Genomic DNA, 57,671 nt, shown 5'->3' with positions numbered 1-57,671 from the left:
TCGAGGTGGTCGTCCACGAACCGGTTTAGGGTCGTGCCCTCGGTCCACTCCATCTTGAGCAGTGGATACGCGTTCCCGCGCACCGAGATGCCCTCCGGCTGGTACGCAAACTCAACGAACGCATCGTGGTCGGCCGCTTCCAGGGCCTCAGCGACGGCCTCATACCGGGCGTGCTGGGCGGGCATCTCCGACAGGAAGCACTTGGCCGCATACCGCCCTCCCGTTGCCGTCGTCACCGGGAAGACGGCGGCAAACGACCCGGTGATGGGCTGCGGCAGGCCGAGCGGATTGGTGCGGGGCGTGCTGTCCTGAAGCTCGGAATCCGAAAACGCGACGGCGGGGGCCTGAAGCGCCTCCTGGTACTGACTCGGGGTGGGGTAGCTCGACATGACAGGGCGTCTCGTCCCTACGAGTGGTTTATCGGCGGTGCCACCGCGTCCTGGTCGGAGGGCGGCGTTTCGGTGATGTGTGCGACGAGAAGCGTGGCGTCGTCGTTGCGAAGCGTGTTCTCGGTGCGCCCGCGCTCCACGGCTCGCCGAAACTGCTCCTCGTCCCAGGCCCCGACCGTCGCGGGCCCGACGGGGGACTCCACACCCAAGAGCCATGCGGCGAGGGCGTCGGTGGCCAGCACGAAGATATCGCCCGCACTCCACTCCCCCGAGGCAGCCTCGGGCGTGGGCAGCGTTTGGCTCGGGCGGCTGGGCACGAGGGCAGGGCGATTCGTAAAGGTCTCGCCCGGGTCGAAGGGCCAGCTCCGCACGAGGGCCTCGCCCCGCACCCGAAAGAGGCAGCAGTCCCCGACGCCCACGGCCCGCCACTGCCCCCCGGCCCGCAGCGATAGGCCCAGCAGCGTGGCAAAGGCCCCCTCTTCTGCTTTGGCCTCCACGTACCAGGGACGCCCCTCGACGCGCCCACGAACCGCGTCCCGCCACTCCGCCTGCCACTCCGGCACGGCGCTGCGAAGGGCATCGGGGGTGGTCGCGTCCTGTTCCACCACGCCCCGCGTCAGGCGCTCGGCCCATGCCCCAGCGAAGGCCGACTCCGTCGCCCCGTCGGCCACGGCGGCCCGGACCGGCCACGCGTCGGACCGGACGGACGCCGCGTCCTCGTACGTGTCCATGTCCTCATCCCCCTTCGAGACGGCCCAGACACGGGCCTCCACCGTCAGCGAGTCTCCGTCCGACGAATCGGGCCGCGAGGTGGCGCTCATTGGCGCTCGTCACCAATCTATAGACTGGGCGAAACGGTTCCTCCCTCACCGCAAGTTGCTCGGCCGCGTGCCGATTTCCAGGAACGTGACGAGCGAAACCGGATCGGCGTTGAAGACGAACCCACGCGTGTCGAGCGTCACGCTATAGCCCTCCTGCTCAGCGGCGGATCGCATGGAGAACGGCAGGCGGCTTGACATCTGAAACAGCACCTCGGCGTACTCGTCGTCCTTCGGCACCTCGTCGGTGGTCGAGGGAAGCTCCGCCGGCGCCTCTTCCGAGGCCGACAGGTGGATATTGAAGAGCAGCACCTCCCCGTCGTCGGTCGCAAAGGAGCGGAGCTCTTGGGCGTAGCGGAGCGGGTCGCCGTCCGTGGCCTCTCCGTCGGTCACGTTCAGCACGATGGGCGGAAAGCTGTGCGGGTGCTGGTCGATCCAGTCGCGCACGGACTGGGCCGCCAGGTCAAGCGCCTGACACATTGGCGTTCCGTTCTTGGCCTGCGGATCGAACCAGATCGGGGTTTTGACCCGCGTCTCCGTCGTGCCGCCGTCTCCGTCGTCCACCTCCTTCACCCGCTGCTCCATGCGCTGGGGACGATCGGCGAGGTGACTGATGGGGACGAGCCCGGTGCCAGGGTCGTACTCCTCCGTCGGCTGAACCAGGCGCTGTACGCGCTGCCCATAGCCGATGACACCAACATGGAAATAGTCGCGCACCCCCTCCTCCTTGGCGCACCGCAGCACCAGATTCTGCAGGAGGTCGTTCACCGTATCGGCCAGCACACGGGCCCGGCTGGGAGCAGCGTCGCCCGTCTTCTCCGCCCCGCCGAACGGCTCCTGCATCGACGCCGACTGGTCGAGCAGAAGCAGGATGGCGGTGGGCTGCTGACGGCTAATTTCGGCGGAGTACGGCATGCAGGCAGGTGATTGGGCAACGGCAAGCAATAACTCAGAAGTGGCATTGACCGCCCCTGCCGACGTTCCAGACGCACTGTTAAAAACGCTCGATGTAAAAACGATTGACGCCCTCTACTCAAGGTCGTCGAGCAGCCGGCGCGCCTCGTTCTTGTACGCCGGGTCGAAGGGCTCCTCGGCCGGTCTCTCAAGGACCGCCCGCAGTTCGCGCCGGGCCGCGTCCGGACGATCCATCTGCAAGTAGGTCTTGCCAAGCTCCAGGTGATGGAAAATTCGGTTCTGTAGCTCCAGGGCTCGCTGAAAGTCCCGAACGGCCTGATCGATTGAGGACTCGGGCAGCCCGCCGTACACGGTCTTGACGATGGCCCGCTGGAAGAAGCCAATGTCTTCTACCTCGCGATGCCAGCGGCCCCGCGTATGGTAGGCCCCGTCGAGCGTCGAGTCTATGGCGAGGGCCCGGTCCGCGTGGCGCTTGACCGCGCGGGACCGTTCGATGCGCTCGCGGGTGCCGGCATCCAGGGCCGCCCGCCCCTGTGCCACCGCCATCGCCAGGTGGGCCCGGGCGCTGGTCGAGTCCGTCGCCAGGCCGTCCTTTGCCGCGTCGAGCGCATTCTCGTAGTGCTGAGTCCGAAGGTCCTCGTCGTCGGTGGACCGTCCGAGATCTGTATAGGTGTACACGAGGCGCCACAGCACCGGGACCCGCTCAGGGTGTTGCTCGCGCAGCGACTGCAGACGCTCCTGCGCGGCCTGAAAGGCACCCGCCTGGCGGAGGCTATCGACCGCGACAAGGGCGCTCTCAAGCTCCGGGTCGGCTGTGTCGGAAGACTGCGCCCGCGCCGACGACACAAGCACGGTTCCCAATACCCCCCCCGCCAGGACGAGTCCAAACACCTGCGCCCAGAGCACCGACGGTGGGGTTCCAAACGAACGGTTCATGGCATGGAGAGACCATCTACGACTGGGTCAACGTAGCCCGCTTCCTAAAGAGTCGGATTGTTGCTAGGCGGGCAGTGGGCGTTCAGCCTCAGAGAGCGGAACGTACAACGACTCGACCTCCTGGCCGCGCATCGCCTGGGCCAGACCGTGTGCGAGGGCCGTGAGGACCAGCGCGACGCGCACATTGCGCTCGGCCAGTTCCATGGCCTCCTCGACGAGCGTCACCATTCCCTCCAGGTCGGCGTCGGGCAGGTTGTTGCAGAAGCGGGCCACGGCCTCCTTCTGGTCCACATTCACCAGGGGAGCCTCTTCTCCCATCGTGCGGTACAGGAGCAGGTCGCGCATCCAGCGCAGCATGAGCCGAAGCACACTCTTCACGCGCTCGCGGCCCTGGCTCTTAAGCTCTTGAATGCACTGGTCGAGCGACTCCACCTTTTGCGTGTAGGCTGCTCGGAAATAGTCCAGCACCAGCTCGCGGCTGGTCATCAGGGCCTCGTTCTCCGCCAGCTCAAGGGCCCGGCTGTAGGACCCATCCGCCATCCGGGATAGCATTGAAGCCTCGTCCGACGCCATGTCCTCACGGTCGACGAGGGCCTGTTCGACCGTCTCCGGCAGGAGCGGGTCGAACCGCAACTGCTGGCACCGCGACAGGATCGTCGGCAGCAGCTGCTCGGGCCGGTTCGTCGTGAGCAAAAAGACGGTCTGCGGGGGCGGCTCCTCCAGCAATTTTAGAAACGTGTTGGCCGCCTCCTCCCGCATTTTCTCCGCGTCGATGAGGATGTTGACCTTGTACGCCCCTTCGCCCCGCGCCAGGCTCATGGGCTGGATGATGTCCTGCCGCACCTGGTCGATGCGGTAGTACACCTGCTGGTTCGACGTCTCAGACGGGTCGGAGAGCGAGGGACGACGCACGTAGTCAATTGCCGCGTACGGATTGTCGCCGAGCCGGCGGATCCGCTTCCCCATGTCTTCCTCGTCACGATCCTTTTCCTGGCTCCACGGGTGCGGCAGGTTGACGTGCACATCCGGGTGGACCATGCGCCGGGTCTTGCGGCAGGTGGGGCAGGCGTCACAGGCCTCATCGGCCTGCTCGGGGCACTGCAAGGCCCGGGCCATCTCGTAGGCGACGGCCCGCTTGCCCACCCCATCCGGACCGTGCAACAGATAGGCGTGGGCCACCCGCTCTTGGGCGAGAGCCCGGCGCAGCGTTTGAACAACCCGGTCCTGATCGAGAACAGAACTCCAGGCCATCGGAGGTGTGTGTGGCGGCTGTATAAGGAATAACGGGGAACTTAATGTACGATCCAGGGGCTACGAGGACAACCCTAGACCGGGCCCGAGCGCGTGGGCAGGGCCCCGAACACAGCCGCACGGCCCCCGTGAAACGAGGCAATGTTTTCGCGTGCTCAACAGTGCATCTTTCTTCTCTGCCCCGTGGACTCTCATCGTGGTTTTCAGTTTCGTGCGTACCGCCCCGACGCCCCCCACACCGATAAGCATGCCCTTCAGGCCACCCGGGGACGCATCACGCTGTTCGTAGAGGTCTCGGACGGCGAGCTGCCCAGCGGCTGGCACCTGCGCGACGTGCTGCGCCACGAGATCAACCGCCTCATGGACCCGGCAACCCTCCGCCACGTCGACCATCTCAACTGAACAGGAGTGCGGTGTCGTCCACTCTTTTTTCACCGCGCGCCGGAAACACCCCACGCGCAGTCGGACATACAAGCTATCAGTATTGACGGCGTGGTAGCTCAGTCGGTTAGAGCGTCGGATTCATAACCCGGAGGTCGAGGGTTCAAATCCCTCCCACGCTACCGGTGCCGTTCCGTTCGAAAGCCCACCTTGGGTGCTCCCGAGGCGGGCTTTTGCTATTTCAATGGGCTGAGGGCCCAAGTAGTGGCCGGGTCCACGCCGCCGTATCGTGTACACAAACTCAGCCATTGGGGAAACGGTGGGCTACCGCGAGAGCGCCCTGATCGGCCAGGCGGGCCTGGTGCGCACCCCGTCGCCTGAGGAGAGATCGTCCAGGATGTGACAGCGGCTGGGTGAGCACGCCGTCGAAAACGGGCGGACCCGAGCGACGCATGCGCCTGACACGTCGGTGCAGGGGCACTGAAGCGAGGACGACTCACACCATATCTGTTGCGATCCGTTGGGGCATGCAATCGAGTGCCCTCCAGGATAGTCGTATCGAGGCTCACGTGACGCACGACCAGGACGCGGTAATGGAGGTCGAGGACACCGGCATCGGCACGGGCCCGGAGCACGTGCCGGACCTTCTCAGTGCGTTCAAGCGAGAACCTGTAGGCATAAATCGGAAGTACGAGAACAGCGGACTCGGCTTGTCCATCCTGAAGTGGCTCACCGAAGAAGTAGACGGCACGATCAAGGTGGAGACCCAGAAAAGGACCCAGGACGTGCTTTACCGCCTGCCCGCGCCATTCATACGCCCTTCCCTAACCCTGCGCCGTGCGTGGTGAGCCGGCAGTCCCCTGTTCCTTAGTTCGTTGTGGATGTTACTTTTTCAGGTTGGCCGCTTAAAGTTATGAGTCTATCATCGACGGAACGATTCCTGCGAACCACATATTCCGTCTTATAGATTTCACATTTTACAAGGCCGGACTATAACGACTTCATGGGCACATCCGATCTCCCACGAATTTTGTCAGTCGAAGACAATCCGGATACTCAACTTCTCCTAGAGCACACGCTGCAAGACGAATACGACGTCACCGTCGTCTCCAGTGTAGAGGAGGCACTGGACCACGTCGCGACGGACTCGTTCGATCTTCTCCTCCTGGACATCAACCTCAGTGAGAAAAACGGAGGCGTGGAACTGCTCCGTACGATCCGGAACCGGGAGAACATCGACGACATTCCGGCGGTCGCGGTCACGGCCTTCGCCATGCCTGGCGATCGGGACGAATTTCTCCAGGAGGGATTCGACGAGTACGTCGGCAAGCCCTTCACCCGTGACCGACTGGTGGACACCATCGAGGATACCTTGCCGGCCGCGTAGACCGACTCTGGGCCCGTCCGGGCCATCAATGAACCTTCAGTCCACTAGCCCCGGCACGAGCATCACGGCATTCTGCATCATGCGACTCGGGCCGCGCCAGAACATGCGGTACTGCGTATTGTCAACGAGGAGCACGACCCGCCCCTCTCCCATCTCAACGGTACCGGCGAACGATTTGCCAGCCATCTGTTTCAGATTCTCCTGCGAGGCGTAGCCGCTCACGAGCAGATCTTCGGCGTCCCTCCCGTAGTGGCCGGCCGTCTGGAGGTCCGGGCTTGGCTCCAGGCCGGAGACGCCGTATTTCAGCGTGTAGACCGCGTCCCCAATCCCGTACGTGAGCGGGTGGGTGGCGTCAAGGCGTCCGGTAAGGGCCGCCCCGGGCACGTAGTCGAGCCCACTCGAATCGTCCCGGGCCGCGTACGAGGTGTACGGCCCGACGGGACTGTTGGTCGTGTCTGGCATTGCCTCCACGCCGGTCAGGCCAGAGGCGTCCGCCGTCAGGAACCGGGCACTCTCTTCGGTGCCCACGAGCGTACCGCCGTCACGCACCCACTCGCGCAGGTCCTCAACGCGGGCCGAGTCGAAGACGGCGTCAATCCCATACCCGCCGGGCAGGATGAGCACATCAAGCTCGTCGAGGGACGCCTTGCCGTAGCGGGCATAACGTCCGCCTCCCGTCGCCGACTCCTCCAGGTTGGACGCCCGGATGCGAGTCACGGGCAGCTCGGTCTCCTGGTCGAACAGATACCAGATCTGTCCGCTCGTGTAGGTGGAGAAAGGCTGGTCGACGAGCATGCCCACTTCGGGGGGCTTCACCGGGGCGTTGTCGGCTGAGCCAAGATCGGGCCCTTCCGCCATCCGACCGGTATCCAACCCGACGATCTCGACGCCGGCCTCCGACGCGATGCGCCGCATGTCGGCCGCGGGGTTGTCGTGGTCCGGATTGCGCCCCAGGAGGACGACGAGGGAGCCGGCCCCGAACGATCGCGCCCCAGTGCCGAACGGCTCGTGGGCCGCCCGCACCCGATACCCGGCGTCCCAGAGGGCCGACAGGGCGCGGGGGGCGTGGCGTTGGTTCCACTCCACGACGAATGCGTACTGCGCGTCGGAATTCGTAACCCTGGCCTCCGGTGTGGGAGCGGTCTCCACAGACTCCGTTCCTGCCTCGACCGACTCGCGGGTGCTGTACGCCTCCAGGTTGTACGCCAGCGGGGCCGACCACGTGGACATGTCGTACATCACCGAGTCCTGGAACGCCACCTGGCGCTGTAGGAGCGTGTTTACGAAGAGGTGGCGCGGCTGGTCGGTGGGCACGACGTACGCCCCCGCATCCACCCGACGATCCGTTCGCTCGCCAGTGCGGTAGTCGAGCGCATTGTCGAGGCGGCTGGCCTCCGTCGTGCGTTCCACGTCGATGCCGTGGTGGCGGAGCATGTCGAGCACATCGTAGAGGTAGCCGGTTCCCTGATCGTCGGGAAAGACGTAGGCGGCGGTTTCGATCGAGTTGCTCGCCTGCGAGTGGGCGTTGAGGTCATATTGCAACAACGACCGCCGGTTCTCGACGGACGCCTCGATCGTCGCCAGCGAGGTGGCATAGTGATCGTGAACGCGCTGGCGGAAGGTAAGCGTGTAGCCGTCGTTGTTCTCGACGGCCCGGCCCGCCCCAATGCCGGCCTGCTCCGTCAGCATACCGATGCCCCCCATCACGCTGGGGTAGGAGGATCCGTAGCTGGGGTAGAAGAAGTCAAACGCTTCGCGGGTAAAGTAGGCGACCTGGTTCTGGTCGAACGCCTCGACGTTGGCGCGTCCGAAGGTGTCGGCCAGGGCCACGTAGCGGTCCGGCAGGATCGGATTGCGCGGCGTGGTGCCGGGCATGGTGAAGTAGTGGTCGTTGTAGCCCTGCTCGTGGTAGTCGGCGTGCACCTGCGGCATGAACTCCTGGTACACACCGGTCAGGCCCTCCATCTCAGGGTGCACGTTCCACACCCAGTCGCGGTTGAGGTCAAACCAGTAGTGATTGGTCCGCCCCTGCGGCCACGGCTCGTCGTGGACGATGTCGGACGGCTCGGTAGCCACCTGCGCACGCTGCATCGAGCGGGCCCAGTAGGCGTAGCGGTCACGGCCATCGGGATTGACGGTGGGATACATGATCACGACTGCGTCCCGCAGGAGTGCCCGGGTACTATCGTCCTGGGCCGCGGCGAGGCGGTAGGCCACCTGCAGGGCCGCCTCCGTCGAGGCTGGCTCGTTGCCGTGGATGTTGTAGCTGTAGGAGACGAACACCGGCTGGTTCTGAAGCAGTCGGTCCCGGGCCGACGCCGACAGGCTCGCCGGGTCCGAAAGGCGCCGGCTGTTGCGCTTGAGCCGATCAAGACGCCCCTGGTTCGCCCCACTCGTGAGGACGAGATAGGGCAAGGTGCGGTCCTCGTAGGTCTCGCCGTAGGTACCCATCCGGACACGGTCGGACGCGTCGGCCAGCGTGCGCAGGTAGTCCACCGCGTCGGCGTGGAGGGTAAACTGCGTCCCCATGTCGTAGCCGAGCGCGTCCTCGGGCGAGGGGATGCTGCTGTCGTAGGCAAGGTCTGGGTCAAACGAGAAGCGCTCCGGCGTCAGGTCGGCGGGCTGGGCCCCGGCAGGGGCAACCACGAACAGGACGGCCAGCACGATCGGGAGGAGGCGGGACGGAGACGGCATGGTGGGGGCGCTTATTGAAAGCAATAACGACCGGACACAAGATGAGAACGAGCGTCTCCAGTCGCAAGGCACCGATGCCGGCAAGCCGTCCGGCCCCCATCCCGTTCATTTCGCACTTCGAATGGTCTCCCTTCCCTCCAGCAAACCCGCCTACCCCTTGCAGAAGGCGATCTGGTCGTGGCGGTTACCCGGACCCCGGTCGCCATTCGTGAGCAGCACCCCCACCGATAAGGTCACGACATACGCGCAGTTTTTCAGCTCCTCCACCTTCGTGCCCCCAGAGATACTCTGGAAGTCGACGGATCCGTGCAGGTTTTCGTCGGCGCTTCCGTTTACGTTCGGGTCACTGGGGGTCGGGGTGGTGCTGTACGGCCCTCCAGGCCCCTCTACCTTGATCCCGACATTTCCCAGGTTTGGATGCGCCGCGGTAAATTCGACGTTCAGGGTGTCCTGAATCTCCTCACACCCGCCGCTTCCCAGCTCTCGGAGGTTGACCATCGCCACGGCGAGTCCGCCGTTTACCGTCTCGCTCATCCAGTTCGGGTGACGGACGTAATCATAGAGACGGTTGTTCACGGCGATGTTCTCGAGGTGGCCTACCTCCGTAGACGCGCTGGGACTCGAGTTGGGAGGATTTTCTCGGACAAGCATCTTAATCTCGAAATGCTTGTTCTGCACAAGCGACACTCCGGAGGGAGCCTCGGCACTCTCGCCCGCATCAATGCCGGTCAGGTCGATCGCGGGCGTGAACGTCGCCAGCGTTCGGGAGTCCAGTTGGATCTGGTTGTGGTTCGGTACGAAGGATCCATCCCTACTGAAGACCCCCGACTTTTGCGGCATCGGGATCCAGTTCCCATTGGGGGTGACGGCCACCTCGTCGGAATCAGGCGCGCCCCCGACGATGTAGTCCTTGGTGTCGATTGTCAGCGGCGAGGTGGAGGTGTCGACCTTCTCGAGCGTCCCGATCTTCGTCTTGCGGAGTTGGGAAGGGGTCACGTCCATCCAGGACGAGGCCCCCCGTTCTCGGTACTGAAATTTATACTCCAGGGGATTCCCGTTCAGTGTCTTCGACATGATCCCGTTCAGCCGAAGGCTGCGGTGGAAGGCCCTTCCGCCGCCTACCGTCTCTCCCGTGCCCGCCGGGCCACTGTCGATATCTGTCTGAAAGTCATACCCCCCTACGCTGGTGAAGACCGGGTAGACCTCGGGGTCCGGGTCATCCGGCTCCTCGTCGATGCAGAGGTCCACACAGAAGCAGGGCCCGGCATTCTCTCGGCTACTCGTTCGTCCCTCGGAAGGGTCTTCAGAAAGGAGCGGTTGCCCGGCGGGCGTCTCCACCCGAAAGTACAGGTCGGGCCCGCCCACGAGTTCAACGTCGATGACAGTGCCGGGCTCGAAGTCCTGCTGCAGATAATCGATGCGAAAGCGACCATTTCCATCGGTGGTCGCGACCCCGACCTCATCGTCTTGAATCCAGTCTCGATCGAACGCAATGACCGTCACTCCTTCTACAGGTTCATCCGTCTCACAGAGGGTCACGTCGCCGCAGATTGTCCAGGCCCCAAACTGCCCGCGGACCTGGCACCAGAAGCGTTCGGGAATGCAGTACTCCCAGCCAAATCGTGCGCCCTCTTCTCCCTTGCGCCACTGGGGCTGGAGGGTGGTGATGCTCACCTGCAACGGGTCCGCCTTTGCCCCTTCGGGCATGCCGGGCACCGATTCGAAATATACATCGATCTCAATCGCCTCCCCGTCGTAGTCGACCTCCTCGCCAAGTACAACATTGAAGCGTCCCTCCGAATCGAGGTCCGCCTCGGTCAAGAGACGGTCAGACTTGTTCTCCGCCTCTTCCGCGTCGAGAATCTGATGCGTGTGTTTGGTCTCTGCAGTCGCACGGGCGATGGTCTCATCGCCCCCTTCCCCGGGTCGGTAGAGCCGGAGGGTTGCATTTGCAAGGTCTTCTTGACAGTCAGAACAGAGTTGTCCGCAGAGGTGTCCGAAGAACGTATATCGCATGGCTCGTAGTGGACGGCAGTTGAGGTGAATGTCCGAAAAGAAGTGCGGCTCAACCAATCATGAGCCGGGGGTGTGTTAGGCACGTGAAGACGACGTTCATAACCTGCCGCTCCTTGGTTTATCAAATCTTCATAATTTACGAACGCCAGGCTGGACTGTCTGACGCACGCGGTGCGGCGACGCGCACTGGCAACTGGACACAGGGCCCGCTGCAAAGGACAGACGAGGGCGTACCTGACGATTCGATGCGGCCGTGTGGCCCCGTCCGGAAGACGTGCATGTGCGGAACGAAAGGAGAAGCGGGGAACAGCGGCACTGGCCAGGTGCACACGCGTTTTCACAGCTCTGTGGACTGCCCGGTCCACGGAGTCGCCCCTCAGAGCTTTATTCTTGCTCCGTCGTCCGCGGAGGATTCCATGATGGCCCGAACGATCCGAATGTCGGCGAGCCCTTCTCTGCCCGGGACGAGGGGGGCGCTGTCGTTTTTGATGGCACGGGCGTCATTGTCCATCTGCCGGGCCTGCTGGTCGTTTGGATCGGGGGCCAACCGGGTTCCGTCGCTGGTCTTGCCCTGCACGCCGGAGTAGGCCTGAAAGGGACGCAGCTGATATCCCCCGTCGGTACATTCCACGTCGAGGTAGTTCATCGACGCACCGAAGCTGGTTTCTCCTGTTGCCATCACCCCCTCCGGAAACTCCAGCGTGAACTCCGCGTGCTCCGGCACCTCGCTGTATATTCCCTCGCGCTCAGACCAGGTGCGCCCCGTTACGGCGACCGGTTCCATGCCAGTAGCGTAGCGGGCCGCGTTGATGGGATAGACGCCCATGTCGTAGAGCGCACCGCCCCCAAGCTCAGCGTCTCGACGCCAGTCGTCCGGATCGGGGGGCGCTCCGTCGTAGCCCGCACCGGTTACCACGGACGTGACCGCGCCGTACGTCTCATTCTCACCGTACCGGATGAGGGTTTGGGTATTGGGCTCGTGCTGCATCCGGTAGCCGACGGTGAGCTGGACCCCGTTCTTCTTGGCGGCGCCAATCACGGCTCGACACTCCTCCGTCGTCATGGCCATCGGCTTCTCGCACCAGACGTGCTTGCCGGCCTCGGCGGCCTTAATCGCATCTCGCGCATGGAGGCCAGGCGGGGTGACGACATACACCACGTCGAGGGCGTCGTTGTTGGCGATCTCGGGCAGTGTGTCGTAGCTGTAGACGTTCGAGTCCGGAATGTCGTAGCGCCGTTTCCACCTCGGAATCTTCTCCGGGGAGCCGGTCACGATGCCACGCAGTTCGCAGTGCTCGGTTTTTTGGAGACCGGGCGCCAACTGGGTCCTGGCGTAATTACCAAGGCCACAGAGAGCCACCCCGAGGACCGCGTCCCGATCGGGAAGGATGACGGACGGGAAGCCCACCGTCGACGCGACCATGGTGGCCCCCGCCCGCCTCAGAAACTCTCGCCGGGGGGTATGCTCGGACATGTCGTGCAGAGGTCGGTTGAACTACACAGCGGGCACCGTCGGACTCGGAGCGATGGGGCACAACCTTACATGGATATGAAGGGCCGCGGCCAGGATGTGTTTGGCGCTCAGAACCACGCGCTCCCGTGGGGGGCCCTGTGCTACCGCACCGCTCGGAGGGCCAGCAGTCGATGAGGACGCAGGGTCAGCACGCCCCCCGGCTCAACATCAACGGTGCCCGGATCGTCCAGAAAATCGGCCAGCTCCGGCACCACGTGCCAGGCTGCACAGTGCACGTCGTCGAGTTCATTGGTCTCCGCCGGCACTTCAAACTCCACCGGTGCCCCGCCCTGGTTCATGAGCACTAGAAAGGAGTCGTCGGTCCGGGGCTGTCCCTTTGAGCCGGGCGCCAGGTTGTGGCCGCGGAGCAGGTACCCGAAGGCATGCAGGTCCTCATCGTGCCAGTCCCCTTCCGTGATCTCGCGGCCGTCGGGGTGCCACCAGAGCACGTCGCCGGAGCCGTCCGACTCGTCGGCCGAGTCCAGAAAATGCCGGCGCCGGAAGCTTGGATGCTCCTTCCGGAACGCCGTGAGCCGCTGCACAAACTCGAGAAACTTCTGCTCGCGGTCGTCGAGGTCCCAGTCGTACCAGCTAATCTCGTTGTCTTGACAGTAGGGGTTGTTGTTGCCCCGGCGCGTATGAGACAGCTCGTCCCCCCCCAAAATCATGGGCACGCCCTGTGACAGCAGGAGTGTGGCCATGATGCTGCGCTTCCGGCGCTCGCGGCGCTCGATCACTTCCGGATCGTTGGTTGGGCCTTCCGCCCCGCAGTTTGTGGAGTGGTTGTCGTCGTGACCGTCTTCGTTGCCCTCCTTGTTCTCTTCGTTGTGCTTCTGCTCGTAGCTCACGAGGTCCTGCAGCGTGAACCCATCGTGGGCCGTCACGAAGTTGATGGACGCAAACGGGCGGCGCCCCGACCGCTCGTAGAGGTCGCTGGAGCCGGTGACCCGGGTGGCCACGTCGCCATTCATCCCACGGTCGCCCCGCCAAAAGCGGCGGATAGTGTCGCGGTAGCGGCCGTTCCATTCGGCCCACTGCCACGGGAACGACCCGACCTGATAGCCGCCGGGCCCTACGTCCCAGGGCTCCGCAATGAGCTTGACCTGGCTCAGCACCGGGTCCTGCTGGACCACCTTGAAGAAGGAACCGAGCATGTCCACGTCGTACAGCTCCCGCGCCAGGGCCGAGGCAAGGTCGAACCGGAAGCCATCGACGTGCATCTCCTTGACCCAGTAGCGCAGGCTGTCCATGATCATCTGTAGGACGTACGAGTCGCCGGGGTCGAGCGTGTTGCCCGTCCCGGTGTAGTCCATGTGGTACCGCTCGTCGTCGGGGTTAAGCTTGTAGTAGGTCTGGTTGTCGACGCCCCGCCACGAGAGCGTGGGGCCCAACTGGTTCCCTTCACAGGTGTGGTTGTAGACGACATCGATGATGACCTCGAGCCCCGCGTCGTGAAGCGCACGGACCATCATCTTGAAGTCACGCACCGCACTCGTCGGCCCGTTGGCGGCGTACTCGGGCTCCGGCGCGAAGTAGGAGAGGGTGTTGTACCCCCAGTATTCCCGAAGCCCTTTTCGGAGCAGCTCACGGCGATGCAGCTTGGCGTGTACCGGCAGGAGCTGCACCGTGGTGACGCCGAGGTTCTTGAGGTGATCGAGGACCGGTTCGGAAGCCATTCCCAGGTACGTCCCCCGCAGCCGTTCGGGCACGTCCGGATGCTTCTGGGTCATCCCCTTTACGTGCGTCTCGTAGATAAGGGTGTCCTGCCACGGAATTTCCGGCGATTGGTCGTTGCCCCAGGCAAAGGTCTCCTCCACCACCGCCGCAAGGGGCGCGTGGGGGGCACTGTCCTGCGTGTTGAACGAGAGGTCTTCCTCCTCGGCGTCCACGTCGTAGCCGAAGAGGCTGTCGTTCCAGCGGAGGGGACGCCCGATGGCCTTCGCGTAGGGGTCGAGCAGGACCTTGTTGGGATTGAACCGGTGCCCGTTCGCCGGGTCGTAGGGCCCGTAGACGCGGTACCCGTAGAGCTGTCCGGGGCGGACATTCGTGACGTAGCCGTGCCAGATGGGGCCGGTGTGCTCCGGCAACTCGAACGTGACACTGGGCTCGCGGTCGTCGGCGTCGTCGAATAGCAACAGCTCAACCCGGTCGGCGTGGGCACTGTGCAGGGCGAAGTTGACCCCAATGCCGTCCCACGTTGCCCCCCGTGGGTAGGGCTTCCCGGGTTGAATGTGACGGTCACTCTGATTCGGTGTGTCTGTGTCGACCGGTGAGGGAGAAGGCGCGTCCATACAGCAGGAGTACAGCTCAAAAGTACAGAGCGGTCTGCATCGTCCAACATGAACCACAAAAACTGGACCGCAGACCCTGCCATACAATGAGCCCGACTGCGCACAGTTGCATCCAGGCCCCCGCGTTGGGATTTCTGTCCCCCAGTGCGTAGCGTGTATATCCGTTGTTGTCGCGTGTCCGCCGTTGCATTTTGCCCCCGCCCCATCTCAGCATGTCTTCTGCTACCGAATCCCCGCCTGCCTCCCCTGAGCCGACCATGCCTACGTCCTGGTCGCGGGTCGTCATTTCGTCGGTGGCCCCCGCCATCGACGGCGGGCAGTGGCCGCTCAAACGGGCCGTGGGGGAGCAGGTGGAGGTAACCGCCAGCGTTCTGGTAGACAGTCACGAGGCCCTGGCCGTAGAGCTCGTGGTCCACCACGCGGGCGAGGAGACGGAGCACATCACCCGCATGCCCCACGCCGAGAACGACGAGTACACCGGCGCCTTCGAGGTGTCGTCTCCCGGACGCTACCTGTACCGCGTGCGGGCCTGGATCAACCGCTTCGCCACGTGGCAGGACCAATTTCGGCGCCGGGTAGAGGGCGGCGAGCCGCCGTCCGAGATTGAGAGCGAGTTGACCGCTGGGGTGTCGCTGCTCGGCGAGGCCGCCGAGGACGCGCCCAAAGACGACCGGGAGATGCTGGAGGCCCACATCGAGGCCTTCGAGAACGGCAACGCGGAGGCGGCCCTCGGGGACGAGATTGCTGAACTCGTGCGCCGCCACGCGCCTCGTCATCAGCAAGCGACCAGTGCGACCTACGAGGTCCTCGTGGACCCGGAGCGGGCCCGGACCGGCGCGTGGTACGAGTTCTTCCCGCGCTCCGCCCGGGACGACGAGAGGCACGCCACGCTCGACGAGGCCGCGGAGCGGCTGCCGCGCATCCAGGAGATGGGCTTCGATATCGTCTACCTTCCCCCGATCCATCCCATCGGTAAAACCAACCGCAAAGGCAAGGACGATGCCCCGGAAGCTGCCCCCGGCGACCCTGGCAGTCCGTGGGCCATCGGCGGCTTCTTGGAGGACGGATCGAAGGGCGGGCACAAGAGCGTCCACCCCAAGCTGGGCGGCATCGAGGCATTCGACCGGTTCGTGGAGACGGCCCATGACCTGGGCCTGGAGGTTGCGCTCGACGTCGCGTTCCAGTGCTCCCCCGACCACCCCTACGTCGAGGACCATCCCGAGTGGTTTTACCACCGTCCGGACGGCTCCCTCCGCTACGCCGAAAACCCGCCCAAAAAGTATAAGGACGTTCACCCCATCAACTTCGAAACCGAGGCGTGGCCCGCGCTCTGGAAGGAGTTGAAGAGCGTCTTCGAATACTGGATCGACCACGGCGTCACGACCTTTCGCGTGGATAACCCCCACACGAAGCCGTTCGCCTTCTGGCAGTGGTGCCTGCACGAACTGCGCCAGGAGACGCCTGAGCTCGTCGTCTTGGCGGAGGCCTTCACCCGGCCCAAGACGATGTACCACCTCGCCAAGCTCGGCTTCAACAACTCGTATACCTACTTCACCTGGCGCAACACGCCGGAGGCGCTCGAGGCGTACGGCGAGGAGCTGTTCCACACCGAGGTGGCCGAGTACTTCCGCCCAAACTTCTGGCCCAACACGCCCGACATCCTGCACGACGAGCTGGTCGACGGCGGGCGGCCCGCCCACAAGAGTCGGTTCGTGCTCGCGGCGACGATGTCTAGCACCTACGGCGTCTACGGTCCGCCCTTCGAGCACATCGACAATCAGCAGCGGGCGCACAAGGAGGAGTACGCCCAGAACGAAAAGTACGAAATCCGAACCTGGGACTGGAACGACCCCACGTCGCTCCAGCCGTTTATGGCGCGGGTGAACCGCCTCCGGAACGAAAACCCCGCCCTGCAGCAAATGCGGTCGATTCGGTTCCTGGACACACAACACCCGGACCTGATTGCCTACAGCAAGTCCGCCGGGGACAACCTGATCGTCGTGGTCGTAAGCCTCGACCCTCACAACGAACGTGAAGGCCAGCTCGTGCTTCCCGTCCACGACCTCGGCCTGCCGGCCGACACGGCCTTCTCGGCCCACGATCTCCTCCACGATGCCCACTACACCTGGCGGGGCACTCATCACTATCTCTGCCTCACCCCCGACCGCCCCGCACACATTTTCCGGCTCGAACCGGCCGGCACGAGCGAGCAGACGCACGCCGCCTACGACCGCCTCGTACACGCATGATCGGCGGAGTGCCCGAAGGTTGACGGAGGCTCTCTTTCCCCTCCCTCTGCCTTCAACGGTCCACCCTTCCCCGTTTAACCGCAGCGCCGTATGCCCGACGACTTCCTCGACGACCCCCTCTGGTACAAAGACGCCGTCATCTACGAGCTGCACGTTCGCAGCTTCTACGACTCGAACGACGACGGCTACGGGGACTTTCGAGGGCTCCGCGAAAAGCTGCCCTACCTCGAATCGCTGGGCGTCAACACCCTCTGGCTGCTCCCCTTCCTGGAGAGCCCGCTCAGGGACGACGGCTACGACACCGCCGACTACTTCAAGGTCCTGCCCATCCACGGCGACCTCGACGACTTCCGGGCGTTTCTCGACGACGCCCATGCCCGCGGCATGCGGGTCGTCACGGAGCTGGTGCTGAACCACACCTCCGACCAGCACCCCTGGTTTCAGGAGGCGCGCAACCCCGACTCCGACAAGCATGACTGGTACGTCTGGAGCGAAACGGACGAAAAATACGACGATGTCCGTGTCATTTTCACCGATACGGAGGATTCGAACTGGGCGTGGGACCCCAAGGCGGAGAAGTACTACTGGCACCGCTTCTTCTCCCACCAGCCCGACCTCAATTTCGACAACCCCGAGGTCCGGGAAAAGATGAAGGAGGTCATGTTCTTCTGGCTCGACATGGGGGTGGACGGCCTGCGGCTCGACGCGGTGCCTTACCTCTTTGAGCGGGAGGGCACCAGCAGCGAGAACCTGCCCGAAACGATCAACTACGTGAAGGAGCTGCGCGCCGCCGTGGAGGAGCGGTACGGCCCCGGCAAGGTGCTCCTGGCGGAGGCGAACCAGTGGCCGGAGGACACGCTCCCCTACTTCGGTGAGGACGCGGACGGGGGCAGCACGGGCGTGCAGATGGCCTTTAACTTTCCCGTCATGCCGCGGCTCTATATGGCGCTGCGGCGCGAGAACCGGCGGCCGGTCGTGGAGATGCTCGACCTGACCAGCGGCATCCCCGACGACGCGCAGTGGGCTCTCTTCCTCCGGAACCACGACGAGCTCACCCTCGAAATGGTGACCGACGAGGAGCGGGACTACATGTACCACGAGTACGGCGCCGACGATCGCTTCCGCATCAACGTGGGCATCCGACGACGCCTGACGCCCCTGCTCGGGGGCGAGCGCCGCCGCATCGAGCTCATGAACGCGCTGCTGCTGAGCCTCAAGGGAAGTCCCATCATCTACTACGGCGACGAGATCGGGATGGGCGACGATCCGTTCCTCGGCGACCGCAACGGGGTGCGCACCCCCATGCAGTGGAGCCCCGACAAGAACGGCGGCTTCTCACGGGCCCCGCACCACAAGCTGTTCATGCCCCCCATCAACCGGGGCAAGTACAGCTACGAGTTCGTAAACGTGGAGGACGCGGAAGAGGACCCGTACTCGCTGCTCCACTTCATGCGCCGCCTCATCGCCCTCCGGCAGCAGCACAAGAACATTTTTGGGCGGGGCAGCTTTGAGCTGCTGCCCGTGGAGAACCAGTCCATTCTCGCGTTTCTCCGTGAGTACGAGGGCGAACGCATCCTCGTGGTGAACAACCTCTCCCGCTTCACGCAGTCGGTCCACATTCCCGCGCGAGACGACCTGCAGGGCCTCGCGCCGGTCGAGCTGTCCGGACAGTCCGCGTTCCCGCCCATCGGCCCCGACGACTACCACCTGACCGTCGGGCCGCACCACTTCTACTGGTTCAAGCTCGTGCCCAAAGAGGATGTACAGCGCGACGACACGCGCCGCAGTGGCCTTCAGCCCCTCGAGGGCGAAAACGGCCGCACCCGTCCCGTCCTGCCGGTCGCCGAGGGCCTGCAGAATGTGCTCGTCCCCACGATGGCGCAGCGCCGCGGCCCCGAACAGATCGAGGCGCTCCTCCCGGAGTTTATCAACGAGCAGCGCTGGTTCGGCGCCAAGGGCGAAGTCATCGAAGAGGTCGAGGTCGAAGATGCGGTGCGCCTCCAGAGCGACCCCGTGGTGTACCTGTCGGTGCTTCGGGTCGACCTCCCGGAGGACACGTCGTTCTACACCCTGCCCCTGATGGCAGCCCCCGAGCCGGAGGCCTCTACCATCTTGGACGAGCACCCAGCTGCCACGCTGGCGTGGCTGGAGGTGGACGACACCGAAGAGCGACGGCTCGTCTACGACGCCACGGTCAACCCTCAGTTCTGGGCCACGCTCTTCCGCTGGTGGCAGCGGGGCGGCACCGGGCGCTCGCTGAAGGGCCTCTACACGGCCGAGCCGTCCGAGGCGATGGGCCACGAGCCCCCCGACGACGTGCGCCTCTTCACCGGCGAGCAGAGCAACACCTCCGCCATCGTCAACGACGACTACTTCCTCAAGCTCTACCGCCGCCTGGAGGAGGGCCCCAACCCCGAGAAAGAGCTCCTGCAGCACCTCACGGACGTCGACTTTACGTTTTCGCCCCGCCTCCACGGCACGCTCCACTTTCGGCGTCGCCGCCGCCAGTACACCCTCGGGGTGCTTCAAGAGGCCCTTGCGGTAGACACCGACGCCTGGAGCTACGCCCTCTCCTGCACGACCACCTTTCTCGACCGCGTCGAAAATTCGCCGTTCCCGTACGAGCAGGCCAAGAGCACAGACCCATCGGCGGACAGCCCCAGCTGGACGGCGGACCGCTTCGTGGACGCGACGGTGCCGGTGTGGCTGGAAGAGCTGGCCCCCGAGTTGATTTCGTTCGCGCGGACGCTCGGGGTGCGGACCGCCGAAATGCACTACGCGCTGGCCCAGGCAAAGGGCGACAACATGCACCCCGTTGAGGCGCCGGCGAACGCAGGGGCGGAGCTGGGCGCACGCATCAGAACCGAGATGGAGGAGACCCGTGCCCTTCTCGATCGGCAATCGGGGCTCCCTCCTAAGGACGTGCCCTCCACCCCGGCGTGGAGTGCAGCCCGGGAGCACCTTGCGCCCCTCGACGACATGCCCGGCACGCACGACCGCATCCGGATCCACGGCGACTATCATCTCGGGCAGCTTCTCCGGGCCGAGGGCGACATCTACGTCCTCGACTTCGAAGGCGAACCGACCCGCCCCCTCGACGAGCGCCGCCAACGCGAAAACGCGCTGCGGGACGTCGCGGGCATGCTTCGGTCTCTGGAGTACGCCGTCCTCGCCTCCTGGCAGGACCACACCAATGTGGACCCGGACTACGAGCCGTGGATCAACGCGCTGCTCCACTGGACGGAGACGACGTTCCTCGACGCGTACGCCGATACGACCGAGGACGCCGCCTTCCTCCCGGCGGCCCCGGCCCGCTACTCATTCCTCTGGGCCTTTCTCCTCGATAAGGCCCTGTACGAGGTCCGCTACGAGCTCAACCACCGCCCCGACTGGGCCTGGCTTCCGCTGCACGGGCTTCGCCGTCTGCTCGCCCCCCACGAGGCGACCGCCTCCGACCGCCTCGACGCCTGATCCCTCTCTCCACGCAATTGATCCTTCCCACCCACAGCCCCCCATGCCCCATCTCACCGACGACGACCTCTACTACTGGCGGCAAGGCACCCATACCCACAGCTACGAGCGGATGGGGGCACATCCCAACCAGCGGGGCACCTGGTTCAGCGTCTGGGCCCCCAATGCCGACCGGGTGGAGGTAACGGGCGACTTCAACGACTGGCGCTTCGGAGCCGACGTACTGGATCGGCGCGAGGGGGGACTCTGGGAAGGGTACGTGCGTGGGGCCCAGCCGGGCGACAAGTATAAGTATCACCTCCAGGCCAACGGCGACTGGTTCGACCGGACCGACCCCTACGCCTTCCGCATGGAGCCGCCTGCCCAGAACACATACGAGGGCCTCTCGGCCATCGTCACCGACCTCGACACCTACACGTGGGGCGACAGCAACTGGATGAACGAGCGGGAGGGCCCCAGCGGACTGGACGGCCCCCTCTCCATCTACGAGGTGCACCTCGGCTCCTGGCGGCACAAGGAGCACGGCGAGTCGCTCAGCTACCGGGAGGTCGCCGAGCCGCTGGCCGACCACGTGCAGAACCTGGGCTTCACCCACGTCGAGTTTCTGCCGCTTGCCGAACATCCGTACTACGGGTCGTGGGGCTACCAAATTCTCGGGTACTACGCCCCCACCTTTCGCTACGGCGACCCCGACGGCCTAATGCACCTCATCGACACGCTGCATCAGCGCGGGATCGGTGTCATCATGGACTGGGTGCCCGGCCACTTCGCCACGGACCCGCAGGGGCTCACCTACTTTGACGGCTCGCACCTCTTCGAATACGAGGACCCGCTCATGCGGGAGCATCCGGACTGGGGCACGCGCGTCTTCGACTTCGGCAAGAACGGCGTGCGCAATTTTCTCCTCTCCAACGCCCTCTTCTGGATGGACAAGTACCACGTGGACGGCCTCCGCGTCGACGCGGTCGCCTCCATGCTCTACCGCGACTACTCGCGCGAGGGCGACTGGTCGCCCAATGTGCACGGCGGCCGCGAGAACCTGGGCGCCATCAGCCTCCTTCAGGACACCAACGAGCACGTCTACGAGGAGTACCCCGAGGCCATCATGCTGGCCGAGGAGTCAACTGCCTGGCCCGGCGTGACCACCCCCACCGAGCACGGCGGCCTTGGCTTCCTCTACAAGTGGAACATGGGCTGGATGCACGACTCGCTCGAATACGCAAGCAAAGAACCGGTTCACCGCAAGCACCACCACGGCGACCTGACCTGGACCCTCAGCTGGGCCTTCTCCGAAAACTACACACTCCCCCTCTCCCACGACGAGGTGGTCCACGGCAAGAACTCCCTCTGGAGCAAGATGCCAGGCGACGACTGGCAGAAAGCGGCCAACCTGCGGCTCCTTTACGCCCACATGTTCGGCCACCCCGGCAAGAAGCTGCTCTTCATGGGGGGTGAGTTCGGGCAGCACCGCGAATGGAACCACGATCAGGAGCTGGAATGGGGACTCACCGATGCCCCCCTGCACGAGGGCCTCATGGAGTGGCTCGGCGACCTCAATCACCTCTACCAGAACGCGCCGGCCCTCTGGAACGACCAGGTAGACGGCTTCGAATGGATCTCGTACGACGACCGCGAGAACAGCGTCCTCACCTACCGCCGCCTCAACGGGGACCGCTCGCTCGTCTTCGTGCTCAACTTTACGCCGGTCGTTCGCGAGAACTACCGCATTGGCGTGCCGGGCGAGGGCCTGTGGCACGAACAACTCAACAGCGACAGCGACGCCTACGGCGGCAGCAACGTGGGCAATCAGAGAACCGTCCATAGCGATCCGTTCGGGAGGCACGGACACTCCCATTCCCTGGAGCTGACTCTTCCCCCGCTGGGAGCACTGGTCCTGGAGCCAGCCGAGTAGCCCACCCCGGGCCCGCCTCCACTTCCGACTAGCGAGGACAGGCCCCCTGGGCTCCCCTCCACACTTTCTGCTGCCCGTGGGGACGTGCGGACTGTCCTCTCTTCTAATTTTACAGCTTCTGTATTCTCGACGGTTGATCGTCGAGAAAGCCCCTCTTATCTATAAGTGGTCTAAATAATTAGGAATCACCTCCGCACTCCGCATGAGCCATTCGTTCACACGTCGTTCTCTGACGGTAGGACTCGGGGCGCTGCTTCTTCTGCTCGTCACCCTGCCGGCGTGTTCGGATGATCCTGTCCTGGGCCCGTCCGACGGGACCCCGGAGGAGGGGGGCAGCTACAGTGCCCTCGACCGCCTGTCCCCGCCCGCCACCGCCGTGGATTCCAGCCAGTCTTCCTCGGCGAGGACCGATAGCGCGACAACCAACCCGGCCCGCTTCTAATCCCAGCGGCGGGTGCCTCTTGCACGGATACAGAACCAGATCTCGCAGCATGCGCGTCGAATACGTTCTCGCCCTCTCCTTTTTTGTATTTAGTCTAAATAGTGGACCTGCGGTTGGTCAGGACGCATCAACGGGCGGCATAGAAGGCCGCGTCGTCACCGCAGAAGCAGGGGGGCCGCTTGCCGACGCAACGGTGGGCGTCAGCGGGAGTGCTCGGCCTCAAGGCACCGTCACCAACGCGGACGGCCGCTTCGTGCTCACCAACCTGCCGGCCGGTCGCACCACCCTGCAGGTGCGCCACGTGGGGTATGTCACAACCACGCGCACGGTGCGGGTTCAGGCCGGCCAGACGACGCGCCTGACCGTGGAGCTGGCGAGCGCCACTGTGGAGCTATCGGGGCTCGAGATTACCGGCTCCACGCGCAGCACCCGGACGGCCCTTCCGGGCGCGGCCTCAAAGGTGGACGCCGCCGCCCTGAGTCAGATGGATCCCATCGGCACCCAGGCAGCCCTCAAGCATGTGCCCGGCGTCTACGGTCTGGCCGACGACGGCATGTCTCAGACCCGCATGTCGGTGGGCATCCGCGGCCTGCAGCCCCGCCGCACCCAGCGCGTACTCGTCATGGAGGATGGGATGCCCATCCAGCCTGCCCCCTACGTTTTCTCCCCGCTCTACTACAACCCGCCCATCGAGCGCATCGAGGAGATCGAGGTCATCAAGGGCAGCTCCACGATCCGGCACGGCCCGCAAACGATGGCCGGCGTCATCAACTACGTCACCAGCCGCCCACAGCGCCGCTCACCGGGAGGGACCTTTGAGCTGACCCCCGGCACAAACGGCTACGTCAGCGCCTTCGGGGAGGTTGGCGGCTTCGGGACCGACGACGTGCGCCCGCAGGTCCAGCTACTCTTCAAGCGAGGAAACGGCTTTCGCCAGCACAACGACTTCCGCCAGTTCAACGGCACCGCCAAGCTGCAGGCAAATCTTGGCGACGATCGATCGCTGTACGTCAAGACCAACGCCAACTACGAGCGACTGAACGCTACCTACACCGGCCTCACTCCATATTCCTTCCGCACCGACCCGGATTTCAACCCCAAGGACGACGACCTCTACCAGATCTACCGGGCGTCGCTGGGGACGATTTACAACCGCCGCTACAGCGACGCCGTGCAGGGCACCACGCGGCTCTACGCCAACGTCTTTCACCGCCCGTGGTGGCGGGAGAAGGACGTGTTCGTAGACGCGGAGGACTACCAGGCCCCAAACAGAGACGCCGAGCCGGTCGAGCCGAACGAGCCGGGGCCGCTCATGCGCGTCGGCATCAGCGACGTGAGGGACGGCCTTACGCTGAATGACAAGCCGTACTTCGGCAACGTGCGCACCTTTTACGTCACCGGCGTCGAGCATTCGCTGGGCATCCAGCACAGCCTGCTCGGGCAGGAGGCGGACCTGGAATTGGGCGGTCGCCTGCACTGGGAACGCTTCAAGGACAACCGCAAGATCAGCGACGAGGTGGGCGTGCGGGAGGGCGTTTTCTATCAGGGCGACGTGTCCGACTCCGACCCCGTAACAATCATCGGCGGCAGCTCGGTCTACGAGACACGGGCGCTCTCCCTCTACGCACTGGAGGATGTGCAGTGGGGCCCGCTTCGTCTCTCACCGGGATTTCGGCTGGAGGTCTTCAAGCAGTCTCAGATCAACCGCCTCAACGGCAGCCAGTACCGCGACCAAACGAGCGTGGTCCCCCTGCCCCGGCTCGGCTTCAACTGGAACCTGGGGACCACCGACTTGGGCACCACGCTCGGGGAGGGCAATGCCCGCCTCTTCGGCGGGGTCCACCGCGGCTACACGCCGCCCTCCAGCGCCATCTTCGCCATCGTGGGCTTCGATCCGCCCAGCGCCACCGGCGCGGGCGACGGTGGATTCGACCTGAAGGCCGAGAAGAGCTGGAACTCGGAGCTGGGCGTGCGGGGCCGCTCCGACGCCGGCCAGTTCGAAGTCACTGGCTTTTACCTCTACGTGGAGAACCTGGTGGGCGGGCGCACGAGCTTCCAGCAAAACCTGGGGGTGGTGGAAAGCTACGGCCTGGAAGCCCGAACCCGCGTGAAGGGCGGCGTCTTTGCCGGCCCCCTCCCCACGCTGGACGTGTCATACACCTACTTGCAGTCGTCGGTCGTGCAGGGTGTCATCTCAAGTGCGATCGATGGCTTGGCGGAAGACATCAGTGGCAACGAACTGCCGGCGGCTCCCACCCACACCGCCACGGTGGGGCTATCGAAGGCATTTTCGGACATCGGACTCACCCTGTCGACCGACCTCAGCTACACCGGCCGCTTCTACACCGACCTCGAAAACCTGGAGAGCACCAACAGCCGGGGCGAGCGGGGCCCTGTGCCGGCCCACACGGTGATCGACGCCGGGGCCACCTACGAGTACTCCGAGGCCCTCAGCGTCCAGCTCACCGCCAAGAACGTGACGGACAACGTGTACATCGGCTCGCGGCTGCACTCCAATCCCAGCCAGCCGAGCGCCAACCTGAGCACGGGCATCATCCCTGGCGCCCGCCGCCAGGTCAATCTCTCGATTCAATACGACTTTTAGATTCACACAGAAAACCGCCCCGCCTCTCAAAACCAGAGAGACGGGGCGTCTTCCTCACACAGATACACTTTCATCAACGCAGTGACTCCTATGCAACGTTCCCTTTTTCGCTACACGACCGTATTCCTGCTGCCCCTTCTTGCCTTCGGGCTGGTCCTGACGGGCTGCGACAGCACCGGCTCAAGCGGTGGCAATGTCGACGAGACCGATTCGTTTGCGTATCCGTCCAGCACCTACGGGGCGGAGACCGTTACAAATCTACTGGCGTTTGATCTCGGGGTTAAGGTCGGGAATGCCTCTAACAACTCGGAGACCGTGCTCGACGAGCTGTACACGGGCACCATCGACGACAAGACGCTCCCGACCTCTGGCATCTCGGCCCAGCAGAGTACCTACGGCGACATTGCGAGCGGGGTTGACATCTCCTCCCTGACGAACGATGCGGACCTCCTACAGAGCGCAAACCTAGAGAGTAGCGATTCGCCCAGCTCGGGGTCGTCAATTACAACGGACGACATGCTCACGTTCTACTTTGAGCAGGCCGGGGCGAACGACGTCGCCACGACCGATAACGGCATCGTCCTGAGCCAGTTTGCCGAGAAGATGCTGCTGGGGACGCCCATCTACGGGCAAGGGGCGTCGATCCTGAGTGACTTCGCTAATGGCAATGTCTCGTCGAACCAGGCGGAGCAGTGGGACAAGGCCTTCGGCTACTTCGGCTTCCCGCGCACCCTTGAGCCGTTTCTCGATTACAGCGGCGGCGGAGAGGGATTGGCCAGCGGGCCGGCCCAGGACATTGACGGCAATGAGTCCGTTGACCTGACGAGTGAGTACGTTTACACCTGGGCCGCCTACGCCATCGAGCGCTCCACCGCGGCGTCGAACACCGATGGTCCGTCTCCCGACTTCGCCCGAGATGCCTTCAATGCACTCGTCGAAGGACGGGAAGACATCGAAAACGACGAGGATCCCTCTAGTCACGCTCAGACGGCCCTCGACGCCTGGGAGAAGGTCGTCGCGGTCAACGTGATTCACTACGTCAACTCGATGGAGGGGTCGCTGAGCGGCCTCGACGACGGAAAAACCATCGCGCAGGGAGACATCGACGAGGGCGCTTGGGGGGAAGCCAAAGCCTTTGCCTGGAGCCTCCAATACTACAACAGCGAGCTGAGCACCACGCAGCTGAACGACATCCTCAAGGATGTCGGCAACGCCCCTCCGTACGGAGAGGTGACCGTATCGGAATACGAAAACGACCTCGCGGACGCGACGCAGATCCTCCAGGACGCCTACAGCTTCAGCGACAGCAACGTGGCGGCCTGGTAGTCTGCACGCCACACGGATCACACGGGGTTGTGCCCGGTGATGCATGACCGATCGCCCCTCTTCCGCCCCGGCGGGGGAGGGGCGTCGGTGTCTGATTCCCCAACTTGCCCGTTCGACCTCGTGAGCACGCGCGACACAGCCTCGCCGGTGACTGCTGCCGATGCGTCGTCCTGGCGCCGGATGCTCCGGCGGTACTGGAGGGCGCGCGGCGTGGCGTGGGGCGCGCTGATCGTGGCCTGCATCGGCAGCCGCCTCGCCACCACCATCACGTACATCGAGGACCCCGACAGCCTCCGCTTCGCGCTCAGCGTGGCGGACGAGTACGACATCGCGGCGCTCCAGCCCCACTTTCCGGGGTACCCGGTGTTCTGGGCAGCGACGGAGCTGTTCTACCTGCCCACCGGGTCATTTAGCACCAGCTTTTCGCTGGTCGGTGGGTTTGCGACCGTCGGTCTCGTTTGGGCGCTCCTCCGTCTGTGGGACCGACCGCTATGCTCGGTTGAAGGGGCAGCGCTGGCCGGTGTCGTCGTCCTCAATCCACTCTTATGGCTGATGGCCAACCGCTACATGCCCGACTTCTTGGGCACGGCGTGGGCCGTAGCGACGCTGGCGGTTCTGCTCCGGGCGGGGCAATCGGAGGGCCGGGCGGGGCAATCGGAGGGCCGGGCGGGACGACGGGCCGCGCTCGTGGGCATCGCCCTGGCCGGGCTGCTGGCCGGGCTGCGGCTCTCGTACCTGCCGCTCGTCGTGGTCCCGTCCCTCCTCGTGCTGTGGCGCTCCGACCGGCCGATCCGGCTCGTCGCGGCGGGCGTTGCTGGGGTGGGGGTGTGGCTCGTGCCGATGGTGCTCGACACGGGCCTGTGGACCCTGATCGACGTGGCGTGGGGCCAGACCACCGGCCACTTTGCGGACTTCGGGGGCACGGTGCAGACGGAGTCGGACCTCGGCCGCCGTCTCGCCGGAACCGTACAGGGCCTGTGGGCCGACGGGCTCGGGGGCTGGTGGCCCGGGCGTCACTGGAGCACACTCCTCGTCGGCACCGGGGTGCTGGGCGTGGGCATCTCGGGCCTTCGGCGCATGGTGCAGACCGGCGCTGTTGGCCGTCGACGCGCGCGGATGCTCGTGGTGTGTGCGGCCGTCTACGGCGCCTGGATGTTTTTCTTCCAGAACGTCGTGCACAAGAGCCGGCACGTGCTTCCCCTTCTGGCACTACTGCTCCCGGTGCTGGCGGCGGGCGCAGCCACCTGGTGGCGGACCCGCTCGTGGCCCGTCCGCGGAGCCGTCCTGGCCGTCGCCGGGGCCTACGCCGCGGTCACGTTCGTGCTCGTGGATCAGCACCGCGATCCGTCGGCCATCGCCCAGGCCAAGGGGTTTGTCGAAAATACGGCCCGGACGACCTCCAGGCCAACCCGCGTCGCGTCCGTTCCGCTCGTCAACACGTACCTCCAGACCCAGCAGGTGGGGGCGCGGTTTCTCTCGATCGAGGACTCGTCGGACGTCCGCCGTCTGCGAGAGACGGAGGCGGGACGTACCCTGGTGGTGGGCACCTACGCGTCGCTGATCGACCAGGCCCCGACCCGCACCCGCACGTTCTACCACAACCCGCACGTCAATCGCATGTGGCCCAAGGTGACCGTTTATGTCTATGAGCACTGACCCGCACGAGGCACCACTGACCGTACTGGGCGCGGGCCCCGCCGGGCTCGCGACCGGGTTCTACGCCCGGAGGCAGGGGCTCGACGTGCGCCTGTTTGAGGCCGCGGACGCGGTGGGCGGCAACGCACGGACGCTCCGGATGGGCCCCTTCCGCTACGACACCGGCGCGCACCGCTTCCACGACAAAAACGACGCGGTGACCGCCGACGTGCGGGCCCTCCTGGGCGACGACCTCCGCCGCGTGGACGCACCCAGCCAAATCTGCTGGCGCGGGCGGCGCATCGACTTTCCGCTCGCCCCGTACGACCTCTTGCGGAAGCTTCCCCTCTCCCTCCTCGCCCAGATTGCGTGGGAGCAACTGTCCATTCCTCGCATCTCGGACGACGCCGATCACTTTGAGGAGATGGCCCTGCAGAGCTACGGCCCCACCCTCGCCGGGCACTTCCTGCTGAATTATACCGAGAAGCTGTGGGGCGCCGACGCCACCACCCTCTCTCCCCGTGTGGCCGGGGACCGCCTGGAGGGCCTCGACCTCAAGACGTTCTTTCTCGAGGCCTTCGGCGGCCCAACCCAGAAAGCGCGTCACCTCGACGGCTCGTTCTATTACCCCAAGCATGGCTACGGCCAGATCGCCGAGGCCACCGCCGACGCCATCGGCCGCGAGCGCATCCGTACCGGCGCCCGCATCACCCGGCTGTCGCACGACGGCCGCCAGATCCGCCACGTCACGGTCAACGACGATGCCCGCACCGACGTGGACTCGGTCGTGAGCACACTGCCCCTCACGCGCATGCTCCACCTGCTCGACCCACCGCCGCCCGATGCGGTGCAGTCGGTGGCCGAATCGATGCAGTTCCGCCACCTCCGCCTCGTGGTGCTGGGCCTGGACCGTCCGCGCCTCACCCCCAATGCCTCCCTCTACTTTCCCGAGCGATCGGTCCCGTTCACCCGCCTCTACGAGCCGAAAAACCGCAGTCCCGACATGGCTCCCGACGACCAGACCGTCGTCGTTCTCGAACGCCCCTGCCACCCGGACACCGCGGCGTGGGAGCAGTCAGACGAAGTCCTTCGGGACAGCGCGGTGGACCTGCTGGCCGCACAGGGGTTCATCGAGGGAGACGAGGACGTCGTCACGGTCGACCATCAGGCCCTTCCCTTTGCGTATCCCATCTTGGAGGTCGGCGCCCACGACAAGGCCGATCGCCTGAAAACGTACCTGGATCGCTTCAACAATCTCCGCCTGCTGGGCCGGGGCGCCCGCTTCACCTACACCCACGTGCACGCCCTCTACGCTCGGGCCCGGCGGCTGGCCAAACAAATCGCACCACGCGCCGAGTCGGTCGCCTGACCCGCCCTCTGCGGCGCTACGTTGTCTCCCCGTAGGCCGTTACCACCACCGAGCGCGCGCCGCCATTGTCGCGGTGCTCGTTCAGGTAGATGCCCTGCCAGGTGCCAAAGGCCGGCTGCCCGTCCTGGAGGGGAACAGAAAGGCTCGTGTCGAGCAGCGACGCCTTGATGTGAGCGGGCATGTCGTCGGGGCCCTCCACCGTATGCTGGTAGTAGGGCTGGTTCTCGGGCACCAGCTCGTCGAAGTAGCGCTCCATATCCCCACGCACCGCCGGGGCGGCGTTCTCGTTGATTGTAAGGGAGGCGGAGGTATGCTGGATAAAGACGTGCAGGAGGCCCGTCTGGAGGTCGTCGAGGCGAGGCCCCCTCGCCAAGATCTGATCGGTGACGAGGTGAAAGCCGCGGGGCTTCGGGTCGAGGCGGACGGTGTCTTGTCGCCACTCCATGGCAGGCAACAAAAAAAGGATTGGGAGACGTTGTGACAATGGGGGATAGGCCTACGGGCCGACGCGCACATCCATCCAGACCGGGAAGTGATCGCTCACCGGCACGTCGGGAACGCGGGTGGGGGAGGGCCGCCATACGCCAGCCTCGTCGACGGTCACGGTGGAGGCGGGCAGCACGTAATCGATGCGGGCCTCCCAGCGCGACGTGTCGTCGGGGTCGAGGTCGGGATAATCCGCCTGCCGGGCCGGCGAGGCCTCCGGCACCACGTCCCCGTTGACACGCTCGTGGCCGATCAGGTGCCGGATGGCGTTCCGGAAAATCGACGCGTCGTCCGGGTCGGCGTTCAGGTCGCCCATAATCAGGAACGAGGCGTTTGCGTGGAGCCCTCCGGTCCGCCCCGAGTCGTCTTCGACGTAGGAGGCCTGGTTCAGGTAGTCGCTCCAGAACTGCACCTCGTCGTGGTTGCGGTGGTTATTGCGACGAGCCACCCCGTCGAAGCCAGGCGGCGTAGGATGACTCGCCAGTACGTGGAGCACCTCGCCGCTGGGGAGTTGCACGGGCACGTCCCAGTGGCTTTTGGACGAGAGGCGCACTGCGGCCCACTCCTCCGGGCTGTACCAGGGCTCAAACGACGTGGTGTCGAGGGGGACCGACGCGTTCGGCTTCTCGTGCCACGGCAGGAGCCGAAACGTACGGATCGAGTCGCGGAGCACCGCGAGATCGTCCCGGACGAGGAGGGCCATGCCGTACTGCCCGGGAAAGGTGCCAAAGCCCCACGCGTCGTTGCCATAGTCACGCCCTGCATCGGTCTGAGGGGGCACGCTGCCATCTTCGGGCGCACCGGGAATCTCCGGGACGGCCGGGAAAACCCGTCCGTCGTTGTTGAGGTCGAGCCCACTGTGCACCCCCGTGTTGACGGGCAGCATCACCGTTTGGTACGAGAGGCCGTCGAGGGTGTCGGCCTGCGGCGTGGAGAGGTAGTGGTGGGCGAACCGCTGGGCATTGTGGCCTTCCGGGGCGCCCGCCCGGTAGCCCGGATCGCCCGGCTGGTCGTACGTCATCTCGTTGACGAGCAGCACATCGGGCGCGAGGTGCTGAATGCGCGCCGCCGCCCGCTGGAGGCGGGGATGATCGGCCCGGCGCAAGTCGGCGGTGCGGACGTCTTCGATGTTGTAAGTCATGGCGCGCACGGACGTCTCTTCCTCATTCATGGCCTGCTCGCGGGGGCGGCACCCCACCACCAGCCCCACACCCAAGAGCAAGAGCACCCAGATGTTCTTTGGCATCGAGACGAGAGACGATGTTCGACAATCAGCAAACGGCCCCCAGCACAGATTCACGCTAGGCAACCTCGGGGGAGCCGGTGAGGTACTCGGCCAGGTCGTCGAACGGGACGTCCTCCTGCTCCCCACTCTCCATCTCCTTGACGGTCGCGGCCTCGGCCTCCAGCTCGTTCCCGCCAATGATCATCGTGTACGGGGCATCCTGCCGGTTGGCCTCCTTCATCTGCGCCTTCAACGACCGGCCCATGAGGTCGTGGGCGACGTGCAGCCCCGCCGCGCGCAGTTCCTGGGCCGTGCGGAAGACCCACGCCTCCGCCTCGTCGCCCAGCGCCGCGATAAAGACATCGGGCGAGGCCGCATCGGGACGGTCAACCTCCGCCTCGTCGAGCGCAAGGAAGAGGCGCTCCATGCCCGCCGCGAAGCCGACCGCGGGCACCGGTTCGTCACTGCCCAGCACCTCCGCAAGACGGTCGTAGCGCCCCCCACCCGCAAGCGCACTCTGTGCCCCGAGGCCCGGGCTTTCCAGCTCAAAGGTGGTCTCGGTGTAGTAGTCCAGCCCCCGCACGAGGTGGGGGTCTTCTTCGTACTCGACGCCTAGGTCGCCGAGCAGCTCCTTGACCCGATCGTAGTGGGCAAGGCTTTCCTCCCCCACGAAGTCCATGAGCGTCGGCGCATCGCGCAGGAGCTCCTGCTCGTGCTCCACCTTCGTATCGAGGATGCGTAGCGGGTTGCGCTCCAGGCGACGGCGGCTCGTCTCCGACAGCTCGTCGGCGTGCGGCGTCAGGTAGTCCTGCAGGGCGGCGACGTACTCCTCGCGGCGCTCCGGCGTCCCAAGCGTGTTGAGGCGGAGGCGCAGGTCGGACAGGCCGAGCGCCTCGCACACGGCCATCAGCACAGCAATGGTCTCGGCGTCGGCCCGGGGCTGGTCCGCGCCCAACACCTCGACGCCAAACTGGTGAAACTGCCGATATCGCCCCTTCTGCGGCTGCTCGGCCCGGAAACACGGGCCGATGTAGAACAGCTTCTGCACCCCACCGCGCTGATCAAGGTGGTGTTGGAGAAAGGAGCGCACGACCGGCGCCGTAATCTCGGGCCGGAGGACGTACTGCGTATCGCTCCGCTCGAAGGCAAACATTTCCTTCTGCACGATGTCGGTCGATTCGCCCACCCCACGCGCTACGAGCTCGGTGGGCTCCAGCACGGGCGTACGAATCTCTTCAAAGTTGTGGCGACGCATCACGTTGCGGACCGTGGCCTCCACATGGCGCCACTCGGCACTGCCGGCCACCCGCGTTCCCCCATCGTCGGTGTAGGCGTCCGGCAGGATGTCGAAGGTGCCCTTAATGTTTTGGAACGAAGTGCTCACTGGCAAAAGGAATCGCTAAAGAAGACTAGAGATGTGGGTCCCTCCCTCGAATGCACGCCGGTCGCCGGCCTCAACTGCGGAGCGCGGCCTCCTCCTCACGGATGGTTTCGATGACCGTCTCTGGCGTCTCGGCGTCCAAAAGACGCTCTCGCAGCGACTCCCGGCTCACGAGCCGCGAGATGCGGCCCAGGATTTTGACGTGCTGCGACTTGTGCTCCTCCGGCCCCACGAGCAGCAGAAGGATTTGGACGGGGACGTCGTCGACCGCCCCGAAGTCGACCGGCTCGTCGGTGGTCGCAAAAGCCGCAACGGTATCGGAGGCCGCTGGGGTCTTGGCGTGGGGGAGGCCGAGCCCCTTTCCCACACCGGTCGACATTTTCTCTTCCCGCGCAAAGATCGCCGCCCGCGCATCGTCGAGGCTACTGATGGCCCCGTGGCCGGCCAGCACGTCGACGAGCGCGTCGATCACCGCTGTCTTTGAGGTCTCGGCCAGCCCGATGCGGACGTGCTCCGGGTCCAATAGCTGGTTGATCTTGGTGGTCTGGGTCGTCGGCATGCGCACGACCGGGTCGGTGAGGCAGACAAAACGCAGGCTAGGTGGACACCCCGCACGTTACAGCATAGGAGAAGACGCCGTCGATTTCACGTATTCGCTCGCCCCCCGCCCCGGGTTCCGCTCCACAGTACGGGCGTGTCTCCGTCTGCGACGAAGAATTCACGATCTCATCGGGTGGAGGCCCCATGGTACCGACGCGCGACCGGGTCCTTACTCCTTTCTCGCATGGACCGAGCACGATCACACCGCTCATTCCGCTCTTCATTCTGGGGCCTGCGCGACCGTCCGTGGGGGCTCCTATTTCCTTCATGAAAATCCTCCACACCGAAAAGATTGTCGGGGCACCCCGTACGGATCATTCCCACTTTTCGACAACAGCTCCCTCCCGCCATGTCCGACCCACCGTCCTCCGACGCGCTCCACAAGGCCGCCTTTCTCGGCCCAAAAGGGGAGAACGCCGACGAGCTGGAGCGCCTGCTCCTCGAGGTGCTCCGGGACCACGTCTTCTGGCGCCGCAACTTTCACCCACGGGACCCTCGCCTGATCGACGAGCGGGACAAGCGCACCGAGGCGTTCGACGACATGTCGGCGCGGCTTCGGGACGAGCTCTCAAAAATTTTGGCGGAGCTGAAGCGCGCGGCGCCGCTCTACTCGCCGCGGCAGGTGGCCCACATCGTGAGCGACCCGTCGCTGCCCGCCTTCGTGGGCTACTTTGCCGGGCTCCTCTACAACCAGAACAACGTGGTGGCGGAGGTGTCTCCGGAGACGGTGCGGGAGGAACGGGCCTACTTCAAGGCCCTTGCCGAAATGGTAGGCTACCCCACGTTTCTCCCCGAGACCCTGCCCCGCGACGCCCGCACCCGGCGCCCCTCGTACAGCTGGGGGCACCTCTGCAGCGGCGGCACGGTGGCAAACCTGGAGACGCTTTGGATCGCCCGCAACATCCGGCTTTACCCGTTGGCCGTCCGCCTCGTCGCCCACCAGACCGACGCGTTCGCGTCGCTTGCCGACCTGGAGGTGACGACCGCCATCGGCGAGCGCGCCGCCCTCGACGCCCTGTCCACGTGGCGCCTCTCGAACCTTCCAATCGACGCCATCACCGACCTGCACCTGCGCATCAAGGCCACCCTGCGCGAGGGGCCGCCGGAACGGGCAGAGGCGTTTCAGGAGGCATTGCCCAGCGTGCGGCGGGCCGGGCTCGCCTCCTTCTTGCTCCAGTACAACCGGGCGTTTCCCGACGACCCGGCCCGTCTGCCGAAGGTGTTCATCTCGCAGGCGACCCACTACTGCTGGCAGAAGAACATGGACGTGGTGGGCCTCGGGGCCGACGCGCTGGAGACGATTCCCGTGGACGACCGCATCCGTCTCGATACCGACGCGCTGCGCGAGCGGCTTCACGAGTGCATCGAGAATCAGCAGCCGGTGCTCGGGGTCGTCTCCATCGTGGGCACCACGGAGGAGGGGGCCATCGACCCGCTGCATGAGATTGAGGCCGTGCGCCGAGAAGTGGGCGACGCCGGCCTCACGTTCTGGCACCACTGCGACGCCGCCTTCGGGGGCTTCTTCGCCTCTCTTCTTCCGAAGACGGACGACGGGGACTTCGTCCCGCCCGCCCAGCTCGACGATGCCCTCGTGGGCCCCGACGGCCTCCTCCCCGCCGACGACGCGGAGGCGCTCGCGACGCTCTCCGCGACGGACTCCATCACGATCGACCCTCACAAGTTCGGCTACGTGCCCTACCCCGCGGGCGCCGTTCTCTTCCGGGACTACCATGTCCGCGACGCCATCGCGTACAAGGCGCCGTACCTCGCCGATGAGGACCAGTCCGGGTTCGGCGGCTTCCTGGGGCAGTGGACGCTGGAGGGCTCTCGCCCCGGCGCCGTGGCCGTGAGCTGCTACCTGTCGCAGGCGATGGTGCCCCTCACGCCCGACGGGCACGGACGCTTCATGGAGAACTGCATCCGGGCGAATCAGCAGCTCTTCGAGGCACTGACGGAGCGCTTTTCCGCCGCCGAGGGGGAACTGGACCTGCGCCCGTTCCACCACCCGGAGACGGTCGCGTTCTGCTTCGTCGTGACCCCGGGCCCCGACGTCGAGAGCATCGCGTCCCTCAACGACTACACGAACCGGATCTGGCAGCAGATGACCGTCGACGGGCGGGAAGACATCAACCAGTACGCCTTCCTGCTCTCCCGCACCGAGGTCGACGTGGCGGACTACGCCCACATCCTGAAGGATCTGCTGCCCGCAGATGTAGTGCGGGAGGCCGCCGAGCGCGGCGCGTCGCTCACCCTCCTCCGCACCTGCCTCATGAACCCGTTCCAGTCCGACTGGCACACCGATGAGGGCTCCTTCCCCGAACAGGTGGCCGACTTTCTTTACGACGTGGCGCTGGAAGAGTACGTGGCCCACACGTTCCCCCCCGTCCCGCGCCCCGACGCCGACCGCCATCCCATCCTGGTCGTCGAGCAGACGCCCCGGGCACAGGAGGGCCTCGCCCGCTACCTGGAGCACGACGAGAAGGTGGTTGCCCACTTCGACGTCCGCTCCTGCAGCGCCGCCACACTGAAAGACCTTCGGGGCCGCCTAGGCGAGGTGCGCGACCTCGTGCTTCACGTCGACCCCTCCGCCCCATCGCAGGCCCTCCGCATTGCGCGTTGGCTCGTGGACGAGGCCCGGATCGACTCCGAGCACCTGCTCGCCGTGGCGACGCAGCACACCAACGGCACCGACGTGACGGCCCGCCTCGGCGAACTGGGCCTTCCAGCCCGCAACGTCATTCTCGAATCCGACCTCCTCACTAGTACGCGACGACTGGTGCTGCAACTCAGCGCCCAACGGCCGGCCCCCGCTGGTCCCTCGTCTTAACCAACTGCGGGTCCCCCTCTCCTCAAGGCGGATACGAGCGCACGTATCGGAGGTCTTCGGGGCGACTGCGTAGTCGGCCTCGGACTCGGGACTACGCCGCATCCAAGACCTCATCGACAAACTCGGTGGCGTCCCCGACGATGTCCACGACCGACGCAATCAGCCTCCCTTCGGAGAGGGACTGCTCCCTCACCACGTGACGTGTGACCTTGGACTCTTGGAGGTCGCGGGTGAGGGCTTCCTCGTCGCCCCACGGGTTCTCGTCTTCGAGGTCGCCCGCATGTTGGGCCACCCTGAAGGCCATCGCGACGACCGGGACGAGCGGGCGGAAGTCCGCGCTGGTCCGTCCGGGGCGGTGGTGGCTTCGAAGAACAGCCTGCAATTTGTCGGAGATGCCGCACTCTTTCCCAACGGCAAGGCCATTCTGCACGTAGTCCTCTTCGAAGTGCAGAATTTCTTGTCCCTGCGGGGGTGGGCCCCGGAAGGGCGCCGACCGATCCTGCTCCTCAAACCAGAGATCGATATAGGTCTTCCCCTCTTCCTCGAGAAGGGCCAGGCGGCCGATCTGGGCAAAAATCCCGCCGGTGTACGCTACCCCGGGCTCGTCGAAGCCGACTTCCTTGGACAGCTCACGGGCGACGTAGGCCGCCAGCACGCTCGTTTTCATGACGTATTGCTGCACCCGCTCCCCCTCCGGCCCCTCGGTGCCCGAGAAGCTTTCCCCGATCACTTTCGTCAGGACGAGGTTGCACACCGGCTGAAAGCCGAGGTACCGCACAGCCCGCTCGACAGTGTCGATGGACTCCCTCATGCTGTAGTACGCCGAGTTGATGTGGCGAATGAGCCACTGCGACACCACCGCGTCTTTCTGCAACGCCCCCGTGAGCGCCTCCACGTCGGGGGACTCGGGGCTGGACGCGAGACTCGCGACCTCAGTCAGCGTGGTCGGAATCGGGGGCAGTTCAATCCCCGACAATGATATTTCGGGGGTCTCCACCTCGGACAAGGTGGGCTCATTGAGCCGCTGGGCGACAACGTCGAGAATTTCCCGCTTGGTCACCGGCTTCGCCACGACATCGTCAAATCCGGCCCGGCGGAAATGCTCGCGGTGGTCGTCCAGGGCATACGCCGTGCAGGCCACCGCCGGGGTAGACACGTACTCCTGCATTCTACGCACCGCCTGGAGCACCTCCACGCCCGTGCGGCGATCTTTCAGGTTGACGTCCAGGATGAATACGTCGTAGGCCTTCTCCTCGGCCTGGTCGTTAACGAGCGTGAAGCACCACTCGGCGTCGACCTCAACGATTGCATCGGGAACACGCCGGATCACCTGCTCACGGCGGCGCTCCTCGTTGACCCGTTCTGTGATGTCGAGCAGGACGCCGCGAAATAGAAATCCTTCCCCCTTGGAGTTTGGGCTCCGCGGCCCCCAGGAGCCAGACACGCTATCCATTGGGTCGATCAAACAGGAATCGTTGTCGCCAGCGCAAGCAGTTCGTGACCGCTTTCCTGGCCGACCGAAGAAACTTTTCTCGGTGACTTTCCGGACTGTGCTCCGCAAACCGTTCGTAGAACTCATCCGGCCCGGTGGAAAGCCTCAAAAGCCTGGTCTCCATCTCCCCGATGAACGTGACAAACTGTTCGCGCCATCCGACCCTGCCTGAGAATCAGAGGGTACGCCGGGCACATTGTCGGACAGGGCTTCTAGGCGGACCTTCCGCTCCATCTGTGTTTTTTCCAGAACCGTCTTCGATCGGCAACGCCTCAGCGGACGTGCCCTGCGCTGAAAAATCATTAATCCGAGGGTGCTGCTTTTTGCCAATGCCAGACGCTACCAAGGAGACATCACGGTCTCCGGACCTCAAAGAACCGAGGGAGAAGACGCACGCCTGAGGGCTTTTCGGAGTTACTGAGCCCCTGATTTCACCAACAGGCCCGGCCCCAGATACCCCCACCGGAAATTCTCTCTAGATTTCTTTTTGTGCCAAAGAGTTGGACCAAGCAGTTCTTATGCTACGTACTTATTTTAGGGAAATTGGTCTTTAGCCTCCGCACGCCGCTCCACATGATCATCATGGGTGCTACGCACAACTGCTGGGCGCTGCGCACAGCGGCAATCCAGGCGTTGATGGACCGAGCCGTGGCTGTTAAGAGTCACTTTTGCGGGGGGGGAGATAACGAAATTGGGACAACACTATTTCTTTTTGACTGTCCATAAGATGAGCTAACGTAGTCCAAAAGTCACAGCAAAACGCCCAATGCGGTTTCCGGTCACCGATCTCACGGATGCGGTGGATCTAACTCAGGAGATCCCCGAAGCACCTGGTTGTTCTTTGCGTACGTGACGTCGTGTAGCCCCAAAACGGAATGAGAGACGCCTTGAAGCGCGGATGGATAAGATCTGCGCGCACCCTGGGGCCCTGGGGCACTTTACCAGACTCTTCTTTGCCCATGAGTCCATTCTCATCCCAGTCGTCGACCGGTGGTTCATCGGACGGAGTGACAGAGCCAACGCCGAAGGGCCTCGTCCCGATTGGCACTGATTACTCCGAAGACGATCCGGGCCTTTCGTTTCGAGAGCAAGTCCGGCGGATCATACACGCCGATGGCTTGTCTTCGAGGGAGAAGATCCGCGCCCTCCTTCATGCCGGCACCGACCGACTCGGTATTGAGGCGGGGTTTCTCTCCCGCATTGATATGGCGGAGTCAACGCACCGAGTCGTTGCGGCCACCGGAGGGCATCCCAAAGTTCAGGCGGGTGCGGAGTCGGACCTCACGACAACCTATTGCCGGAAGGCCATAACGCAGAGCGAGGTCCTTTGCCTTGAGGACGCGGAACAGCAGGGCTGGGAAACGGACCCGGCCTATCAGGAATACGGCCTGTCCTGCTACCTCGGCGCCAAGATCATCGTTGAGGGCCAACTCTACGGCACGGTTTGCTTCGGGGGGCAGGAGCCGAGGCCGTCGGACCCGACGGACGAAGCGGCCATGGACCTGCTTGCCCAGTCGGTCGAGCGAATCCTGGAGCAGGAGCGCCATCGGCAGGAGACCGACCAATCGCAGGAAAAGTACGACTTACTTCTGGAGGCGGCCCCCGACCCTGTGATTCTGGCCGATGTTGACACGGGGCGGCTCGTTGAGGTGAACCAGAAGGCCGCCGAACTCATCGGGGCCAGCAAGGAGCAGATCACCGGGCGGCACCAGACTGAACTGCATCCCACGGGGGAGGCGGATCGGTACCGACGGCTATTTCAGAAGTGCTGTCGGCCAGGAGCAGGAGATAGAGTCCGCCGGTTCGAGGACGGATCTCCCATACACGTTGTGACCGACGACGGCGAGAACATACCCGTCGAAATCAGCGCCGCGACCGTAGAGGTCGAGGAGCGGCGGCTCGCGGTGGGCATCTTCCGCGACATCACCGAGCAGGAGCCACGCCGACGCACAATTGAATCCTCCCTGCAAGCGATTGAGGAGGCTGCCGACGGCATTGCGGTTCTGGAAGACGGGCGATACGTCTACGTGGACGAGACCCACGCGAACATGTACGGCTTCGAAAGCACTGACGCGCTGCTCGGGGAGTCGTGGCGACGTCTTTACAACGCCGACGAAGTGGACCGGTTGGAGAAAGAGGTTTTCCCAACCCTGGAGGAAGAAGGCCACTGGCAGGGGGAGGTCACCGGCAGCCGTCCCGACGGGACGACCTTCCCGGCGACGCTGTCTCTGACAATCGCCAGCGAGGGTCGACTGGTGTGCACGGTTCGGGACATCACCGATCGCCGGCAGAAGGATCGGGCCCTCCAGCACCGTTCCAGCGCCGTGGAAGCCGCGAGCGATGGGATCGCAATCCTTGACGCGGACGGTGTCTACCAGTACGTCAATCAGGCCCACGCAGCCATCTACGGTTACGATGCGCCCGAGTCTCTGATCGGAGAGTCTTGGATCATCTGCTACGATGAGGAAGAAGAGAAGCGCCTCGAGGAGGAGGTTCTCGCAACACTGCGCCAGACTGGCCAGTGGCGGGGAGAGGCACAGGGATTGCGGGCCGACGGCTCCTCGTTTTCGCAGGAACTGTCCCTCACGGCCCTCGAGGACGGGAGCTTTGTCTGCGTCGTCCGGGACATTACGGCACGAAAGGAGGACGAACGGAAGCTGCGGAGCACAAAGCAGTATTACGAGCAGATTTTGGAGAAAGCCGTGAAGGACCTGGCGGTGTTCAAGCCTGATGGACGGTACGAATTCGTCAACAAGCAGAGCGTGAAGGATCCGGAGATGCGGGAGTGGCTCATCGGCCACACGAACGTGGAATACTGCCGGAAACGAGGCTTGGACCTGGAGCTGGGGCGGCAACGACACCGGGCGATTCGGACGGCCGCCCGCGAGCAGCGAACCACCCAGTTCGAGGAAAGGATGGAGACGGAAAGTGGGGTCCGCTACTTCATGCGGAGCCACAAACCCATTACCAACATCGAAGGCGATGTCACGCACGTCGCGGCCTTCGGGATCGATATTACCGAACGCAAGAAGCAGGAGCAGGCCCTTCAGGAACGGCAGGACAAGATTGAGGCGCTCTACGAGGCAACGCGCCGGGTGCTCACGGCCGAAAGCCCAGAGGAGGTGTCCGGTCGCATCCACGAACTCCTCGGGACCATCTTCGATTATCCGCTTCAGAACACGGGGTTCGTGGACGGCGATCTCATTCGCCCGGAGCGGACGGTATCCGAATCCTCTGTACCGTCTCCCCAGCCGCAGCCAGAGAGCGGAGATAGCCTCTCGGCCCGGGCCGTGCGGACCGGAGACACAGTCGTTGCGGAGAACATAGACGACCTCGACAACGACATTGAGTACGGAAAACTGCGCTCCGCGGCGGCCGTGCCGATCGGGAAGCGTGGGGTCGTCGTCGTCGGCAAGACGGAGGTCGGGCGCTTCAGCCCGTTCAGCCTCCGCCTACTAGAGATTTTGAGTAGCTACGCGGCCCTCGTTCTAGGCCGCTTGGAGCGAGAGGGCGCCCTCCGCGAGGCGAAGGCGGAGGCCGAGATGGCCCAGGCAGAAGCGGAGGCTGCCAGCCGGGCCAAATCGGCGATGCTCGCGAACATGAGCCACGAGATCCGAACGCCGCTGACGTCGATTATCGGCTTCGCCGACGCCATTGGGGAGGAGGTCCAAGAGGAGGAGTCCGCCCTTCGTTTCGCCGACCTTATCGGGAAGAGCGGCCGCCGGCTTCTGAGCACGCTCGATGGGGTCCTCAACCTCTCGAAGCTGGAGGCGGGAAAGATGGACCTGGAAGAGACGGCGGTAGACATTGCCGGACAGGCGGCGACAATCGTGGAGGAGCTTCGGCCGAGAGCCGAGGACAAGGGGTTGCGTCTACGGGTCGAGGCCCGTGAAACTCCCGCATGGGCCCAGGCGGATGAGGGCGGCGTGCAAATCGTACTTCAGAACCTCATCTCCAACGCGATCAAATACACCAACGACGGAGAGGTGCGGGTCCGAATTTCTCGGGAGGCGGAGCAGGCGGTTTTGGACGTGGAGGACACCGGGATCGGCATGGATCAGGGGATGGTCGAGACCCTCTTCGATCCGTTCCGCCAGGAGTCCGAGGGGCTCGGTCGGGAGTACGAGGGCACTGGGCTTGGCTTGACCGTCACCAAGAAAGCCATCGACCAGATGGGCGGGTCCATCAACGTGGAGACCGAGAAGGGCGAGGGAAGCCACTTCACAGTCCGATTCCCTGAGCCGAAATAGAGCGTCTCCGTGGGGCCTACGCCGAAGATCGTCCGGGCGGCGTTCCTCATCCGAACAACATCTTTCGGGCCTCCTCCCCATCAACCAACCGTCGAAAACCATCCGGACAGCTCGCCCTTCGGCCCCAGCCCTTCCCTTTCGGGCTGTCCCACGTCCGCACGGGCCGGTTCTGCACCCCTCCTCAAACCACCAGAGCTGGCGGAAAGTTGGCCTCAAAATTTAGCCCTGAACCTACGATAATCGTGACCAGAGAGTTATGTTAACTCACTTTTATAAATCGGTTCTGGGCTTCCATGAAGCTTTCCAAGATCACGCGCTTGGCCGCGGCCACGCTCACGGTGCTCCTCCTCGTTCTCGGCGTGGGAATGTACCTCAATTCGCAATCGACCAGCGCACTCGTCGGTGCGTATGAGCAGCAGGCATCTTACACCAATATGGGGCACCAGGTCGCTTACGACTCTGATTACCTCACCCGTTAGGCGCGGTCTTTTGCGGTCACTGGGGATTCAAAATACCTCGACAACTACTGGGAAAAGTTGGACGAGAAGCCCCTTCAGCAGCCCATCGACGAGTTGAGTAGCGCAGAGGGGGACTACGACGAAGAGATCGAGTATCTCCGTAAAGCGAAGGCGAACTCGGATGCGCTGGTAGAGATCGAGATTCGTTCAATGCGCCTCGTGCTGGAGGCCAATGGGGGGCCGGAGTCGGAGATGCCGGGCCCAGTCGCCAGTGCAAGCCTCAGTGAGCATGATCAGGCACTGTCTGATCGGGAAAAACGCGCCGAGGCCCGCCAAATTATGTTTGACGACCAGTACCGGGCGACACGAGAGGAGGTCATCCGGCCCAGTGAGAACTTCCGGGAGGCGATTGAGGCAAACGCCGCCCAGCAGGTTGCCACAGACCGGCGTTGGTCAGAAGTCATGACATGGATGATGGCCGGCATCTTCGTCCTTCTGGCGGCGGTGGTGGGGGCGGTCCTCTACGTCATGCGCACCCGGGTCACCACCCCCCTCCGGTCCTTCGCCCACCAGCTTAGCAGCAGGGAAGAGGAGAACGTAACCGTCTCCGTCGAGGGCGCCCACGAGATTACCGCCGTGGCCGAGGCGTTTAACCAGCGCCAGTGCCAGATCGCCGACGCCATGGAGGCGCTCGAGGAGGAGAAGGCCTCCGTCGAGCGCCGCGTCGAGGAGGCCGTCGAGAAGTCCGAGCGCCAGAAGGAGCGCCTCCAGGACAGCGTCGACACGATGCTGGAGGCCATCGGGCGCTTTGCCGAGGGGGACCTCACCGTCCGCCTCCCGGCCGGCCGAGACGGGGCCATCGGGCGCTTGTTTGAGGGCTTCAACGAGGCGGTCTCCGGCCTCCGCTCCATCGTCGGTCAGGTGCGGGAGGCGGCCACCTCCACCGCCACGGCGACCGAGCAGATCAGCGCCTCCTCCGACCAGATGGCCGCCAGCGCCGAGGAGCAGTCCGCCCAGGCCGAGGAGGTGGCCGCCGCCGTCGAGCAGCTCAACCAGACGATCGGGGAGAACGCCAAAAGCGTCCAGCAGGTCGCAGACGCCGCCCAGGAGGGCAGCCGCCAGGCCCAGGAGGGCCAGACGGTTGTCTCCGAGGCAACCGGCAAGATGGAGGAGATCGCCGCGGAGGTCCAGGGCACCGCCGAGACGATCGAGCGCCTCCAGGCCTCCAGCGAGGAGATCAGCCAGGTCGTCGAGACGATCGACGACATCGCCGGCCAGACCAACCTCCTGGCCCTCAACGCCGCGATCGAGGCCTCCCGGGCCGGCAGCGAGTCGGGAAGCGGGGACACGGGCCAGGGGTTCGGGGTCGTGGCCGAGGAGGTGCGCCAGCTGGCGGAGGAGACCGACCAGGCCACCACCGAGATCGCCGACATCATCGGCGAGGTCCAGACCGAGATCCAGGAGGCGGTGGAGGCGGCCCGCCAGAGCAGCGCCAACGCCGAGGAGGGGATCGAGCTCTCCCGCAAGGCCAGCGCCGTTCTGGAAGAGATTGTCGGCTCGATCGGCCGGGTCGAGCAGATGACCGACGAGATTGCGGCGGCCTCCGAGGAGCAGTCCACCACCAGCGAGGAGATTGCGAAGAGCGTCGAGTCGATCTCGACGGCCGCCCGGGAGTCGGCAGCCGGGGTGACCGAGGTGTCCGACACCGCCGGCCGGCTGGAGGGCCTCAGCACCGAGCTGGAGGAGACGGTCCAGCGGTTCCGGGTGGAGGCGGGGGTAGGGCACACCCCAGTAGGGACCTCCTCGACAGGCCAGTCGCCCTCCAGCCAGTCGCCGGCAGGCCAATCACCCTCCGGCTCGCCCTCTTCCGAGGACATGCCTTCTCCCGAGGACATGCCTCAGGGGTACGGCGGAGACGGGCATCCGTCGGAGGGAGCGACGCTGTAGAACAGGAACAACCCTGCCGGACGGCTGCCGACTGACAGGCAAACCGACAATTCAAGCCGGAGACGACTGAACTGCAAGCATCCGGAGGACGATGGCGAAAGCAGACCGGAACCGTACCCTTGGGGCGAATGCTGCCCAGTTCTCGCCTGGCTTTACCGTCGCTGCGTCTTCGACGACGTAAGCGGGGAAGACCGTTTCCGCTGGGGATACTGCCGGCGGGCCAGGTACCGATGACAACCAAAGCCGTGAGGCGGACAGCAAGACCGAGCCAATGGGGGTTTGCTCCACACCCGAGCGTCCAGGTTAAAATTTTTTCGCCAAGCCCGATAACACAATTAACGAGACCCCTAAACTCATCTTCGTCGTGCCTTTCTCCTCCGTCTCGGCACTGCGAAGGACACACTTGGGAGGGAAAGGCGGTCCCACTGTTACCTGAACAGATCGTCCAACCGGCTATGCCTTCGATCCACGAACGCCTGTATTCGATGACGGTTGATACGGAAGTCAATGCAGTGCGATTCCGCTGGAAGGCACAGCCCACGGGGGAGGAGTTTCGGTACGGGACGAACCAGCTTCTCGAATTTGTTCGTTCGCAGGCGGTGCCCGGGCTGATCGCCGATGTACGAAACGTTACGGCCCATCATACCTCCAGCATGGAGTGGCTCGTCCGGGAAGGCCTTCCGGAGGCAGCGTCGGCCGGTATCGAGCACATCGCGATCGTCCACGGGGACGACCTGATCGCCCGAACGGAGATGGAGACCCTCAGGGAGCAGGCTCAGCAGGCCGAGTCTTACCCGTCCTTCTTTACCACTAACCGCCCGAAAGACGCCCGGGAGTGGATTCACGAGCAGAACCAGAGCACCACTTCCCTCTTCCAACTCGCCCGATACCTTCCCTCCCTGAACCTGTTTTCACTTCCCTGAGGAGCAGACCGAGAGCGATTTCTTCTTCTGCCTACGGGTTTTGCCCACGGACCACGGGCGGACAAGCCAGTGCGTCTCACGCGGTTGCTTCACTGAGCGGTCAATTCCTGCGCCTGCATCACGGCCACTGCGCCCTCGTATAGGGGACCGCTCTTTTCCTGCCGGCCCCTGCTGTCATGAACGCCCTCGTCTACGAAGACTTTGATGCCCCCCTGACGCTCCAGACGGTTTCACGGCCCGCCCCCACGCCGCGGGGCGTCGTGCTGAAGGTGCTTGCGTGTGGGGTCTGCCGGAGTGACTGGCACGGCTGGAAGGGCCACGACCCGATGATCACCCCTCCGAACGTGCCGGGGCACGAGGTGGTGGGAACCGTGACGGCGGTCGGCGACCGCGTTGAGGAGTGGGCGGAAGGCGAGCGCGTGACGGTGCCGTTCGTGGGCGGCTGCGGCACGTGTGAGCAGTGTCGCGCCGGTCAGCATCAGGTGTGCCCCAATCAGTTCCAGCCCGGCTTTTCGGCTCAGGGGGCCTTCGCCGAGTTCGTGCGGATCGACTACGCCGATGAAAACCTGGTCCGCCTCCCCACGTCGATCGATGCGGTCACCGGGGCAAGCCTCGGCTGCCGCTTTGCCACCGCCTTCCGGGCCGTCATCGATCAGGGGGAGGCAAGAAGCGGCGATTGGGTGGCGGTCCACGGGTGCGGCGGCGTGGGCCTGTCGGCCGTCATGATTGCTCGTGCCGCCGGGGCCCAGGTTGTCGCCGTGGACATTGCCGACGCGGCCCTTTCGCTTGCCGACGAGGTGGGAGCCAGCCGCACGATCAACGCCGATGACACCGACGACGTCGCGGCCGCCGTCCGCAATGCCACCCAGGGCGGCGTTCATCTCTCTCTAGACGCCCTGGGCAGCCCCGACACGTGCCGAAACTCCGTGGCGAACTTGCGGAAGCGCGGTCGACACGTCCAGGTGGGCCTCCTCGTGGGCGAGAACGTGCACACCGCCATTCCCTTCGACCGCGTGGTGGCCGATGAGTTGGAGCTGCGAGGCGCGCACGGCCTCCAGGCCCACCGCTATCCGGCCCTCTTCAGCATGATCGAGGCGGGCCGACTCCGCCCCCGTCAGCTTGTACGACAGACGATTCCACTCGCGGAGGCTGCCGATCACCTGCAGCAGATGGGCAACTTCGCCGGCACGGGCATCGCCGTGATCGATGACTTCGGATAAGGCGGAGGAGCGGACGAGTGCTCGTTCTGCCATCGGCGCTCGCAGAAAAGGCTCAGTGCCCCGGACGTCTCCTCTACAGCTCGACCATCACCTTGATGGACTCTCGGTCGTCCATCGCGGCGTAGCCGTCGGGCACCTCCTCCAGGCCAATGGTTTTGTCGAAGACAGGAGACGGGTCGAGCGTCCCGTCGAGAACATCGTCCATCAGTTCGGGAATGTACTCCCGCACCGGCGCGATGCCGCCCTGGAGCGTAATGTTTTCCCGGAAGAGCCGAAACATGTTGAGCCCTCCCTCCTCGGCCCCAAACGGAACCCCGACGTACCCGATCGTCCCCCCTGGCCGGCACACCCCAATCGCTGTCTCGATCGCCGAGGCCGCACCGACGCACTCCATGACGTGACGTGCGCCTCCTCGCGTCATCTCGCGAACTTCCTCCACCGCCTCCTCCCCGCGACTGGAGACAATGTCTGTCGCCCCAAAGCCCCGCGCCTTCTCGAGCCGATCCTCATGGTGGCCCATCGCAATGATGCGCTCCGCCCCGAGGCGCTGGGCGGCCAGCACGGCACAGAGCCCCACGGCCCCATCGCCGACGACCACACAGGTCGATCCGGCCTCCACGCCGGCCGACACGGCCGCATGGTGCCCCGTGCCCATCACGTCCGTGAGCGGGAAGAGCGCTCGGAGGAGCGACTCGTCGCCCTCCGCACGCTCGGGGATCTTGACGAGGGTGCCGTCCGCCTGGGGCGCGCGGACGGCCTCGCCCTGGGCGCCGTCGTTTTCTGCGGCCCAGACGTTGCCGTGCACGCAGGACGTGTGCAGCCCCTGTCGACAGAACTCACAGGTGCCGTCGCTGATCGCGAAGGGCGCCAGCACGCGGTCTCCAGGCTCCAGGGACCGCACTTCACTTCCCACATCCTCAACGACCCCCATCGGCTCGTGCCCCGTGCGCCAGCCGGCCTCGTAGTCGCGGTGGCCACGGTAGAACCACAGGTCCGACCCACAGATCGCCGTGCGGGTAATGCGCAAGATGGCGTCGGTGGGCGCTTCGATGCTAGGGTCGGGCACATCCTCGACTCGGATGTCGCCCGGCTCGTAGAAGACAGCAGCTTTCATCGGCTGGTACAAACGTCTGGTTCAAGGAAGACGGTGCGGGGCTGCACCGCGGCGGATCCGCGTCGCCTCGCCGCCGCAGTTGCTAGATCGGGTTGAAATTTTTGCCCTTCTATCCACGAAAACATACGGCCCACGTTTCTAAAGAGCGGAGCATCGACGTGGGATCAGGCTGGTCATCTGCCTCTCCTAAACGCTGGGACGGAAGTCTGGGGGCGCGGAAAACAGCTTATTACAAGTCCGTGCCGTTTTCGACGGCTGTCCAGGAGACCTGCTCCTTAGTGCCCGGGTCCGTACACCGTGAAGCCCAAGGTGCACATGCGCGGAGGGGAGTTGCGCGAGACCGAACCGTAAAACTGTTTTATTTCCCCGGATGGTGACAGCCGCCACGCGTGCACAGGCCCCGCAAGCGGAACCTCTTACGCCCCTCAGAACTGAGATCTTGTGGACTACTTCGGAATTGATTCTCCGGCAACAACACCGAGCGCCGCCGATGACACAGGGTCCGGTCTTGGTGAACGTGCCCACCCACCACAGCCCCGTACTTAGATTCTCTACCTTTCCCGCCCCTCCTCCAGCGACCATGCAGCGGCTTATTCAATCGGAGCTTGCTCGCCACCTAAACGTGTGCCAGGCAGTCGTGGAACGGGCAACCCGTCGGGGGGAGCCCTGCGAGGGCCATCCGGTGGCAGCGTGGGCATTGCGACGCGGCCGGCAGGTGCTCTACGAAGTGCCTGATGATGCAATGACAGAGCTCAAGCAGGCGGACACGACATACCTCAAAAGGCAAAGCCGGGTCCTCAGGGTTCTCATGCGGGGCGGACAGGGATGACGGCAGCGCCGAACGGGGGCTACGCGCCCCATCCCGGGCTGGACCGCCACTCCAGGACGCCCTTCCAGATCCAGCCCACCCGCCACAGGGTCTGCCAGACCTCCTCCACGCCGGCGGGCTCGAAGACCCAAACCCCCCCGGCGAGGAGAACCAGGACCGCGGTGGTCTCACCCCACGACGCTCGTACCCACAGCGCCACCAGCATGCCCAGTCCAGCCCCCAGGGCCACGAACAGCATGCCGGCCTGGACGGGATCCACGTTGGACTGGACGCCCGACCACCCAGCGCCGGGCGCCGGGAGCCGGGCCTCTCCCCCGGCCAGGAGACCACCGAAGAACAGCAACAACAAACCGATTAGACAAAAAATTGCGCCGTAGGTAAGGGCACTACGGACGTAGTTCACCGTGAGAGCAATCTGTTGGTACGAGGGGGCTCGTTTCCGGACGCCGCCGTTTTCGGAGGCAGCCGTCGAGGGGCGATCGGTTTCTTCTTGGGCCCCGAAAGCGGCCGCGCCGGAGCACTGTTTGTTCTCGTCTCCTGTTCCCACATTTCAAATGCGGATGCGTGCCCCGAGCGTGTTGTCCGGCATCTAGTCAGCAACCGGTCAGGAACGACGCCGATCCGGCGCAGGCATTGCAAACACCTGCTCGAACACCCACGAAGACGAGCAGGAGGCGGACAGTCCCGGTCATTCGGCACATTCAGAGCCCCACGGCCCTCGGCCCACCGCGCGACCTTCCGACCTTGTTACGCGCAGTGCCAGGCTCCTTGCGAATCGATTATTGCACCCTGCATGTCCAAATTGATGTAGACTCCCAGTGAGCCGGCGGAGGATACTTGCGCCCGGGACTGTTCATTTATCGACCGCTCCGCGGTTTTCCTCGGGCGAGAGGCACCACCGTTTCAAGCGTCCGGCCGCCTGCCCTCACACACGCGCCCTCACGCCTTCACAAGCTCCCGCTCTTTATGGGTGTTCAACGCGACCATGATCTCTCGGATGAGGAGGTCTCCCACGTTATCGGCATGGCCTGGAAGGACGACGTCCCCTTCGAGGCCATCGAGGCGCGGTACGGCCTGGAGGAAGAAGCCGTCATCGCGCTGATGCGCGGTCGGCTGAAGCGGTCGAGCTGGAAACTCTGGCGCGAGCGAGTCAGCGGACGTCCCTCAAAGCATGCCTCCCGGCGTTCGTTGACCGACTCGGTCAGCAAGCGTCCCCCCGGTGCCCGCTCCCTAGAGTCCCTCGACGACGACACAGACCTTTCGGGCCCGCTAGAGTCATCCGCCCTCCGGGATCGCTCTGGCGAGACAGCCGATCGTCCCAAAAATGACGAAGAGGGGCCGGAGGAGTAAAAATCATTGGGGGCTGGCCAGCAGACCGCCGGACCCCAGGGGCTTTCCTGTGAGCAACTCGGCCTGTGGGCAGGCCCTCCCCCCACCCGCAAGGGCATGCTTCTGTGAAGGAACGTCCCGAGGACGAGCGCCCGGTGTTGGTTTACGATGCGAAGGACGCCGAGATGCCGTCCTGGCTTTGCGTCCAATTCGACGACGGGCACGTCGTGTCTGTTCGCCAGATGCCGGTCACCGATGTCCCGGCATAGTGGGAGGACCGATGTCCTCCGTCGCGTACTTGGAGTCCTGTCATTTGCGTTTCTCGCCGACTTGCGTGCCGATGTCCCTCTGGTCCTCCACGCTCGTTCTGTACCTGCACATCCTCAGCTTCATGCTCACCTATGCCGCGGTGGCGGTCGAGTATGCCCTACTGCGCGGCCCCACCGATGCTGCTACGGTTCGATCACTAGAAACGGCCGACGTTGTGTACGGGCTCGCTGCCGTCGGCGTATTCGCGACGGGCGTGGTGCAAGTGCTGTACTTCGGAAAGGGGTTTGCCTACTACCTGCAGAGCCCGGTGCTGTGGACGAAGGTCGGGCTGTTTACGCTGGTCGGCGTGGCGTCCATCTACCCTACGCTCACGTTTCTGCGATGGCGGGCCGAGCTCGACGGGGAGGAAGTGCCTGTTCAGAACCTGCTGGGACTCTCAATTCCCTCGCGTTCAGCCTCCTGCGACCGGCGGCTTCGAAGCACCGTCGGGGTTGAACTGGCTCTTCTGACTCTCCTTCCTCTCCTTGGAAGTGCACTGCACTACGGACTTGGCTGAGGTGACCCGGAGAGTCGGCTCTGGTCACGCAGCCGGGGCGTAGGGCGGGCGGGCCGCGCTCCCACCTCCACTGGCGACGGAATGTTCGTGGAGTCTCTCTAGGTCCCTCCCCGGCAGGGGCGCGTCCGTCTTCGACATTTCTGCGACATCACACCGGGAGGGGGGCTCATGTGGACAGACCACCGATCTGATCTCGTTTAGTATCGCACACATTTTGCGGCCTAAAATGTCCCGCCCCGGCGGAACGGATTCCCGCCAGGTGCCTGATAGCCAACCACGAGCCCCAACGACCGCAGTTGGGCAACCTCCCCCACACTCCTCCCACAGACCGATAGGCCAATGGACGACACGGATTCTATTCCTTCCCGCTCTGATCTCCTGGATCAGTTCGAGCGACTTTTCGGAAGCCGGACCCCTGACTTCGAGCAGCAGGCTGAGAAGCTACAGCAACTGCGCCGCAGGGTGAGCGAACAACAGGGTGACCAGTTCGCAGAGGAATGGTACGAGGTGTACGGGAGCCCGATTGAACTGGGTCGTCTCGCCCACGCCCGGTGGACAGAGCTGAGGCCCAAGACGAAGCGGCACGTCGTCGATGAGCTCCAGTTGGCGGACCCAATTGGGGAGGAAATGAGCTATCTCCCTGCCTCGGGCTGACGGGACGCAGCACGGCAGATGCACGAATGCGTCAGTCGGAACGGGGAAAGACCTCCAAGGCTCACCGGGCTGCTTTCCCTGATCCTGACGGCGCTACCCAACCATTTGCCTTCGCGTCTCGCGGGTCACGCCAGGGGCGGCCGCAATCAGGTAGCGGTGTCCCGGCACGAGCTCGGTGCCGGGCTCGGGCAACTCGTCGTTCGTAACATCGAACACGACGTGGCTCTGGTCCGGAAGCTGGGCAGCTCCCAGCTTCTTGCCGGCAACCGGGGCCTCCGGGGCAACCTGAATCTCCAACACGTCAAGGTCGCTGGTGACATCCTCAAAGACCCGCGTGTCGCCGGCCAGGATCTGATTGACCGCGGACTTCGCACCGGCCCGCTCCGGATAGACCACCCGGTCGAAGAACTTGCCCTCCTCATCAAGCTGGTCGGGCCGTTCAATCCGGGCAACGGTCCGGATGTCATCGGTGAGGTGCTTGACGACCGCGCAGATTGCGAAGTTTGTTGCCCCGGTCTCCGTCAGGGCGGCGAGAACATCGGCCCGCTCGGGGTCGGCCTGTGCCAGTACGTTCGGGTCCGTGGCGTCTCCTTCGATGACCGTCGACTGTAGCGCCTGGCGGGCGTTTTCGACGGTGTCGGGCTCCTTGTCGATGAGGTAGGCGTCGTGGCCCTGATCTCTCAAGACCCGGGCCGTCCGGTGCCCGACGCGCCCGGCCCCGGCGATGATGATGTGGAGGTTCTCGGATTCCGAGTTGGGGACAGCAGTCATACGCGGTAGAAGGGACTCTGGTGGATGTGGCGGCGCGCGGCGGACCGCGTGCCATGAACGAGGGGGATCAGCTTCGCGACTGGCTGTATTGATCTCCCCTGGGAAGGTTTTCGGCCGTCCGCATCGGTTCACGTTCGTAACGCATTTGCGTACACAAGTCGGCACAGCCACGAGACGGCTCTCCGCTTCTCCACAAGCGGATCGATCGTCCCTTTCGGGCGCATTTGAGTTGGCGAACCATCCCTGTTTGAGCGTGCGGGTTGGCCGGGCTGGTGCAAGATAGGAGCAGCCCCCGCACTGCCGCTGGCCCGTGGTGCCGCGGACGTTCGTCCCAATCACTCGGCTGTATCGGCGTCTACTGCGGGCGGTATTCCTTCGGCACCTGATCGGCCACTCGCTCGAACCCGAAGTACCCCGATACGGTCACGCCGTACCGCTCTACAACCTCGCCTTTGTAGTCGACGGTGGCCGGGCCTCGCTCCAGCCAGAACTGAGAGGTCTGGTAGCGGGGCGCTCGTCCGCCCCGGCGCCCGGTGCGCTCCTCCCGCCAGGTCGAGTAGGCCTCGCTTTGCTTCTCCCCAAGATAGATGATTTCGGCCGCCCCCTGAAAGTCAAGGATGTGTTCGTCCGGCGCGTCTCCGTCGGTCATGATGTCGCTCACCTCAATGGACATCCGCCCCCCGCCCCCGGAGAAGCCCGATCCGAAGCTGCCGCCCCCCGGCGGATCTGAGGACGCACGTCCAGGGGGGCCGCCCGGCGCGTTCTGCCGATAGAACAGCTTGAAGCCCTGTTCCTCGACCCGATCCTCGATCATGGCGAGCATGAGGTGGTGGAAGGACCCGAGGAATGCCTCTCGGCGGGCCTTTTCCCACTTCGCTTCCTGGGCCGGGCTGCCCTCCAATTCTTCAAAAAACGGCTCCCCATCGTACTGCGTCCGCCGCTGGGTCACCTTGAAGTCCTCCAGGTGATACTCCACCCGGTAGCCGAGGGCCTTGTTTTCAATCACGATGGGCCGGGCGGCAAAGGCTTCCAGCGAGCCCATTCCCCCGTCGAAGCTGAGCACCTCTCGGTTTCGGATTTTCGCCTGCTCCGCGTTGGGGGTCTCGCCGAGAAAGGCTGCCTTAAACCGCTCGAAGCGCCGCTGCCACTGCTCGTCGCGCTCCGCCTCAACGACGACGCCCTCTCCCTCCAAGACCGTCTCCTGAAGCGCAAACTCGAACCGGTACGGCCTCGACTCTCGCAGGTTGAGGCTCCGGGAGGTCGATTCGTACCCCACGAAGGACACGTAGAGTTGCTGAGCCCCGAGCGGCACGCCCGTGAGCCGGAAGCGGCCCTGATCGTCGGTCGTCGTCCCCCGCATGCTCTCCGCGATGAAGACGTTCACGTCCGACAAGGGGTCGCCGGTCGCCGAATCCACGACGGTGCCCACGAGAGTAGCCCGGCCGCGTGCAGGATCGGACTGCTGGGCACCGGCCTCCTGCCCGGCGGCCAGCAGCGCAAAGAGACAGAAGGAGAAAACAAGACGGCGGAAGCCTGTGCGGCGGCGCATGGAATGAAGGCGTGCTGAAGCGGAAGCGGCGGGGGTGGGAGATTCAGACCAAAACCGGGCTCTACATCGCAGATGGCCAGGGGCATGCACCTCTCCGGCCACGTGCTCTCCTCGGTTCTACGTGCACGGCAGGGATTCAGAGTTACAACCGCCTCGAAGCATAAGGGTCCCCGACGGGGTAATGTCCCGCAGGGATTACACCCGCCGAGCTTCCGCTGCGCATCACGAGACGACATCACGGGAAAGGGGCGGACGGCTCGTTCCGACGGCACTGATTCCTAGGTGCGCCAATTTCTTCTGTAAGATCAGGGGATGCGAATTGCCTTAACTACCACACGTTTCGTAGGCGTTCACCCGGAGCATTCAACACAGATCCCGGTCCATCTGGGCGAGTCGCGTCGACTGACCAATGCCCGCCGACGACCGCCGCGTGTTCGACGCCCGCGCCGAGAGGTTTATAGACCAATCCTTTTCACGACCAGGAACCTGTACGTCTGGCCCACCGGGACTCCCGTCCGCAGTGGGCCAGGTTCCGCAGTCACGGGGTCGAACCGAGGCAGTCAACCCGGAAGCAGGCTCAAACTTGTGGCGGATGCCAGCGTCGGTCCGCCCGGGAGCAGTGTCATGCAGGCTACACTGCGTCGCTTTCCCACCCCTCCGTGAAGATGCGGTCCTCCTCGACGCCCTCATTCTGGAGCATCTCTTCGCTGTCGACCACCATCGGGGGGATCCCGCAGATGTAGTAGTGCGGGTCCTCAAAGCGGCCGTCTACCACTTCACCGAGGTGGGACTGCACGTGCCCGGTCGGCCCGTCCCAGTCTTCATCGGACAAGGAGTAGAGCACCTCCAGGTTGTCGTGGTCGGCCGACAGATGGTCGAGGGTCTCCCGGTACATGATGTCTTCCTGGGTGCGCTCTCCGTAGAGGAACGCGGCCCGGCCGCTGCCCTCGCTCAGGTATTGCTTGAGCATCGCAATCATCGGGGTGATGCCCGTCCCAGTCGAGAGGAAGACCACGTCTCGACTGAGGCTCTGCAGGTGGAGGTTACCGCTGGGCTTGGTGACCGTGATCTGGTCCCCGACCGACCGGTCGTGCATCCAGGTCGAGGCGGTGCCGTCCTCGTAGCGCTTGATGCCAAGGGCCAGGGCGCCGGTGCCCGGCAGGTTCACGGGCGTGTAGGGCCGCCCAACGGTGTCTCCGTCCTGCTCAAACTCGATGACGACGTGCTGACCGGGCTGGTAGGAGAAGGTGTGGTCCTCCGCCTCAAGCACAAACTGCTTGACCCGAGGGGTCATTTGGTGAATGGAAGTAAGAGTGGTCTCTAGCGTGTCGGAAGCCATACTTGAAGGACTTTTGCGTGGACGAACTGCTGAAAAGAAAAAGGGAGCGGGTGGCTCTACGTCAAGGAAATCGCCCGACAGGGAATACTCCGAGTGTACTGAGGAGCTGTACTAACCCTGTTGCGTGGGCCGAGGTACCATCCCGCCCAGGGGGCTCTCAAGGGCGCTGAACGGCAGCCAAAACCATTGTCGTTCTCGCGGGGCAGTGACCGAAACTAGGAAGAGCCCCGAAAACGACAACACGAGATTTCAGTAGGCGTGGCCTTAATTTTGCTTTTGCAAAATAATAGTTTTCGAATTCCAGAGTGCTCTTTTCCGAGAAGAGACAACGGAGGTGACCCAGAAAGATTCCGTGGGCTAAAAGATTTTGGGCGCTTAGTTAAGTTGTTGTGTGCCAATCTTCCGGACACGTGGATATGCCTACGGAGTCTCCCACTCGAGGTCGCGGCGACACGTTGATGGGGCACAGCGGCGTGCCGTCGCCGGACGGAGTCCTACAGTCTCTCCGTCTGTAGCCAGACCGCCCTCCTGGTGCTAAAGAAATTTTCCTCTGGGTTGGCGTTGACGTCGCCCCGAGTACATCCTAACATGCACTTATGGTACGCGCTAGGGGTGCCTCGACGATTGGCCTGCAGCCAACGCAGCGCAGTTGAGGCTGAGATCAGACCCTTTGAACCTGACCCGGTTCGCACCGGCGTAGGGAATCGTTTTGGCTCGTCCCCTCTTCGCTCACGGCCGTGGGCCGGGGGAGGCACTGCTGGCGCTCCTTTTCACCAATCGCCAGCACAACCTCCGTTCCCACAATGGACACGATTCGCCTGGGGCTTGAGTGGTTCTTGAACCCGGACCACACCCCTCTTCTTCTCGCGAAAGAACACGGCTGGCTCGAAGATGCCGGCCTTAATCTCGAGGTCATCGAGCCGGAGGAGCACCTCGACGCCGTCGGTGCCATCGAAGATGGAGACATGGACGTGGCGGTGACCGAGCCGCTCCACCTCGTCGAGGACCGTGCTGCCGGCCGACCAGTCGTTGGCTTCACGCGGTTCCTTCACACCAACGGCGGGGTCATGTACCGCCCGGACGCCGGTATTGAGCGCCCCCGAGACCTCGCAGGCGCGCGCCTGCAATATCCTGGGGCCCCCGGCCCCGGCGGCCCCGCCATCGCCGGCTCAATGGTCGAGGCCGACGGCGGGGCATACGACCCCGACACGTTTACGCCGGTCGACTATGGCTTCTACCACACCGACGCATTAATCGACGGAGAGGCCGACGCGGCCACACTGGCCTTCTACAACTTCGAGCTCGTAGAGGCGGCCCACCGGGGCCTCGACGCGGAGTTTTTCGCCCTCAAGAACTGGGGCATCCCGGACTTCTGCCAGCTCGTCTTGATCACCACCCCCCGACCGGCTTGAGGAGCGCCGGGACGCCTTCGCCCGCCTCGTCAACGTGATGCGTCGCGGCATTGACCTCCTCCATCAGCGTCCGGAGGAGGCGCGGGCCGTCTACGCGCGTCGCACCGGGGCGGACCTGGAGGACAAGCAGACGGACGCAATCTTCGGGGCCACCCTGCCCTGCTTCACGTACGACCTGTCGATGACGCCCCAGTACTACGAGCAGCTGGAGGCCTGGATGACGAGTCGCGACCTGATCGACAGCCGCCCTGGGAAAGAGGCGTACTGGACAAATACACTCGCGCTTCCGGGCCCAGGCACACCATCGCAGGAAACGGCGACGGCGGCGCTCAAATAGATCGGCTCTTCTCTTTCAAGAACGAGGACGCGAAAGCCGCCTCACCGGCTCCTCTCGTCCCCGTGCGGCCTCCGGCGTAGACGCCGGGGGCCGTTCTTTACTTTTGGGAGTGCGTCGACGGCGCTCCCCCGGTACTCTCGCTACTGGCGGCTTCGTCCCGAGGCGAAACTGTCTCGACCAAATTTGGGTATTCCCCAACAGGAAGCCTACCTCCACATCCTCCTCACGCCGCCTCCGACCCCGCCATGGCGCTCATCGACTGTCCCGAGTGCGCGACCGACGTGAGTGAGCACGCGGAATGTTGCCCCTGTTGCGGCTATCCGTTCGGGGAGGCCAGCAGTCCCGACAAGGGAGGCGTCGTCCTCACGGACATCGACATCGGGTTCAACGACTGGGCAGTTATTCTCCTCAAGGCCGGCCTCGCCGCGTTCCCGGTCGCCATCATCGCCGTGCTTCTGTACTTCGTCTTGACCATCGCGGGCACCGCGTTGATTGGCGGGATTGGGGGGTGACCGTGGCCTGCGCCGGCCATCGCCGCGAGCCGGCCCTCATCATGGTCGCGAAAGAAGAAGCGGGACTGCCGTCAGGGACAACGATCCCCTGAGATTGATTCCGCCATCTACGAACGCCCGGAGCAGATGAGCGAAAACGGAGTGCACGCTACGAACATCGGTCTCGTCACGGCCCGAATCGGGCTCGGGGCAGGAGCGTACACTGGACTGTTGCTGGTCCGAGTGGGCGTCTCCCCCATGTTCAATCTCGAGCCCGTCGCTCTTCACTATGCAGCGGCGTGGTGGGTGCCGTACGCCCCTTCGTTCCTCAACATGCCCAACCAAGCGGCGTACGACGCGCTGCCCGGTGAAGACTAACAGCGCGTGGTCGCCTGCACGCTGTCGTTTTTCTACAGGTCGGCCACGCTGTGGTCGGGGTTCGGACTCATCGGCACGGTCGTTCCCGAGACAGAACTTCTCGTGAGGCCCTCGTGCTCACTAGCGTCGTAGAGGGCGTACTGGCCGTCCGGGTTTTGCTTCTGAAGACCCCACGGAAGGTTCGTGAACTTCGGGACGCATCCCAGTGGAGACCCCGCACCGTCCAACCGGAG

45 protein-coding genes, 1 tRNA gene and 1 riboswitch (2 of these 47 only partly in view) are annotated in these 57,671 nt (G+C 64.5%); of the genes, 26 read left to right on the top strand and 20 right to left on the bottom strand.

The features are described 5' to 3' along the window. The 5 genes from OJB03_RS03290 to OJB03_RS03270 all read right to left on the bottom strand — a co-directional run. A protein-coding gene (locus OJB03_RS03290) for a hypothetical protein (RefSeq protein ID WP_263785241.1) crosses the window boundary here: on the bottom strand, positions 1–389 show its beginning. Its footprint begins 1,435 nt before the window's first position; only the first 389 of its 1,824 coding nucleotides appear in the window; it begins with the start codon at positions 387–389; its stop codon lies beyond the left edge, outside the window. Between the two features lie 17 nt (positions 390–406). Continuing rightward, the gene (locus OJB03_RS03285) at positions 407–1,210 is read right to left on the bottom strand and encodes a protein phosphatase 2C domain-containing protein (protein WP_263785240.1); all 804 of its coding nucleotides are present in this window, start codon (positions 1,208–1,210) and stop codon (positions 407–409) included. Positions 1,211–1,255: 45 nt separating this feature from the next. Continuing rightward, positions 1,256–2,122: a vWA domain-containing protein gene (locus OJB03_RS03280; RefSeq protein WP_263785237.1), complete on the bottom strand. Its 867-nt coding sequence runs from the start codon at positions 2,120–2,122 to the stop codon at positions 1,256–1,258. 114 nt (positions 2,123–2,236) lie between these two features. Further along, positions 2,237–3,058 carry a tetratricopeptide repeat protein gene (locus OJB03_RS03275; RefSeq protein WP_263785235.1) on the bottom strand — a complete coding sequence of 274 codons (822 nt, stop codon included), beginning with the start codon at positions 3,056–3,058 and terminating at the stop codon, positions 2,237–2,239. A gap of 63 nt (positions 3,059–3,121) precedes the next feature. Next, complete coding sequence (locus tag OJB03_RS03270; RefSeq protein WP_263785232.1) at positions 3,122–4,309, bottom strand: DNA polymerase III subunit; 1,188 nt, start codon at positions 4,307–4,309, stop codon at positions 3,122–3,124. Between the two features lie 183 nt (positions 4,310–4,492). On the opposite strand from OJB03_RS03270, the gene OJB03_RS03265 reads away from it, so the two are divergent. The 4 genes from OJB03_RS03265 (at position 4,493) to OJB03_RS03250 (ending at position 6,077) form a co-directional block, all read left to right on the top strand. Continuing rightward, entirely contained in the window at positions 4,493–4,711 is a 219-nt protein-coding gene (locus OJB03_RS03265; protein ID WP_263785230.1) for a hypothetical protein, read from the top strand. An 87-nt stretch (positions 4,712–4,798) separates the two neighbouring features. Further along, positions 4,799–4,872 (top strand) — tRNA-Met (locus OJB03_RS03260). A gap of 270 nt (positions 4,873–5,142) precedes the next feature. Next, positions 5,143–5,538, top strand: a complete 396-nt coding sequence (locus tag OJB03_RS03255) for an ATP-binding protein (protein WP_263785228.1) — start codon at positions 5,143–5,145, stop codon at positions 5,536–5,538. Positions 5,539–5,720: 182 nt separating this feature from the next. After that, positions 5,721–6,077, top strand: a complete 357-nt coding sequence (locus OJB03_RS03250) for a response regulator (protein ID WP_263785226.1) — start codon at positions 5,721–5,723, stop codon at positions 6,075–6,077. Positions 6,078–6,113: 36 nt separating this feature from the next. On the opposite strand, the gene OJB03_RS03245 is transcribed toward OJB03_RS03250, so the two are convergent. From OJB03_RS03245 to glgX, 4 genes are all read right to left on the bottom strand, one after another. Next, complete coding sequence (locus OJB03_RS03245; protein ID WP_263785224.1) at positions 6,114–8,771, bottom strand: M14 family zinc carboxypeptidase; 2,658 nt, start codon at positions 8,769–8,771, stop codon at positions 6,114–6,116. 150 nt (positions 8,772–8,921) lie between these two features. Then, entirely contained in the window at positions 8,922–10,787 is a 1,866-nt protein-coding gene (locus OJB03_RS03240) for a carboxypeptidase-like regulatory domain-containing protein (protein WP_263785223.1), read from the bottom strand. Positions 10,788–11,163: 376 nt separating this feature from the next. Then, positions 11,164–12,261 carry a Gfo/Idh/MocA family protein gene (locus OJB03_RS03235; protein ID WP_263785222.1) on the bottom strand — a complete coding sequence of 366 codons (1,098 nt, stop codon included), beginning with the start codon at positions 12,259–12,261 and terminating at the stop codon, positions 11,164–11,166. A gap of 140 nt (positions 12,262–12,401) precedes the next feature. Further along, a complete protein-coding gene (gene glgX / locus OJB03_RS03230; protein WP_263785220.1) occupies positions 12,402–14,591 on the bottom strand; it encodes a glycogen debranching protein GlgX in 2,190 nt (729 codons plus the stop codon). A 257-nt stretch (positions 14,592–14,848) separates the two neighbouring features. On the opposite strand from glgX, the gene OJB03_RS03225 reads away from it, so the two are divergent. From OJB03_RS03225 to OJB03_RS03190, 8 genes are all read left to right on the top strand, one after another. After that, on the top strand, positions 14,849–16,840 hold the full coding sequence (locus tag OJB03_RS03225) for an alpha-1,4-glucan--maltose-1-phosphate maltosyltransferase (protein ID WP_263785218.1): 1,992 nt from the start codon (positions 14,849–14,851) through the stop codon (positions 16,838–16,840). Between the two features lie 90 nt (positions 16,841–16,930). Beyond that, the gene (gene treS, locus OJB03_RS03220; protein WP_263785216.1) at positions 16,931–20,311 is read left to right on the top strand and encodes a maltose alpha-D-glucosyltransferase; all 3,381 of its coding nucleotides are present in this window, start codon (positions 16,931–16,933) and stop codon (positions 20,309–20,311) included. Positions 20,312–20,354: 43 nt separating this feature from the next. Next, the gene (glgB, locus tag OJB03_RS03215) at positions 20,355–22,223 is read left to right on the top strand and encodes a 1,4-alpha-glucan branching protein GlgB (RefSeq protein WP_263785215.1); all 1,869 of its coding nucleotides are present in this window, start codon (positions 20,355–20,357) and stop codon (positions 22,221–22,223) included. A gap of 202 nt (positions 22,224–22,425) precedes the next feature. Continuing rightward, the gene (locus tag OJB03_RS03210) at positions 22,426–22,665 is read left to right on the top strand and encodes a hypothetical protein (RefSeq protein ID WP_263785212.1); all 240 of its coding nucleotides are present in this window, start codon (positions 22,426–22,428) and stop codon (positions 22,663–22,665) included. Positions 22,666–22,714: 49 nt separating this feature from the next. Further along, positions 22,715–25,270 carry a TonB-dependent receptor gene (locus OJB03_RS03205; RefSeq protein WP_263785209.1) on the top strand — a complete coding sequence of 852 codons (2,556 nt, stop codon included), beginning with the start codon at positions 22,715–22,717 and terminating at the stop codon, positions 25,268–25,270. Between the two features lie 90 nt (positions 25,271–25,360). Beyond that, entirely contained in the window at positions 25,361–26,596 is a 1,236-nt protein-coding gene (locus OJB03_RS03200) for a hypothetical protein (RefSeq protein WP_263785207.1), read from the top strand. A gap of 120 nt (positions 26,597–26,716) precedes the next feature. After that, the gene (locus tag OJB03_RS03195; protein ID WP_263785206.1) at positions 26,717–28,252 is read left to right on the top strand and encodes a hypothetical protein; all 1,536 of its coding nucleotides are present in this window, start codon (positions 26,717–26,719) and stop codon (positions 28,250–28,252) included. Further along, complete coding sequence (locus OJB03_RS03190) at positions 28,242–29,600, top strand: protoporphyrinogen/coproporphyrinogen oxidase (protein ID WP_263785205.1); 1,359 nt, start codon at positions 28,242–28,244, stop codon at positions 29,598–29,600. Before OJB03_RS03195 ends, OJB03_RS03190 begins: the two co-directional genes overlap by 11 nt. A gap of 16 nt (positions 29,601–29,616) precedes the next feature. On the opposite strand, the gene OJB03_RS03185 is transcribed toward OJB03_RS03190, so the two are convergent. The 4 genes from OJB03_RS03185 to OJB03_RS03170 form a co-directional block, all read right to left on the bottom strand. After that, a complete protein-coding gene (locus OJB03_RS03185; RefSeq protein WP_263785204.1) occupies positions 29,617–30,045 on the bottom strand; it encodes a secondary thiamine-phosphate synthase enzyme YjbQ in 429 nt (142 codons plus the stop codon). Between the two features lie 51 nt (positions 30,046–30,096). Then, on the bottom strand, positions 30,097–31,332 hold the full coding sequence (locus tag OJB03_RS03180) for an endonuclease/exonuclease/phosphatase family protein (protein ID WP_263785202.1): 1,236 nt from the start codon (positions 31,330–31,332) through the stop codon (positions 30,097–30,099). Between the two features lie 55 nt (positions 31,333–31,387). Next, on the bottom strand, positions 31,388–32,695 hold the full coding sequence (gene hisS / locus OJB03_RS03175; protein ID WP_263785199.1) for a histidine--tRNA ligase: 1,308 nt from the start codon (positions 32,693–32,695) through the stop codon (positions 31,388–31,390). Positions 32,696–32,765: 70 nt separating this feature from the next. Then, positions 32,766–33,251: a PTS sugar transporter subunit IIA gene (locus tag OJB03_RS03170; RefSeq protein ID WP_263785197.1), complete on the bottom strand. Its 486-nt coding sequence runs from the start codon at positions 33,249–33,251 to the stop codon at positions 32,766–32,768. A gap of 390 nt (positions 33,252–33,641) precedes the next feature. Between OJB03_RS03170 and OJB03_RS03165 the strand changes: the two genes are divergently transcribed. Then, entirely contained in the window at positions 33,642–36,119 is a 2,478-nt protein-coding gene (locus tag OJB03_RS03165) for a pyridoxal phosphate-dependent decarboxylase family protein (RefSeq protein ID WP_263785195.1), read from the top strand. Between the two features lie 91 nt (positions 36,120–36,210). Here the strand turns inward: OJB03_RS03165 and OJB03_RS03160 are convergent, their stop codons facing one another. Continuing rightward, entirely contained in the window at positions 36,211–37,563 is a 1,353-nt protein-coding gene (locus OJB03_RS03160; RefSeq protein ID WP_263785193.1) for a response regulator, read from the bottom strand. Between the two features lie 1,007 nt (positions 37,564–38,570). On the opposite strand from OJB03_RS03160, the gene OJB03_RS03155 reads away from it, so the two are divergent. The 5 genes from OJB03_RS03155 to OJB03_RS03135 all read left to right on the top strand — a co-directional run bounded on the left by OJB03_RS03155 (position 38,571) and on the right by OJB03_RS03135 (position 46,409). Beyond that, on the top strand, positions 38,571–41,861 hold the full coding sequence (locus tag OJB03_RS03155) for a PAS domain S-box protein (protein WP_263785192.1): 3,291 nt from the start codon (positions 38,571–38,573) through the stop codon (positions 41,859–41,861). 293 nt (positions 41,862–42,154) lie between these two features. Then, complete coding sequence (locus tag OJB03_RS03150; RefSeq protein ID WP_263785190.1) at positions 42,155–42,340, top strand: hypothetical protein; 186 nt, start codon at positions 42,155–42,157, stop codon at positions 42,338–42,340. A gap of 441 nt (positions 42,341–42,781) precedes the next feature. Next, positions 42,782–44,266 (top strand): methyl-accepting chemotaxis protein, encoded by a 1,485-nt coding sequence (locus OJB03_RS03145; RefSeq protein ID WP_263785533.1) that lies wholly within the window; start codon positions 42,782–42,784, stop codon positions 44,264–44,266. A gap of 455 nt (positions 44,267–44,721) precedes the next feature. Further along, positions 44,722–45,189, top strand: coding sequence for a class I SAM-dependent methyltransferase (locus OJB03_RS03140; protein WP_263785187.1), 468 nt, complete (start codon positions 44,722–44,724; stop codon positions 45,187–45,189). 176 nt (positions 45,190–45,365) lie between these two features. Then, the gene (locus OJB03_RS03135; RefSeq protein WP_263785186.1) at positions 45,366–46,409 is read left to right on the top strand and encodes a zinc-dependent alcohol dehydrogenase family protein; all 1,044 of its coding nucleotides are present in this window, start codon (positions 45,366–45,368) and stop codon (positions 46,407–46,409) included. 73 nt (positions 46,410–46,482) lie between these two features. Here the strand turns inward: OJB03_RS03135 and OJB03_RS03130 are convergent, their stop codons facing one another. Together OJB03_RS03130 and OJB03_RS03125 are read right to left on the bottom strand one after the other, a co-directional pair. Beyond that, complete coding sequence (locus tag OJB03_RS03130; protein ID WP_263785182.1) at positions 46,483–47,523, bottom strand: zinc-dependent alcohol dehydrogenase family protein; 1,041 nt, start codon at positions 47,521–47,523, stop codon at positions 46,483–46,485. 848 nt (positions 47,524–48,371) lie between these two features. Beyond that, the gene (locus tag OJB03_RS03125; protein ID WP_263785180.1) at positions 48,372–48,899 is read right to left on the bottom strand and encodes a hypothetical protein; all 528 of its coding nucleotides are present in this window, start codon (positions 48,897–48,899) and stop codon (positions 48,372–48,374) included. Positions 48,900–49,318: 419 nt separating this feature from the next. On the opposite strand from OJB03_RS03125, the gene OJB03_RS03120 reads away from it, so the two are divergent. From OJB03_RS03120 to OJB03_RS03105, 4 genes are all read left to right on the top strand, one after another. After that, positions 49,319–49,702, top strand: a complete 384-nt coding sequence (locus OJB03_RS03120) for a TIGR03643 family protein (protein ID WP_263785177.1) — start codon at positions 49,319–49,321, stop codon at positions 49,700–49,702. Positions 49,703–49,806: 104 nt separating this feature from the next. Then, positions 49,807–49,950, top strand: coding sequence for a hypothetical protein (locus tag OJB03_RS03115; RefSeq protein WP_263785175.1), 144 nt, complete (start codon positions 49,807–49,809; stop codon positions 49,948–49,950). A 71-nt stretch (positions 49,951–50,021) separates the two neighbouring features. Beyond that, a complete protein-coding gene (locus OJB03_RS03110; protein WP_263785173.1) occupies positions 50,022–50,507 on the top strand; it encodes a DUF2214 family protein in 486 nt (161 codons plus the stop codon). Positions 50,508–50,846: 339 nt separating this feature from the next. Continuing rightward, positions 50,847–51,161, top strand: coding sequence for a hypothetical protein (locus OJB03_RS03105; RefSeq protein WP_263785171.1), 315 nt, complete (start codon positions 50,847–50,849; stop codon positions 51,159–51,161). Positions 51,162–51,254: 93 nt separating this feature from the next. Here the strand turns inward: OJB03_RS03105 and OJB03_RS03100 are convergent, their stop codons facing one another. From OJB03_RS03100 to OJB03_RS03090, 3 genes are all read right to left on the bottom strand, one after another. After that, positions 51,255–51,932, bottom strand: coding sequence for a potassium channel family protein (locus OJB03_RS03100; RefSeq protein ID WP_263785169.1), 678 nt, complete (start codon positions 51,930–51,932; stop codon positions 51,255–51,257). Between the two features lie 355 nt (positions 51,933–52,287). Beyond that, the gene (locus OJB03_RS03095; RefSeq protein WP_263785168.1) at positions 52,288–53,481 is read right to left on the bottom strand and encodes a carboxypeptidase-like regulatory domain-containing protein; all 1,194 of its coding nucleotides are present in this window, start codon (positions 53,479–53,481) and stop codon (positions 52,288–52,290) included. 631 nt (positions 53,482–54,112) lie between these two features. Further along, positions 54,113–54,820 (bottom strand): ferredoxin--NADP reductase, encoded by a 708-nt coding sequence (locus OJB03_RS03090; protein WP_263785166.1) that lies wholly within the window; start codon positions 54,818–54,820, stop codon positions 54,113–54,115. Positions 54,821–55,418: 598 nt separating this feature from the next. After that, a riboswitch (TPP riboswitch) is annotated at positions 55,419–55,540 on the top strand. 83 nt (positions 55,541–55,623) lie between these two features. Here OJB03_RS03090 and OJB03_RS03085 point away from each other — a divergent pair. From OJB03_RS03085 to OJB03_RS03070, 4 genes are all read left to right on the top strand, one after another. Then, positions 55,624–56,232, top strand: coding sequence for an ABC transporter substrate-binding protein (locus OJB03_RS03085; RefSeq protein WP_263785163.1), 609 nt, complete (start codon positions 55,624–55,626; stop codon positions 56,230–56,232). 37 nt (positions 56,233–56,269) lie between these two features. Continuing rightward, complete coding sequence (locus OJB03_RS03080; protein ID WP_263785161.1) at positions 56,270–56,569, top strand: hypothetical protein; 300 nt, start codon at positions 56,270–56,272, stop codon at positions 56,567–56,569. A 245-nt stretch (positions 56,570–56,814) separates the two neighbouring features. Beyond that, positions 56,815–57,081 (top strand): hypothetical protein, encoded by a 267-nt coding sequence (locus OJB03_RS03075; protein ID WP_263785159.1) that lies wholly within the window; start codon positions 56,815–56,817, stop codon positions 57,079–57,081. Positions 57,082–57,207: 126 nt separating this feature from the next. Then, positions 57,208–57,438, top strand: a complete 231-nt coding sequence (locus OJB03_RS03070; RefSeq protein WP_263785157.1) for a hypothetical protein — start codon at positions 57,208–57,210, stop codon at positions 57,436–57,438. Positions 57,439–57,470: 32 nt separating this feature from the next. Here the strand turns inward: OJB03_RS03070 and OJB03_RS03065 are convergent, their stop codons facing one another. Further along, positions 57,471–57,671, bottom strand: partial view of a hypothetical protein gene (locus OJB03_RS03065; protein ID WP_263785155.1) — the 3' portion only. It continues 54 nt past the right edge of the window; the window shows 201 of its 255 coding nt (coding positions 55–255); the start codon falls outside the window, past its right edge; its stop codon occupies positions 57,471–57,473.

Source organism: Salinibacter grassmerensis (genome assembly GCF_947077765.1).
GTDB classification, from domain to species: Bacteria; Bacteroidota; Rhodothermia; order Rhodothermales; family Salinibacteraceae; genus Salinibacter; species Salinibacter grassmerensis.
The sequence above is the reverse complement of the archived record's forward strand: the minus strand, read 5'-3'. Positions and strand labels throughout refer to the sequence as shown.

What these genes read in the sequence shown, in the direction of transcription:
- OJB03_RS03070 (WP_263785157.1), top strand. Translation starts at nt 57,208, where the DNA reads ATGAGCGAAAACGGAGTGCACGCTACGAACATCGGTCTCGTCACGGCC.
- OJB03_RS03080 (WP_263785161.1), top strand. Translation starts at nt 56,270, where the DNA reads ATGCGTCGCGGCATTGACCTCCTCCATCAGCGTCCGGAGGAGGCGCGG.
- OJB03_RS03180 (WP_263785202.1), bottom strand. Translation starts at nt 31,332, where the DNA reads ATGCCAAAGAACATCTGGGTGCTCTTGCTCTTGGGTGTGGGGCTGGTG.
- OJB03_RS03210 (WP_263785212.1), top strand. Translation starts at nt 22,426, where the DNA reads ATGAGCCATTCGTTCACACGTCGTTCTCTGACGGTAGGACTCGGGGCG.
- OJB03_RS03225 (WP_263785218.1), top strand. Translation starts at nt 14,849, where the DNA reads ATGCCTACGTCCTGGTCGCGGGTCGTCATTTCGTCGGTGGCCCCCGCC.
- OJB03_RS03120 (WP_263785177.1), top strand. Translation starts at nt 49,319, where the DNA reads ATGGGTGTTCAACGCGACCATGATCTCTCGGATGAGGAGGTCTCCCAC.
- OJB03_RS03205 (WP_263785209.1), top strand. Translation starts at nt 22,715, where the DNA reads ATGCGCGTCGAATACGTTCTCGCCCTCTCCTTTTTTGTATTTAGTCTA.
- OJB03_RS03105 (WP_263785171.1), top strand. Translation starts at nt 50,847, where the DNA reads ATGGACGACACGGATTCTATTCCTTCCCGCTCTGATCTCCTGGATCAG.
- OJB03_RS03185 (WP_263785204.1), bottom strand. Translation starts at nt 30,045, where the DNA reads ATGGAGTGGCGACAAGACACCGTCCGCCTCGACCCGAAGCCCCGCGGC.
- glgX (WP_263785220.1), bottom strand. Translation starts at nt 14,591, where the DNA reads ATGGACGCGCCTTCTCCCTCACCGGTCGACACAGACACACCGAATCAG.
- OJB03_RS03170 (WP_263785197.1), bottom strand. Translation starts at nt 33,251, where the DNA reads ATGCCGACGACCCAGACCACCAAGATCAACCAGCTATTGGACCCGGAG.
- OJB03_RS03255 (WP_263785228.1), top strand. Translation starts at nt 5,143, where the DNA reads ATGCGCCTGACACGTCGGTGCAGGGGCACTGAAGCGAGGACGACTCAC.
- OJB03_RS03285 (WP_263785240.1), bottom strand. Translation starts at nt 1,210, where the DNA reads ATGAGCGCCACCTCGCGGCCCGATTCGTCGGACGGAGACTCGCTGACG.
- OJB03_RS03100 (WP_263785169.1), bottom strand. Translation starts at nt 51,932, where the DNA reads ATGACTGCTGTCCCCAACTCGGAATCCGAGAACCTCCACATCATCATC.
- glgB (WP_263785215.1), top strand. Translation starts at nt 20,355, where the DNA reads ATGCCCCATCTCACCGACGACGACCTCTACTACTGGCGGCAAGGCACC.
- OJB03_RS03275 (WP_263785235.1), bottom strand. Translation starts at nt 3,058, where the DNA reads ATGAACCGTTCGTTTGGAACCCCACCGTCGGTGCTCTGGGCGCAGGTG.
- OJB03_RS03090 (WP_263785166.1), bottom strand. Translation starts at nt 54,820, where the DNA reads ATGGCTTCCGACACGCTAGAGACCACTCTTACTTCCATTCACCAAATG.
- OJB03_RS03280 (WP_263785237.1), bottom strand. Translation starts at nt 2,122, where the DNA reads ATGCCGTACTCCGCCGAAATTAGCCGTCAGCAGCCCACCGCCATCCTG.
- OJB03_RS03190 (WP_263785205.1), top strand. Translation starts at nt 28,242, where the DNA reads ATGAGCACTGACCCGCACGAGGCACCACTGACCGTACTGGGCGCGGGC.
- OJB03_RS03130 (WP_263785182.1), bottom strand. Translation starts at nt 47,523, where the DNA reads ATGAAAGCTGCTGTCTTCTACGAGCCGGGCGACATCCGAGTCGAGGAT.
- OJB03_RS03200 (WP_263785207.1), top strand. Translation starts at nt 25,361, where the DNA reads ATGCAACGTTCCCTTTTTCGCTACACGACCGTATTCCTGCTGCCCCTT.
- OJB03_RS03245 (WP_263785224.1), bottom strand. Translation starts at nt 8,771, where the DNA reads ATGCCGTCTCCGTCCCGCCTCCTCCCGATCGTGCTGGCCGTCCTGTTC.
- OJB03_RS03150 (WP_263785190.1), top strand. Translation starts at nt 42,155, where the DNA reads ATGAAGCTTTCCAAGATCACGCGCTTGGCCGCGGCCACGCTCACGGTG.
- OJB03_RS03165 (WP_263785195.1), top strand. Translation starts at nt 33,642, where the DNA reads ATGTCCGACCCACCGTCCTCCGACGCGCTCCACAAGGCCGCCTTTCTC.
- OJB03_RS03140 (WP_263785187.1), top strand. Translation starts at nt 44,722, where the DNA reads ATGCCTTCGATCCACGAACGCCTGTATTCGATGACGGTTGATACGGAA.
- OJB03_RS03270 (WP_263785232.1), bottom strand. Translation starts at nt 4,309, where the DNA reads ATGGCCTGGAGTTCTGTTCTCGATCAGGACCGGGTTGTTCAAACGCTG.
- OJB03_RS03110 (WP_263785173.1), top strand. Translation starts at nt 50,022, where the DNA reads ATGTCCCTCTGGTCCTCCACGCTCGTTCTGTACCTGCACATCCTCAGC.
- OJB03_RS03240 (WP_263785223.1), bottom strand. Translation starts at nt 10,787, where the DNA reads ATGCGATATACGTTCTTCGGACACCTCTGCGGACAACTCTGTTCTGAC.
- OJB03_RS03085 (WP_263785163.1), top strand. Translation starts at nt 55,624, where the DNA reads ATGGACACGATTCGCCTGGGGCTTGAGTGGTTCTTGAACCCGGACCAC.
- OJB03_RS03235 (WP_263785222.1), bottom strand. Translation starts at nt 12,261, where the DNA reads ATGTCCGAGCATACCCCCCGGCGAGAGTTTCTGAGGCGGGCGGGGGCC.
- OJB03_RS03075 (WP_263785159.1), top strand. Translation starts at nt 56,815, where the DNA reads ATGGCGCTCATCGACTGTCCCGAGTGCGCGACCGACGTGAGTGAGCAC.
- OJB03_RS03095 (WP_263785168.1), bottom strand. Translation starts at nt 53,481, where the DNA reads ATGCGCCGCCGCACAGGCTTCCGCCGTCTTGTTTTCTCCTTCTGTCTC.
- OJB03_RS03135 (WP_263785186.1), top strand. Translation starts at nt 45,366, where the DNA reads ATGAACGCCCTCGTCTACGAAGACTTTGATGCCCCCCTGACGCTCCAG.
- OJB03_RS03145 (WP_263785533.1), top strand. Translation starts at nt 42,782, where the DNA reads ATGACATGGATGATGGCCGGCATCTTCGTCCTTCTGGCGGCGGTGGTG.
- OJB03_RS03155 (WP_263785192.1), top strand. Translation starts at nt 38,571, where the DNA reads ATGAGTCCATTCTCATCCCAGTCGTCGACCGGTGGTTCATCGGACGGA.
- treS (WP_263785216.1), top strand. Translation starts at nt 16,931, where the DNA reads ATGCCCGACGACTTCCTCGACGACCCCCTCTGGTACAAAGACGCCGTC.